Here is a 57,671-nt window from a genome sequence, read left to right on the forward strand (position 1 = left end):
GCGAGGCACCGAGTGGTGGGGCAAAGACCTTTTGGTTACTTTTGGGGCGTTTGCCAAAAGTGACCCGCTGTAAGAGCGGAACCATAAGCCGCCGTTACCTAAATAACGGATATGTACTCCCCCCAAAGCAAAAAAAGGCCGCACCCTGCCAAGGAGACGGCCAAAAAAATTGTCGAGGCATTTGAAACTAACGTGCAGTAATCACCGAAAGCTTGGTAATCCCCGCCCGCTCAATCGACGCCATGGCTCGCGCCACTTCGCCATAGTTCACTCCATCATCAGCCTGCAGTTGCACCCGCACCTCCGGGTCCTTGGCCTTGGCCGACTGCAAGTTGAACTCCAGCAAATCTGGCTGGATTTCATCCTTGTTAATAAACAGTTTCCCGGCCGCATCAATGCTCACCACCAGCGGGTCCTTCTGCTCCACCGGGGCCACGGCCTCGGTCTTGGGCAAGTTGATCGGAATCGCATTGGTTAACAACGGCGCCGTGACGATAAACACCACCAGCAGCACCAGCATCACGTCCACCAGCGGCGTAACGTTGATCTCGCTCAGCACCTCATCACTGTCTTGCGTGGAGAAGGCCATCTCAGGACGCCTCCTTCACTTTTTGCGCGCCACCCTGGGCACCGGCCTTGCTCAGCGTCGGGTGCAGCAGCACGCGGAACGAGTTCTTCTGCGCCAGGCTGTAGAAGTCGTGGGCGAAGTCGTCCAGGTCCGCAGCCGTGAGCTTCAGGCGACGCAGGAAGTAGTTGTAGACCAGCACCGCCGGCACCGCGACGGCAATACCCACACCCGTGGCAACCAGTGCCGCACCGATCGGCCCGGCCACGGTTTCGAGGCTGGCGGAACCGGCGGCGCTGATGCCTTTCAGGGCTTCCATGATCCCCCACACAGTGCCGAACAGGCCGATAAACGGCGAGGTGCTGCCGATACTCGCAACCACGGCCAGGCCGGTTTCCAGGGAGCGACGCTCACGCACGATCTGTTGGCGCAAAGCGCGTTCAAGACGGTCCTGATGGTTGATCGCCTGGCTCAAGTCAGCAGCGTGGGGCGCCTCACCCACCTGGATCGCGGCGTAACCAGCCTGGGCCACACGAGCGGCGGCGCCGGGTTTGGTTTCAGCGAGTTCAGCGGCCGAGTCCAGGCTGGATGCCGCCCAAAACTGTTTGTGGAACTTGCGATCCTGGGACTTGAGGCGGCCGAACTGGACGCCCTTGAGCAGGGCCAGGCCCCAGGTAGCGACCGAAAAGACCACCAGCAGCCAGATCACCGCGCTTTCGATGGATTCAGTTGGAGATGCTAATGCCATGATGTTTTCCCTCTGTGCAGGTCGCGATGTGTCCAACACACCGCATCCAATAATTAATGAATCTTGAAATCGATCGGTACGCTGACCCAGCCGTCCTGGGCCACATCACCCTGCTTGGCCGGTACAAAACTCCAGCGCTTCACGGCAGCCAGTGCGGCTTCGTCGAGTTGCTGGCGACCACTGCTTTTCTGAATCTGGATCTCACCCGGCTTGCCGGTGGCCAATACATGCACCCGCAACAGCACCGTGCCTTCCCAACCCCGGCGCTGGGCCAGTGACGGGTATTCCGGCGCCGGGTTCTTCAGGTACGCGGCGTTGGCCGAGGCCGGTGTGACCGGCGCGGGCGCAGGCGGTGCCGGCGGTGCTGGAGCCGGTGGCGCGGGTACAGGCGGCGCGGGCGGCTGCTCGGCTACCGGTTTCGGTGCGGGCTTGGGCACAGGCTTTGGCAACGGCTTGGGTTTCGGAATCTTTTTCGGCGCCGGCTTGGCGGCCAATTCATCAACCACCGGCGGCGGTGGCTCGACAACCGGTGGCGGCGGCGGTGGCGGTACAGGCGGTGGCGGCTCCACAACCGGCGGTGCCGGCTGGGAAAATTCGATCGTCATCGGCGGGATTTCCGGCGGCACAATCGGCAGCACCGGGGTTGGCTTCTGGCTGACCCAATAGATCACCGCGCCATGCAAGGCCAGCGCGAGAATCCCCAACAGGATCGCTTCACGCCGACTCAACACACCCTTCGGGGTTTTCTGCGTACGCAACTGCCCCAACGGCGCGCGATGCGGCCGGCCAAGGTCGACCAACTCACCACCCGGTGCGTGGCGCCACTGCGCCTCTTGTGCACTGGCGGCGGTCTGGACATTGCCCATTGATTAACTCCCCTGCGGTCTTAAGCAAAAAAACCGACGGGCCTGCCTTGGCGGCCGTCGAGGGCTGAATCATCGGGGGCAGACGCTTATCTCTTAAAGTAATCTTTAAAGTTATAGATAGATCTAAATTGAATAACCGAAACATCCGGATACGCCGAAGCCACGTCCTGCGCGGCCTGGCGCCGAGGGGCAAAATCTCAATGCTTTTGAGGCATACAAAATATTCACTGAAGGCATGGATCAGCGTGGATTACCGGCACACAAATCCTGCAATTGGCGTAGCAACGCCTGCCCGGCCGCGCCAAGGCCGTTACGGCCATACAGCGCCAGCCGCACGCCCTGCACCGCAGGCAAACCGCTGTCCGCGCCCAACACCACGTGCCCGGGCTGCACCACCCGCACCGGCAACAGGCTGATCCCCAGTCCCGCCGCCACCGCCGAACACACGCTGGCCAAGCTGGCGCTGGAATAACCGATGCGCCAGCGCCAGCCGCCCACCTCCAGGTGATGCAGCATTTCATTGCGGTACAGGCCGCCAGCGGGAAACGCCACCAACGGCAGCGGATCACGTCCCAGGGACGGCGAACTGCGGCTGTCGACCCAACACAACGGCTCCGGCCAGGACACCAGGCAGTCATCGCTGTCACCCATTTGCTTGACCAGCAGCACGTCGAATTCACCGCCGCGATAATCCCGCAACAATTCCGGCCCCAAGCCGCTGGTGACCTCCAGGCGCACCCGGGGATAAGCCTGCACAAACGCCGACAGCAGCGGCATCAGGCGCTCGGCCGCAAAGTCCTCGGGCACCGCCAGGCGCAACACGCCATCGCTCTGCTGATTGATCAGCACGTCGGCCGCCTCTTCGTGCAACGCCAGGATGCGCCGCGCATATGCCAGCAAGCGTTCACCTTCCACCGTGGCCACCACGCGGCGCTGATCGCGGTCGAGCACCTGGCTACCCAGTGCATCTTCCAGGCGGCGGATCTGTTGGCTGACCGTGGACTGGGTCAAGTGCAGCCGCTCGGCCGCGCGGGTGAAATTGCCGCAATCGACGACGGCAACAAAGCTGCGCAACAACACGGGATCGAACATGGGCTCACCATTCCATTTGCCACTGATTGGCATGGTTATATTTAATTTCAGAATACCCCTGCGGCTGCCCATACTTCACGCCTCATTGCGCACGAGGGGTTTTCCATGACTGACGATCAACAGCATCTGCATCACGCCGTGCAACTGGCCAAAGCCAACGTAGCCGCCGGTGGCCGCCCGTTTGGTGCCGTGCTGGTGCGCAACGGCGAGGTGCTGGTGGAGGCGGTCAACGAAATCCACTTGAGCCAGGACCCCACCGCCCACGCCGAGATGCTCGCCATCCGTGCCGCCAGCCAACAACTCGGCCCACGCCTCGACGGTTGTGTGATCTACGCCAGCGGCCAGCCCTGCCCGATGTGCCTGAGTGCGATGCACCTGTGCGGCATATCCCGTGTGGTGTTCGCTGCCAGCAACGACGTGGCGGCGCCCTTTGGTTTGTCCACAGCAGCGATCTACCAGCAACTGGCGCTGCCGCTGGCGGAGCAAAAATTGCCCGTGCAGCACCTGCCGCAGGCAGCGATGCAAGCCCTTTACCGCGAGTGGCAGGCCCTGCATGACGCTGAATAATTCATTCGCCGGCAGCCTCGCCGGTTGGGGTTTGCTGGTGGTGCTGGGCCTGAACCTGCGACCGATCCTCAGTTCCATCAGCCCGTTGCTGGGGGAAATCCGTCTGGCCACCGGCCTGAGTTTCCAGAGCAGCGCCCTGCTCACCAGCCTGCCGGTGATTTGCATGGGCCTGGTGGCGTTGGTAGGTGTGCGCCTGGAGGCAAGGCTGGGGGAGCGTCGCGGAATCGCCCTGGGTTTGATGATGATTCTGCTGGCGTGCCTCGCGCGCTGGCTGTTTGGCCAGGCGCCGGCGCTGCTGGCCACGGCATTGTTCGGCGGTGCGGGTGTGGCGCTGATCCAGGCGCTGGTGCCGGCGATGATCAAGCGCCAGTTTCACCAGCGCGTGCCGTTGGCAATGGGGGTTTACTCGGCTTCGCTGATGGGCGGCGGTGGCTTGGCCGCGCTGCTCAGCCCGTTGGTGGCGGGGCATTTCCAGCAGTGGCAGGCGGGGCTCGGGATCTGGCTGCTACCGGCCCTGGGCGCACTATTGTTGTGGGCGTGGCTGCCATTGGGTGCGGCGAAAAACCCGCAGGTGACGGCGCCGTTCCAGGGCCTGCGCAACCGTCGGGCGTGGTTGCTGGCGCTGTATTTCGGCCTGGTGAATTGCGGCTACATGAGCATGGTCGCGTGGCTGCCGGCCTACTACCAGCAGTTGGGTTGGGGCGTACTGCCCAGTGGTTCGCTGCTGGCGTTCATGACGATCTTCCAGGTAATCGCCGCGCTGCTGATGCCGGCCCTGGCGCAACGTGGCATTGATCGTCGACCGTTACTGAGCATCAGCCTGCTGGCCCAGACCGTGGGCTATATCGGCCTGCTGACGGCGCCGCTGGAATTCCCCCACCTGTGGGTGGCGTTGATCGGTTTCGGCCTGGGAGCGTGTTTCGCCCTGAGCCTGTTGTTGACCCTGGATCACCGCCGCGACCCTCGGGAGGCCGGCCAACTGGCGGCGTTCGTCCAGGGCGTGGGCTTTTTGATCAACGCCGTATCACCGTGGCTGACCGGCTGGCTGCGGGAATTGACTGGCAGTTTCGTCAGCGCCTGGATGGTGCTGACGCTGACGGTGGTGGCGATGCTGATACTCACCCGGGTGTTCAGCCCGGGCACCTACCGCACAGGCTCTATGGATATGCAATTTGAATCTAGATAAAACAATGAACATTCTTTTGCGGAATAAGCGAGGCGATTAGAATCGCGGTTTCCTTCAGGACGCCGGAAAACTCCATGGACCTTCGCCAACTGCGCTACTTCATTGCTCTGAATGAGTACCGCAGTTTTGTGCGCGCCGCCGACGCCATGGGCATTACCCAGCCGGCGTTCAGCCGCAGCATCCAAAGCCTGGAACAGGAGTTTGGCTGTGTGCTGGTGGACCGCGCCCACAAAGACCTGCGCCCCACTCCCGAGGGCCAGGTGGTGTTGCAACATGCCTTGTCGCTCGTTCAGGGCGCGGCGCGGCTGAGCCACGAAGTCACCCGCATGACCAAGCTCGACGCCGGCGAATTGCGCTTTGGCTGCGATGCCGTGGCGGCGGTGAACCTGGTGCCTGGAGCGATCGCAAGGTTTGTCGGCGCTCATCCACGAGTACGCAGCGGTTTGCATGTGGATAACTGGGAAAAACTCGGACGCAGTTTGAGTCGCGAAGAGATCGAATTCTTCATCGCCGATGTGCGCCACTTCGAGGCCGATCCGAATTTCCAGACCCAGGCCCTGACACCCCGGCGCAATGTATTTTTCTGCCGCGCCGGGCACCCGTTACTGGCCAAGGACAGCCTCTCGACCAACGACTTGTTTGACTACCCGCTGGCCACACCGCTGATCGCTCCCGGGGTACGCAAGCTACTGGCCAACCTGAGCGGGCGTGTCGACTTTTCTCCCGCTATCGAACTGGAGCAGTTTGCGGCGCTGGCAGCCATCGTGCACCAGTCCAACGCGATTGGCCTGGGTGCCGAGGATGCGTTTGCCGAAGACTTTGCCCGTGGCGCACTGACGGTGTTGCACTGGCGCAACGTGCCTCACAGCCTCGACAGTTTGAACAACCGCTGCGGGATCATCAGCCGTACCGGGTTTCGCTTGTCGCCGGCGGCGAAGGCGATGATCGAAACCCTGATCACCGTGGATACCCCCTCTGCTGAAGCAAGCTTGCTCGCCCGCAATTAAAAACCAGGCTTGCGCGCGACAGCCCATTCTCTTGATTTCAATGAAACTGTTATCGGCAATCAGCGGGTTTTTTCGCCTGCCGGGAACCGACACCATTGGCTCCAGAACAGAAAAACCTGGAGCCCTGCCATGTACTTGAAATACCCAATCAGTTGGACTGCCCTTGCCTTGGCAGCGGCCCTCACCGGCACCGCCGCCCAGGCTTCCATGCCGGCGAACCTGCCCGCCGATCAGAGCGTTGGCGCCATCGAGCAGGTGCACGCCTTCCACGATGCCATGCCCACCGGCGTGAGCGTTACCGAGACCGGACGCATCTTTGTCAACTTTCCTCGCTGGGGCGACGAGGTGCCGTTTACCGTCGCAGAATTGCGCGACGGCAAAGTCGTACCCTACCCTGACCAGGCGATAAATCAGGCCAACCCCAAAGACCCGGCCAAAGGGTTTATCAGCGTACAAAGCGTGGTGGCCGACGGGCGCGGACGCCTCTGGATACTGGACACCGCGGCGCCTGGCTTCTCGCCTCCACAGCCAGGTGGTGCCAAGCTCGTCGCAGTTGAGCTCGCCACCAACAAGGTGGTCAAGACCCTCGTATTCCCGAAAAACGTCATGCTGCCCGGCACCTACGTCAACGACATGCGCTTTGATTTTCGCGTGGGTGACCAAGGCGTGATCTATATCACCGACTCTTCACTTACCGGCCCGGGCGCGATCATCGTCATGGACATCGCCAGTGGCACGGCCATACGCCGGCTCAGTGGTGCACCCTCGACCTCGGTCGACCCGAACTTCGTACCCACGGTCGAAGGCCAGGTCCTGAAAGTGCGGGATGCCAAAGGCGGCACCCAGCCTTTTGCCGTGGCTTCGGACGGCATCGCCCTGTCGGCTGATGGGCAGACCTTGTATTTCTGCCCGCTGTCGAGTCGGCACCTGTACGCCATCCCCACGGCACTGCTGCGTGACGAGACAGTCAGCGAAGCACGGCTCGAAATGGCGGTCAAAGACCTCGGGGAAAAAGGCGCCTCGGACGGGCTTGAAGCCGACGCCTCGGGGGCCGTGTATGCCGGCGACTACGAAAACAACAGCGTGCGCAAACGGCTGGCGAACGGGCAATGGCAGACCATCGTCCATGATCCGCGTGTGCTTTGGCCCGACACACTGTCAATCGGTCCTGATGGCTACCTGTACTTCATCGCCAATCAGCTGCACCGCCAAAGCATCTTTCACGCAGGCAAAGACTTGCGCCAGAAACCCTACAGCCTGCTGCGCGTGAAGATCGATGCCGCGCCGGCGCCCACACACTAGCGGCGCCGAAGCATGAATATTGATGCGTTGAACCTGTTCATGCGATCAACAGAGCTGGGCAATATCACCGCAGCCGGCAGGGAGCTGGGACTCGCGCCCTCGGTGGCCAGCCACAAACTGGCGAAGCTTGAAGAATACCTGGGCATGCGCCTGCTGCATCGCACCACTCGCCAGGTCAGCCTGACCGAAGACGGTGCGCTGTTTCTGCCCCATGCAATCCGGGTGCTGGCAGCCGTGGACGAGGCCTATCTGGTCGCGGTGAAAGGCAAGGACGTGGCCAAGCGGGTGTTAAGAGTATCCGCCCCCGGGTCCTTCGCGCGGATGTGCCTGATGCCGGCCATTACCCGGTTCCTGCACGCCAACCCGAAGCTGAAGATCGACCTGATACTGTCCGATCAAATGCAGGACCTGACCGAGATCGGGATTGATGTGGCAATCCGCATCGCCGCCCTGAAGGACTCATCCCTGGTGGCGCGCAAGCTCGGCTGCGACCGACGCATCCTGTGTGCGGCACCCGCCTACCTCCAGGCGCATGGCGAACCGACTTCACCTGCGGAGCTGGTCAATCATTCCTGCATCCTGCTGGGCGACGAGGACCATTGGCGTTTCGTGGGTGCCCAGTCACACAAAGTCACGGCAATCAGTGGTTCGCTCAGAGTCAATTGCGGTGAAAGCGCACGGCTTGCCGCGGAGGGTGGGCTCGGCATCGTCTCTGTTTCACAGTGGAACGTCAGGCCCTTACTGGAAAGCGGCGCATTGGTGGAAATCATGCCGTCCTGTGTCCTGGAGCAAACCCGGGATATCTGGGCGATCTACCCCAGCGCGCGGTTGATCTCATCCAAGGCTCGGGCTTTCGTCGAGTTCATGATCGCCGAGTTCCAGGGCGATTTTTAGCATAGGGAAAAAATCATGACGGTGACTCACCAAGCTGCAGGCAGAACAAATCTCGCGAGCGGCCCACGCGTCGTTCGACTAGGGGTGACAGACTTGTCGTTCCATCGGGTTACCGCTGCGGTGGTAGCGCTGGTGTTGCAACGCATGGGCCTGACCGGGCAAAGACGGCCGTTCGATTCCGAGGCCTTTTACGAATTCTGAATTCGCGGCGTGCTGGCTACAAGGGCCTGCTCACTGAGGCTAGTTTGGCGATGCAGATGTTCTGCAATCTCCCCAAACCGAGGATTCCAACATGCTCTACCTGGTTTTCAGCGGCACCATCAAAGAAGGCAAACAGGCCGAGTTCTATCGTGATGTAGCGGCCGTTTCACAAAAGCTCACCCACCAGCACGACAAGGCCGTGGTCTATCAATGGCATAAGGATGAAGAGAACCCCAACCGGTTCTTTCTCAACGAACAGTGGGAAAGCGTCGCGGACCTGCACGCGCATTTCGAAACGCTCTACAAAGCCTTCGGCCCGGCGAAACCCACCGAGCGCCTGCCGGCGAAAATCCTCGCGTACCTGGATGAAGCACAGGTGAACTTCTACCAGGCCATTCAGTAAATCGCACCCGGTCACCCCAGGGTGACCGGGACGCTTGCTCAGATCGCTGTCCTTTCCACCGGGTTGAGTTCGCTCAGCCGTCCCTCCTGGCGCGCAAACCGATTGGCCCGGGCAAACGTGCCGAAATCGTTGAAGCGCACGCCCATCTCCGCCATCACCTTGTGCGCCGTTTTCACCGTCATCTGGCGGATGTAGAACGGCTCCTTGACCACAAAGTGATGAATCCCGTGGGTGCTGCCGAAGTTGAAGCAGAACGCTTGCAACGGCCACAGCCACCACGGGTTGAGCACCTGGGTTTGCTGGATCACGTTGCCCGGCTCGATGTCACCGTAGTAGTGCATGTTGGAGCTGACAAAATGCAGGCAGAAGGTGCGCAGCACGTTGGGCCCGATGATCACCACGGCGGCGATGTCGATGATGTGCATCACTGCCAGGGTGTTGGCTGACCAGTCGATTGGCGCGCCCAGCAGGCTGGCGATGCCATTGGCGGCATGAAAGCCGAGGAACACATACCACGCGCCCCAATGCAGCAGCGCCAGCGGTGCGTAGACCAGCGCCGTGCGCTTGAGAATGCCCAGCTTGTGCTTCCAGGACGGTGCGCGCAGCACCCGGATCAGTGCCGACATGATGTTGTCGCCGACCATCAGCAAACGTGCCAGGCCCCACGGTTCACCGTTGGTGATCGCGCGCTCTTCGATGTCGGTTTCGCTGCCGGAAACCTTGTGGTGATTGAGGTGGATATGGCGCCGTACCCAAGGGTTGATGGTGCTGGGCCGCGCCAGCCACACCAGGCCCATCATCAGGTTGTGGGGCAGGCGCTGCTTGCGAAAGTACATGCTGTGGATCAGGTCGTGTTCCAGTTCGTGGGTCAATGACGCGAGGAATGCGTTGAGCAGCAGGCACACCCACCACGCCATGTGCCCGGTGATATACAGCGCCGCCGAACCCAGCATGCCCACCAGGGCAAAGGCCAGGATGCCCGCGCCCAACGCATCCTGATGCAGCAGCCAGGGGTGGCGCTGGCGCAATAACAGCCCCTCGGCCAGCACCACTTCACGAATATGCGCTGAACGCTGTTGTGCGTTCATCTGCCGGGGGCTTGCAGAAGTACCGTCCATGCTTCCATCCTCTGTCTTATTGATGCGTACATCCTGCCCTATGCGATCTGGCGGGACGCTAGCCCCACACGCCAACCTGTTGACCGCAAGCGCCAATCAACATGACCGAACCCACCTCTCTCGCCAGCTGGACCCGCGCCCTGCGCAAGCAGCTCGACGCCCTGGGCCTCGACAGCGCCGCGCTGTGCGCCCAGGCCGGGCTCGACCCGCAGTTGATGGAAGATCCGAACGCGCGCTACCCGCTATCGGCCACCACGCGCCTGTGGGAACTGGCGGTACAGGCCAGCGGCGACCCGGCGATTGGCTTGCGGGTGTCGCGGTTTGTCAGCCCCACCACCTTTCACGCGCTGGGTTATGCGCTGGTGGCCAGCGGCAGCCTGCGGGAAGTGTTCGAGCGGATCGTGCGCTATCACCAGGTGGTCAGCGACGCACTGAGCCTGGAGCTTAGCCGGGAGGGCGAACGTTACCGCTTTCGCCTGCAACAGCCCGCCGGTACACCCGCACCCGCGTTTGAGGCGATTGATGCGTTCGCCGCGATTTACGTGCGCACCTGCCGCAATCGCCTGGGCCGGGAGTACGCGCCGCTGGCGGTGTACCTGCGGCGGCCCGAGCCGGCTGATCCCAAGCCGTGGCACACGGTATTTCGCGCGCCGGTGTTTTTTGCCGCCGAGGAAGACCGTCTGGAATTTGCGGCCCGGGACTTTGACAGCCACCTGGACGATGCCAACCCCGAGTTGGCCGAGCACAATGAAACCGTGCTCAAGCGCACCCTGGCGCAACTGCGGCCGCTGACCTGGGAACGCAAGGTGCGTTCGGCCATTGAGGCGCAGTTGCCTGACGGTGAGCCGAGCGCCGAGCGCATCGCCCAGGCGTTGCATCTGAGTTTGCGCAGCTTGCAGCGGCATCTGGCGGATGAGGGCTGCCGGTTTGATGCGCTGCTGAACGAATGCCGGGAGAACCTCGCGCTGCTGCATCTGCGGGACCCCGAGTGTTCGCTGGCGGAGATCAGTCATTTGCTGGGGTTTGCCGATACCAGCAGCTTCAACCGGGCGTTCAAGCGCTGGACCGGGATCACGCCGGGGCAGTTTCGGGATGGGTTGAGGTAGCTGGAGTTGCGGCGGCTGCGAGGGCCTCTTCGCGAGCAAGCCCGCTCCCACATTTGACCACATTCCAAAGGATGTACTCGGTCAAATGTGGGAGCGGGCTTGCTCGCGAAAGCGGTCGATCAAACACCACAAAAGCCAGTGGCAGTCAGCGCCCCCGGTCCCGCCGCAACACCTTCTTCACCCGCGCCACCAAGGCCCGGGCCTCAAAGGGCTTGAGCAGATAATCATCCTCATGCAATTCCAGCCCACGCAGCCGATCTTCAATCCCGTCAGGCGTGGTCAAAAACAACATCGGCGTCTCACCCTTCAACCGGATCGCCTGCTGCAGCTTCCAGGCATTCAGCCCCGGCAGCATCACATCCAGGATCACCAGGTCGTATTCGGTGCTTTCCACAAAGCGCAGGGCCGCCATGCCATTGGCCGCCACCTCCACCGTGTAGCTGGCCTCTTCAAGACTGCGGCCCATCGCCTCGGCCGCCTCTGACTCGTGTTCCACTAGCAGGACGCGCATAACACACCTCGAATAATCGTGAACGCAGGCTACCACCCTCAGGCATGCGCCGCCTCGCGCAAACGTTGCGGGTCGAGGATTTCGATCTCGCCATAGCCCAGGCGCACGATGCCCTGGCCTTGCAGGTCCTTGAGCAACGCATTGGTGGTCTGGCGCGACAGGCTCAGCATCGCGGCCAGGTCTTCCTGGGGCAGTTGCAGCACCTGCCGGGCCTGCTCGATGTCGCCATAGCCCTCGGCGATCATCAGCAAGCGGTGCGCCACCCGCACCGACGCCGGCATCAGGCTCAATTGCTCGATATTGATAAAGGTCAGGCGCAGCTTCTGGCTCATCAACAGGGCCATGTCGCGCCAGTAACGCGGAGTCTGTTCAAGAATGTGCAGCAACGCCGGCTGCGGCACCTGCAACAACGTACAAGGCCCGACCGCGCAAGCGTCGTGGGTGCGGGGCAACCCGTCGAACAGGGAGATCTCGCCGAACCAGTACGGTAATTCCGCCAGGCTCAACACTGCCTCCTTGCCCTGCTCGTTCACCGCGCTGATACGCAGGGAACCTTCCAGCACCGCATACAACCCACACGGCGGATCGCCGCGTTTGAACAGGTATTGCCCCGCCGTCAGCTGCCGCAACCGGGCGCTGGCCAGCAAGCTATTCTGTAGATCAGCAGGCAGATGGCTGTACCAGTGACCGGTGGCCAGCCGTGAGTGCCATTTCTCTACATCCATGCGAACTCCGAAGATTGTCGGCCAGTTGACAGTGTGTCGTGGGCCTACAGGGCATGATCAAACATCCTACAGGAGGAACAACAATGAAAAGCCTCGTCGACCATCTCAGTCAATACGCCGCCTACCACCGCGACCCGCGCAATATCGCCAGCCACTTTATCGGCATCCCGCTGATCGTCGTGGCCGTGGCCGTGCTGCTGTCACGCCCCGAATGGACGGTGGCCGGGCTGTGGCTGTCGCCCGCGGTGGTAGTGGCGCTGCTTTCGGCATGGTTCTACCTGCGCCTGGAACTGGCGCTCGGCGTGCTGATGACGGTGCTGATGGGCCTGTCAGTGTGGGCCGGGCATGTGCTGGCGGCGCAAAGCACGCTGGTGTGGCTGAGCAGCGGCATCGGCATGTTCGTGGTGGGCTGGGTGATCCAGTTTGTGGGGCATTACTACGAGGGGCGCAAGCCGGCGTTTGTCGATGACGTGTCCGGGTTGATCGTGGGGCCGTTGTTCGTGGTGGCGGAGTTGGCGTTCCTGGTGGGGCTGCGGCATGAGCTGAAGCGGCAGATTGAAGAGCGCTCGGGGCCCGTGGCCGTGCGGCACAAGAACGCCACGGCCTGAGCAACACTGGAGATCCAAATGTGGGAGCGGGCTTGCTCGCGAAAGCGGAGTGTCAGTCACCGGATGTACCGACTGAACCACCGCATTCGCGAGCAAGCCCGCTCCCACATGGGTTTTGCGGCGCTTTTAGGCTTTTTGCCAGACCTTGGGCTTGAAGAACAACGTCTCGCCCCGCGCCAGGCCGGTCAGGCTGTCGTGGTCTTTCACCACTTCAGCCTCGATCAACTCGCTCTGGCCTTCGACCTTCAGGGTCACCCGGGTGGTCGCGCCAAGCGGGCGAATATCACGCACTTCAGCCGCGTGGTGGTCTTCCAGTTCATGGCGCGACAGCGACACTTCATGCGGGCGGAACAGCACGTGCTTGTCTTCACCCAAATGCAGGCGGTTGGAGTCGCCGAGGAAGTGATAAACAAAATCACTGGCCGGGTTTTCGTAGACTTCGCCCGGTGAGCCAATCTGCTCGATCACGCCCTTGTTCATCACCACGATGCGGTCCGCCACTTCCATGGCTTCTTCCTGGTCGTGGGTCACGAACACCGACGTCAGGTTGATGTCTTCGTGCAGGCGCGCCAGCCAGCGGCGCAGTTCTTTACGGACCTTGGCATCGAGGGCGCCGAAGGGTTCATCCAGCAGCAGCACTTTCGGCTCTACCGCCAGGGCGCGCGCCAGGGCGATACGCTGGCGCTGGCCGCCGGAGAGTTGTTCCGGGTAGCGATCCGACAGCCAATCGAGCTGCACCATGTTCAGCAGCTCGTGGACTTTCACGGCGATCTGGCTTTCGGTGGGGCGCTGGTTTTTCGGTTTCATCCGCAGGCCGAACGCGACGTTGTCGAACACGGTCATGTGGCGGAACAGCGCGTAGTGCTGGAACACAAAGCCGACGTTGCGATCACGCACGTCGTGGCCGGAGACGTCTTCACCATGGAACACGATGTTGCCGGCATCCGGGGTTTCGAGACCGGCGATGATCCGCAGCAGGGTGGTCTTGCCGCAGCCGGACGGGCCCAGCAACGCCACCAGCTCGCCACTCTGGATGTCCAGATTGATGCTGTTCAGGGCCTTGAAGGCGTTGAAATTCTTGCTGACATTACGGACTTCGATCGACATGACTTATTCCTCACCAGCACTTTTGCGCAGGCGGTTGATACGGTTCTCGCTCCACTGCTTGAGCAGCAGGATGAAGAGCGCCAGGATCAGCAACAGGCTCGCGACGGCAAACGCGGCGACGTGGTTGTATTCGTTGTAGAGGATCTCGACGTGCAGCGGCAAGGTGTTGGTCACGCCGCGAATGTGGCCGGACACCACCGACACCGCACCGAACTCACCCATGGCCCGCGCGGTACACAGCACCACGCCGTAGATCAGGCCCCACTTGATGTTCGGCACGGTGACATGCCAGAACATCTGCCAGCCGTTGGCGCCCAGCAGGCGCGCGGCCTCTTCTTCCTGGGTGCCCTGCTCCTGCATCAGCGGGATCAGCTCACGGGCCACGAACGGCACGGTGACGAAGATGGTCGCTAGCACGATGCCCGGCAAGGCGAACACGATCTGGATGTCATGGTCTTGCAGCCACGGGCCAAAGAAGCCCTGGGCGCCGAACATCAACACGTAGACCAGGCCGGCGATCACCGGCGATACCGAGAACGGCAGGTCGATCAGGGTCACCAGGATACTTTTGCCACGGAACGAGTACTTGCTCACGCACCAGGCGGCGCTGACGCCGAACACCACGTTGAGCGGTACCGAAATCACCACGGCGATCACCGTGAGTTTCAATGCCGACAGCGCGTCCGGCTCAAGGATCGCGGTGAAGAACGCACCCAGGCCATTCTTCAGGCCCTGGGACACCACGATAAACAGCGGCAGCAACAAAAACAGGAAGAACACCAGCCAGCCAAGGCTGATCAGGATGCGTCGGGACACCGCACTGCCACGACGGGCAGCGTTGGCCGAGGACGCGGCGGAAATAGACGATTGGGACATGTTCCGCGCCTCCTTATGGGTGTTCGATGCGCCGCTGCAGCAAGTTGATCAGCAGCAGCAGGACAAAGGAAACCACCAGCATCAGCACACCGATGGACGTGGCGCCGTGGTAGTCGTATTGGTCGAGCTTGACCATGATCAGCAGCGGCAGGATCTCGGTTTTCATCGGCATGTTGCCGGCGATGAAGATCACCGAACCGTACTCACCGACACCTCGTGCAAACGCCAAGGCGAAGCCGGTCAACCAGGCAGGCAGCAGCGCCGGTACCAGGATGTAGCGGAACACTTGCAGGGGCTTGGCGCCGAGACAGGCGGCGGCTTCTTCGATTTCCCGGGGGATATCGGCCAACACCGGCTGCACGGTACGCACCACGAATGGCAGCGTGACGAAGGTCAGCGCGAGGGTGATGCCCAGGGGGGTGTAGGCGATCTTGAAGCCCAGGTCGGCGGCGAACTGGCCTACCAGGCCAGTGGGCGTGTACAGCGCGGTGAGTGCAATACCGGCGACGGCGGTGGGCAGGGCGAACGGCAAGTCGATCATCGCATCGATGATCTTGCGCCCGGGGAAGGTGTAGCGCACCAGTACCCATGCCAGCAGGGTACCGATCACGCCGTTGATGATCGCGGCATACAACGCAGTGCCGAAGCTCAGTTTCAACGCCGCCAGCACACGCGGTGCGGAGATGATGTTCCAGAACTGATCCCAGGTGAGTTGAGCGGCATGTACAAACATCGCCGCAAGGGGGATGAGTACGATCAGGCTGAGGTACACCACGGTGTAGCCCAGCGTCAGCCCGAAGCCGGGTATGACGGGGGAGATACGACGCGACATAAGAGTCCTTGGTTAGCGGGTAGATACCACTGTAGGAGCGAGCTTCTGTGGGAGCTGGCTTGCCTGCGATGCCGGCACCTCGGTGTATCAGTTACACCGAGGTGATGCTATCGCGGGCAAGCCCGGCTCCCACAGAAAGCTGGCTCCTACAGTTTGATTTTGCTTACTGCGCCGAGTAGATCTGGTCGAACACGCCACCGTCATTGAAGAATTTCGGTTGGGCAGTTTTCCAGCCGCCGAAGTCTTTGTCGATAGTCACCAGGTCCAGTTTCGGGAACTGCTGGGCGTATTTGGCGGCGACTTTCTCATCGCGTGGGCGGTAGAAGTTCTTCGCCGCAATCTCCTGGCCAGCCGGGCTGTACAGGTGCTTGAGGTACTCGGTGGCGATCTCGGTATTGCCCTTTTTCTCGGCGTTCTTGTCGACCACGGCCACTGGCGGCTCGGCGAGGATCGACAGCGAAGGTACAACGATGTCGAACTTGTCGGCGCCGCCGTCTTCCTTCAGGGCCAGGAAGGCTTCGTTTTCCCAGGCCAGCAACACGTCACCCTGACCGTTGTTGACGAAGGTGATGGTCGAACCGCGCGCGCCGGTGTCGAGGATCGGCACGTGCTTGAACAGCTCTTTCACGTATTCCTGGGCCTTGGCTTCGCTGCCACCGGCTTTCAGGCCGTAGGCCCAGGCGGCTAGGAAGTTCCAGCGGGCGCCGCCGGAGGTTTTCGGGTTCGGGGTGATCACCGACACGTCTTTCTTGATCAGGTCGCCCCAATCCTTGATGCCTTTAGGGTTGCCCTTGCGTACCAGGAACACGATGGTCGAGGTGTACGGGGTGCTGGCGTCCGGCAGGCGGGTTTGCCAGTTTTCCGGCAGGGTCTTGCCCAGTTTTGCGATTTCGTCGATGTCGCCGGCCAGGGCCAGGGTCACGACGTCGGCGCGCAGGCCGTCGATTACCGCGCGGCCCTGCTTGCCCGAACCACCGTGGGATTGCTGGATCTTGACGTTGTCACCCGGGTGCGACTGCTTCCAGAAGCTGGTGAATTCAGCGTTGTAGTCCTGGTAGAGCTCGCGGGTGGGGTCGTAAGACACGTTGAGCAGTTCGTAATCCTTGGCAACAGCGGAACCGGCAAACACGGCACTGGCCAGTGCTGCCAGGGCATAACGGCGAATCGACGACATAGAAGGCTCCTGAAATTCTTGGGTGTTGGCTTTTTTCTTATAGTTGCGGGTCTTGCAATCGAATCGCCGGTGTTGCTCAGCTCGGTTTGTTGCCCGGGTTCTGCAAACGGAATTTCTCTTTGCGTTCGATTTGTACTACCTGGGCGTTGTGCACAGTGATTTCCACCGCGCCAAACCGCAGATCGCGCAGGGCGCTCTGGATCTCGCGCAAAATGGCTGCTTCGTCCTGGCCGTCAACGCTACGTAGAGATGCGCTCATGGTCGTGCTCCTGAAATGAGAAGTGCCTCGCAGTGGCGGCACTGCTTGCGGCGTGAGGGCGATAGTAGATAAGCGCGGATATTCTTAAAAATACTATTTAAGAATGTTTATATAACCAGAAAGAATTTTCTGATGGGACGAGGGGTTGCGAGGGGTTTGGCGGGACGACCCGTGAAATAAAGCCGTGTGGAGATCCAAATGTGGGAGCGGGCTTGCTCGCGAAGGCGGTGGGTCAGTGACAGATTTGCTGACTGACCCACCGCCTTCGCGAGCAAGCCCGCTCCCACATTTTGGCCCTGTTTGAAATCAGGACAGGCGGTGGTTAACGAATGGTCGGCGCCCTCGCCCAATCCAGCTCACTGGCCGGCATCGGCCGACCAAACCAGTACCCCTGGCCCAGGTCACAGCGCTGTTCCAATAGAAACCGCGCCTGCTCAACCTGCTCGATACCTTCGGCATGCACCTGCATGCCCATGCTCTGCGCCAACGCGATCACTACCCGCACGATCGCCGCATCGTCCTCATCCCATGGCAACCCGGCGACAAAACCCTGGTCGATCTTGAGCTTCTGCACCGGCAAGCGCTTGAGCCGCAGCAGCGATGAATAACCGGTGCCAAAGTCGTCGATGGCCAGGCGCAAGCCGAGCTCACGCAGGCGATGCATTTGCTCAAGGGCGACTTCCGGGTCTTCCATCACCGCGCTTTCGGTGACTTCCAGCTCTAAAAGCGCCGGATCCAGCCCCGTGTCGTGCAGCACCTTGGCTACTTGCTCATACAGCTCACGCCGGGCAAACAGGCGGCTGGACACATTCACCGCGAGAAACGTCAACGGTGCACCGTCTGCCAGCCACTGGCACATCTGGCGACAGGCCTGGTCCATGACCCAGGCGTCGATGTCGGCAATCAGCCCGGTGCGCTCGGCAATCGGGATGAATTCCCCCGGCGGCACCAGCCCGCGCTCCGGGTGCTGCCAGCGCACCAGGGCTTCGACGCCGATCATTCGGCTGTCTTGCAGGTCGTGCACTGGCTGGTAGTAAACCCGCAGCTCCTGCTGATCCAGGGCGCGGCGCAGTTCACCGGCCATTTCCACGCGGTGCTGGGCGTGGGCGGTAAGCTCTTCGGTGTACAAGGCGTAGCCTTCGCGGCCGGCGCTCTTGGCCTTGAACAACGCGGAGTCGGCGTTGCGCAGCAGTTGCTCGGCGCTCAGCGCGTCGCTGGGGAACAGGCTGATCCCGATGCTCACGCTGATAAACAGTTGATGGCCGTCGAAGATGACCGGTTCTTTCATCGCGTCGAGAATACGTTGCGCCAGGGCGGCGGCCTGGCCCACCTGTGGACAACTTTCCGCCAGCACCGCGAACTCGTCACCGCCCAGGCGCGCCAGGGTCACGCCGGGGCCGAACAGGCCTTGCAGGCGCTCGCCGACGGCCTTGAGCAACTGGTCGCCGACGTTATGGCCGAGGCTGTCGTTGATGATCTTGAAATGGTCGAGGTCGAGCAGCAGCAAGGCGCAGCCACGTTTATGGATCTGCGCGGAGGCCAGGGCCTGTTCGGCACGGTCGGTGAACAGCAGGCGGTTGGGCAGGTCGGTCAGCGGGTCGTGATGGGCCAGGTGCGCCAACTCGCTCTCGGAGTGCTTGATGGCGCTGATATCGGAGAACACCGCGACGTAGTGGCTGATATGGCCCTGCTCATCACGGATCACCCGGATGGTCTGCCACTGTGGGTAGATTTCGCCGCTTTTACGGCGGTTCCAGATTTCACCGCTCCATTCACCGTCACGTTCCAGCGTCTCGAACATCGCCTGGTAGAAACTGGCCGAGTGGCGCCCGGACTTGAACAGGCTCGGCTGGTGCCCCAGCACGTCTTCGCACTGGTAGCCGGTGATTTCGATAAAGGCCCGGTTGACGTGAACAATCAGCCCCTGGGCATCGGTGACCAGCACCCCTTCGCGGGTGCAATCGAACACGGCGGCGGCCTGGCGCAGGCGCTCGCGGTTTTCCTTCAGTGGCTGCTGGATCAGGTTCGCCCGGGCAAAGTGTGCGCAGAGCAGGTAGATCGCCAGGGCACTGAGGCTGACCCACAGGTAACCGCGTATCTGAAGCCAGCGGCCCAGCTCCACGGGTTCATCGATAAAGTTGATCAATACCTGATGGCTGAGCTGAATCCACACAATCGAAACCAGCAGGTACATCAGCCCGGCACGCAGGGCACCTCGGTATGAAAACAGCATATGTTCAGTAATCCTTACTAAAAAACCAGATTCGCCCTACAAAGGTTACGGATTATAGAATAAGAAACATCCAGTCACTCCTATCTGAAAGGGCGGCTGGTTTTATCTGTAGGCTTAGTGATAATGCGCAAGCTGGTTTTTTCTTTATCTGAGGGCCATACAGCCTATGTGGTACAACGGTTTTCTTGACTTGTCGGCCTGGCAACTGGTGGCAGTCACTCTGTTGATGACCCACGTGACCATTGTCGGGGTCACGGTCTATCTGCACCGCTATTCAGCCCACCGCTCCCTGGAGCTCAATGCTGGCCTGAAACACTTCTTCCGCTTCTGGCTGTGGCTCACCACGGCGCAGAACACCCGCGAGTGGACCGCTATCCACCGCAAACACCACGCCAAGTGCGAAACCGTCGACGATCCCCACAGCCCGGTGATCAAGGGCCTGTCCACCGTGCTGCGCAAAGGTGCCGAGCTGTATCGCGCCGAAGCCGAGAACCCCGAGACCCTGCGCATCTACGGCAAGAACTGCCCGGAAGACTGGATCGAGCGCAAGCTCTACACCCCGTACCCGCTGCTGGGCGTGGCGATCATGGGCGTGATCGACCTGCTGCTGTTCGGCACCATCGGCATCACCATCTGGGCCATCCAGATGATGTGGATCCCGTTCTGGGCTGCCGGCGTAATCAACGGCCTGGGTCATGCCATCGGCTACCGCAACTTCGAATGCCGCGATGCGGCCACCAACCTGATTCCCTGGGGCATCATCGTGGGTGGCGAAGAGCTGCATAACAACCACCATACCTACCCCAACTCCGCCAAGCTGTCGGTGAAGAAGTGGGAGTTCGACCTGGGCTGGGCCTGGATCAAAGTGTTCAGCTTCCTGCGCCTGGCCAAGGTGCAACGGGTCGCGCCGATCGCCCACCGGGTCGAAGGCAAGGGCAGCCTGGACATGGACACCGCGATGGCAATCCTCAACAACCGCTTCCAGATCATGGCCCAGTACCGCAAGTTGGTGATTGGCCCGCTGGTCAAGCAGGAACTGGAAAAGGTCGATCACTCGGTGCGCCACCAATTCCATCGCGCCAAGCGCCTGTTGTCGCGGGAGACCAGCCTGCTGGATGACCGCCACCATGTGCGCATCCAGAGCATGCTGGAACACAGCCAGGCTTTGAAAGTGATCTACGAGAAGCGCCTGGCGCTGCAACAGATCTGGCTGAAAACCAGCACCAACGGCCACGACATGCTGGCGGCAATCAAGGAATGGGTGCACGAGGCCGAGGCGAGCGGGATTCAATCCCTGCGGGACTTTGCCCATCAGCTGAAGACCTATTCGCTGCGGCCTGCCGCGGCCTGATACGGCTGTAGCGAGCCGATTTTTTGTGGCAGGGGAGCTTCTGTGGCGAGGGAGCTTGCTCCCGCTGGAGTGCGCAGCGCTCCCAAGATTTTGGGGCCGCTACGCAGCCCAGCGGGAGCAAGCTCCCTCGCCACAACAAGCTCCTTCCCCATAGCAGCTCCTTCCCCACAGCAGCTCCTTCCCCACCGCAGCTCCTTCCCGACAGCAGCCCCCTCCCCACCGCAACTCCTTCCCCACAGCAAGCCCCTCCCCCCAACAAACTCGCTCCTACATGTTTCTGGCGCCATTTCTTGGTCGCCTCTAATCGGCGCTGATAACGGAACTTCGCAGCAAATTCCCCCTCTCAATCAACACTTCGCCATCCCGGCGGCCCTTGTTGTGACCGCTGCCCAACCCCGCGGCCTGCCCAGAGAGAGTTGTGCCGATGGTCCACGAAAAGACCTTCACCGACACCCCCGTCCTCGAACACCCACGACCGGCAGCCGCCGCTACGTTGCTGGCCCTGATGCATGCCCAGGGCGAAGTGGAACGGCTGAGTGAACGCGAGCAACTGCTGAGTTCGCTGTTGGTCAGTGTGAATGCCGTGCTCTGGGCAATCGAGTGGGACACTCGCCGCGTGCTGTACGTCAGCCCGGCCTATGAGCGGGTTTTCGGACGTACGGCGGGCATGTTGTTGACCGACTATCGGGAATGGCGCAACAGCATCCACCCCGAAGACCTCGACTACGCCGAGCACAGCCTGGCCCAGGTGCTGCACAGCGGCGCCGTGGAAGACCGCGAGTACCGCATCATCACCGCCGACGGGCAGATCCGCTGGCTCAGCGACAAGTGTTACATCAACCAGCAGGCCGAGCCCGGCCAGCCGGTGATCGTGGTAGGCATAGCCGAAGACATCACTGAAAAGAAGCAGCTGGAGCTCGAGCTGCACCGCCTGGCCACCACCGATGTGCTGACCCGCAGCAGCAACCGCCGGCATTTCTTCGAGTGCGCCCACCACGAGTTTGAACGCGCCTGCCTGCAAGGCACGCCCCTGGCGTTCCTGTTGCTGGACATCGATGACTTCAAGGTGGTGAACGACACCTACGGCCACCTGGAAGGCGATCAGGTGTTGCAGCGTATCGCCGAGAGCGGTCGGGGAGTTCTGCGCCGTGGCGACCTGTTCGGGCGCATTGGCGGCGAAGAATTCGCCGCCATACTGCCCGGTTGTGCCCCGGAGATGGCAATGCAGGTGGCCGAACGCCTGGGGCACGAGATTGCGCAGCTGAGCTTCAGCCACGACGGTGAGAGCTTCGCGGTCACCGTCAGCCAGGGCCTGGCCAGCCTGACCGCCGAGGACGCCAATGTGGACAGCCTGTTTGCCCGCGCTGACGCGGCCATGTACGAGGCCAAGCGCCAGGGCAAAAACCGCGTGCTCCCCGGCTGACGCCACACGATGACCTGTGGGAGCCGGGCTTGCCCGCGATGCAGGCACCTCGGCGTGTTGGTTGTACCGGGATGATGCTATCGCAGGCAAGCCAGCTCCCATACTGGCACGCATCGCCTGCTAGGTTTTGCGCATACGCGTCAATTCCGGCAAACCCACCTTGAGCAAGCGTGCCGTCTTGCCTTTCGCCAATGCCTCGACGCCTTCATGCTCGGTCAGCCGCGCCAGTTGCGCCGCCAGGTTCATCACCAGCGCTTCGCGGGAATACACCCCGCCCTCCAGCGAATAAATCGCCGCGATCAACTGGCGCAACTCCAGCGGCAGGCGCCAGCGTGTGCGCAGTGCCGAACCATAGGCCGCGCCGAAGGTGTAGAGGGACTCGCCAATCGCTTCATCATCCAGTTCGCCACCGCCCAGCAGCCAGTCTTGCAGGCACCGCAGCAAGGCCAGGTCGCCAAGGCGATGGAGGATCCCGGCGCTGTAGCAGCGCTCGTGATCCAGGTCGAGCATGCGCGCCAGGCTGCGGGCGTAGTCGGCGGTACGCTGGGACAGCTGCCAATGACGCTCGGCGTAATCCACAAGGCTCGGGTCGCTCAGTACCACGTTGTGCTTGAGGGCGAGCCCCAGGATCAGGTTCATGCTCTGCCCCGCCGCCAGCTTGTGCAGGGCCATGCCCAGGGTCTGTACCGGCGAACCGTGATGGCCGGCGCTGTTGGCGGCGGCGATCAACACGGCAGTAATCTGAGGGTCCATGCGCACCTGCTCTTCCAGGCGCTTGAGGTCCAGGCCCTCCGGCTCCAGGCTATGTTGCACCGCAGCCTGCACGTCGACCCGCAGCGGCGCGCCGTCGGAGGCTTCCCGGCGGCGCTCCAGAAACACCGGCAAGGTCATGCCCGGCGCCAGGGCCGGGACTTCGCAATACACCGTCTCACCTTCGTTCAGCAGCAAGTCCTGCAGGCGCTGGGTCAGGCTTTCCATGTTCAGGGGTTTGGTCAGGTACGCGGTCGGTGCCAGGGGCAAGGCTTCGCGCACACTGGCGCTGTCGTTGCGGGTACTCAGCAGGATAAACGGCAACAGCGGCGTACGCCGTTGCAGGCGCACGCTGCGCAGCAGGCTCAGGCCATCGACGCCGGGCAGCTCCCAATCGGCAATGATCAGGTCATAGGGTTTGTCACGCAGCAACTCGGTGGCCCGCTGGCCATCGGCACACACATCCAGCCGTGCGTCACAGCGCACATTCAGCAACACCTGCTTGAGCAGATCTCGGGACCAAGGGTCGGCCTCGGCAATCAACACACGGGGTACAGCCGGTAAATCAACAGCAGTCATCCAGCACGCTCCATCGGCAATACCAGCACCTTAGACAAAGGAGCCGCCTGCGTACAATGAACAACGGCTGAATACCGTTCATCGGGCACAAAAAAACCCGCCTAAGCGGGTTTTTTGTCGATCAGGTCAACTTTTGATCACAGCTCGGAGAAGCACTCTTCGATGATCGCCAGGCCTTTGTCCAACTGCTCGTCCGGCGAAGTCAGCGGAACCAACACGCGCAACACGTTGCCGTAGGTGCCGCAGGACAGCAGGATCAAGCCCTTGTCACGCGCCTTGGCCACCACGGAAGCGACAGCAGCGGCGTTCGGCTTATGGCTGTCGCCATCTTCGAACAGCTCGACCGCAATCATCGCGCCCAGGGCACGCACTTCACCGATCACCGGGTACTTGGCCTGGATAGCTTTCAGACCGGTCACCAGGCGCTCGCCCACAGCCTTGCAGCGGTCCAGCAGGTGCTCTTCTTCGAACACTTCCATCACGGCCAGGGCCGCGGCGCAAGCGATCGGGCTGCCAGCGTAGGTGCCGCCCAGGCCACCTGGCGCAATGGCGTCCATGTATTCAGCCTTGCCGCATACACCGGCCAGCGGGAAGCCGCCTGCGATGGATTTGGCGAAGGTGGTCAGGTCGGCAGCAACGCCCATCTGTTCCATGGCGAAGAAAGTACCGGTACGGCCGGCACCGGTTTGCACTTCGTCGGCGATCAGCAGGATGCCGTGCTTGTCGCACAGTTCGCGCAGGCGCTTCATGAAGGATTTAGGCGCGACGTAGAAACCGCCTTCGCCCTGCACCGGCTCGATGATGATGGCAGCGATATCACGCGGCTCGGCATCGTTCTTGAAGATGCGTTCGATGCTGGCGATGGAGTCGTCATCGCTCACACCGTGCAGCTCGTTCGGGAACAGCGCGCGGAACACGCCGCCTGGCATCAGGCCCATGCCGGCCGAGTACGGCACGACTTTGCCGGTGAGGCCCAGGGTCATCATGGTGCGACCGTGGTAGGCGCCGGTGAACGCGATCACGCCGGCACGGCCAGTGGCGGCACGGGCGATCTTCACGGCGTTCTCTACCGCTTCGGAACCGGTGGTGACCAGCAGGGTTTTCTTGGCGAAATCACCCGGCACCTTGGCGTTAACTTTTTCGCACAGCTCAACGTACGGCTCGTAGGCCAGTACCTGGAAGCAGGTGTGAGTCAACTTGTTCAACTGTTCGGTCACGGCGGCGATGATTTTCGGGTGCACGTGGCCGGTGTTCAGCACGGCGATACCGCCGGCGAAGTCGATGAACTCGCGACCTTCAACGTCGGTCACGGTGGCGTTCTTCGCCGACTCGGCGAAGATCGGGTGAATCTGGCCAACACCGCGTGGTACAGCGGCTTCGCGGCGTTTCATCAGGGATGCGTTGGTCTTGCTCATAAAGTCCTCATTCGCCACTCATCGGGTGGCGTGGTCCAAGGAATACGTGGCGGGGAGGCAACTACGGCAGCATGCGATGATCGACTGCCACAGCTTTCCCGGCCACTACGAATAACGGGTGAAACACGCAAAGGGACAGCGCTCTCGTGCCCTTTGCGTTTGCAACAATGCCTTGCCGGGCTTAGATGCCCAGGCAGAGGTATTTGATTTCCAGGTAGTCCTCGATCCCGTACTTGGAGCCTTCACGGCCCAGGCCCGAAGCCTTGATGCCGCCGAACGGCGCCACTTCGTTGGAGATCAACCCGGTGTTGACGCCGACCATGCCGTATTCCAGGGCTTCAGCCACACGGAACACACGGCCCAGGTCGCGGGCATAGAAGTAGGAAGCCAGGCCGAACTCGGTGTCGTTGGACATCGCGATCACTTCGGCTTCGTCTTTGAAGCGGAACAGCGGCGCCAGTGGGCCGAAGGTTTCTTCCTTGGCCACGGCAGCATCTTTCGGCACGTTGACCAGGATGGTCGGCTCGAAGAAGTTGCCTTCCATCACCTTGCCGCCAGCCAACAGGGTCGCGCCTTTGCTCAGGGCGTCAGCGATGTGCTCCTGAACCTTGGCCACGGCCTTCTCGTCGATCAGCGGGCCGGTGGTGGTGCCCTCTTCCAGACCATTGCCGATCTTCAGCTTGGCCACCGCCACTTTCAGTTTCTCGGCGAACGCGTCGTACACCGAATCCTGGATGTACAGGCGGTTGGCGCAGACGCAGGTCTGGCCGTTGTTGCGGTACTTGGAAATGATCGCGCCTTCGACGGCCTTATCCAGGTCTGCGTCGTCGAACACGATGAACGGCGCGTTGCCGCCCAGTTCCAGGGAAACCTTCTTGATGTCCTTGGCGCATTCGGCCATCAGCTGGCGACCGATTTCGGTGGAGCCGGTGAAGGACAACTTACGCACGATCGGGTTGCTGGTCAGCTCGCTGCCGATATCGCCGGCGCTGCCGGAGACCACGCTGAACACACCTTTCGGAATCCCGGCACGCTGGGCCAGTTCAGCCAGGGCGAACGCGGAGAACGGGGTTTGCGACGCAGGCTTGAGCACCATGGTGCAACCGGCAGCCAGGGCCGGGCCGGCTTTACGGGTGATCATCGCGGCCGGGAAGTTCCACGGCGTGATGGCAGCGGTAACGCCGATTGGTTGCTTGATCACGATCAGGCGCTTGTCCGGCTGGTGGCCGGGAATCACATCACCGTAGACGCGCTTGGCTTCTTCGGCGAACCACTCGATGAACGAAGCGGCGTAAACGATTTCGCCCTTGGCTTCGGCCAGCGGCTTGCCTTGTTCCAGGGTCATCAGGCGAGCCAGGTCATCCTGGTTCTCGATGATCAGCTCGAACCAGCGGCGCAGCTTGTTGGCGCGGTCCTTGGCGGTGAGTGCACGCCAGGCCGGCAGGGCCTTGTCAGCTGCTTCAATGGCGCGACGGGTTTCGGCGGCGCCCATTTTTGGCACGGTACCGAGGATTTCGCCGGTAGCGGGGTTGTTGACCTTGATCGTTTGACCGTTGTCCGCATCGACCCAAGCGCCATCAATAAAGGCTTGCTGGCGGAACAACTGGGTGTCTTTGAGCTGCATGTCGGCTTTCCTTAACAGCACCGCGCACGCGCGGAGCGAATTAGAGTTGTTGAAAGGCGCCTTGAGGGCTGCCGTCAGGGAAATCATTCACTGGGCGCAAGCACGTAAATAGCGCACGAAAGGACAAATGTGCGGTTCAGCACCCAGGCAGGAGCGTTTGAAATCTCAAACGAATCCTAGGATCAATGGGGGTGCAGGGCAATAGTCTGTTCGAAAAAAAGAACGAAAACGGCGCATTTGCTCGATTTTTCTGATCAGCGTGTTTCGGGCGAGTTCCGCCCTATTGCGCCGAGACGCCCGGCACAGGGCGCCAGCGGCGCGTATTCCTACCGGTGGCCGGGCGAAAAGCGGCATGGACGCCCAAGGTCGACATGGGTATGATGTCGCCCGCACAAGCATCCGTAGCTCAGCTGGATAGAGTACTGCCCTCCGAAGGCAGGGGTCGTGGGTTCGAATCCCGCCGGGTGCACCAGATACAGATGAAAAAGCCCCAGGTCGAAAGACCTGGGGCTTTTTTGTGGGCGTCGATTCAGGGTTTCTGCAACGCCTCCAACCGCGCCGGCAAGTCTTCCTTGGGAAAGCGCCTATGCAACTCCAGCAGCTTCTCATCCGCCGCCTTCGCCTCTCCCGCCTGCCGCAACCGCAGGATCTCCTGCAGCCCTTGCTCCAATGGCGGCAGCACAACAGCCGAGCGCTTGCTCATCTTCGCCACCGGCTCATCCGCCAGCGAACCCGCGACTTCTGCCTGCACCTGCGGCGCACTGTCAGCCTGCGGAGCCACGGAGAATCGAGCCATCGGCGCGGCAGCCGGGGCCGGGCGGGCCAGTTCCTGCGGGGCGGCCGCGTAAGTGCCTGTGGATAACTCCGGCTGCGGCACCGGCGAGCGCGTGACCAAACCAATCATCAGGGCCACACCCGCGACGGTGGCAAACGCCATCTGCCAGCGCGGCCGTTGGCAGGCCTGTAACCAACGCTGCCACAGGCCGGGTTGCCGCACCGGTGCTTCACGGTGGGCGGTGGCCAGGATGAAGGCGTCCAGGGAAGCCGGCGGCTCGCCGCTGGTGTGTTGACGGAAATGCTCGATCAGCAGCTCGTCGTTCGAGTCCTGGGTATGTCGGGGGTCAGTCATGCGGGTACCTCCTCGGCCAGCAGTCGGCGCAGTTTCTGCTGGGCGTAACGCAAGCGGCTTTTTACCGTTTCCAGTGGGGCGCCGGTGAGCGCGGCGATTTGTGGCACTTCCAGCTCGCCATGCAGGCGCAGCAGGAACACTTCGCGCTGGTCTTCGGGCAAGTCTTGCAGTGCGCTGTCCAGGCGCGCCTGATCACGGCTCAGGCTCAGCAGTTGCTCAGGCCCGGCGCTGTCGTCGGGCTGGCCGTGAAGCTGCTCATCGTAGCTGTCGTGCAGCGGGTTGTGGATGCCGTGCTTGCGCCAGTGGTCGATCAGGCGGTTGCGGGCAATCTGGAACAGCCAGGTGCGAAAACTCGCCCGGCCCTGTGGCTCGCTGGTGCTGCGGATCAGGCTGAGCCAGGTGTCCTGGAACACTTCCTCGGCCAGTTCGGCCTTGTTGCTCAAGGACACCAGAAAACGGTACAGGCCCTGTCGATGCCGCGCATACAGGGCCTCGAACGCTGCACCGTCGCCGCTGCGGTAGCGGGACAGCAGGGCTTCGTCGCTGGGTGAATCCATCAGGTGGCGCACTCCTTTGAGGTGGATCAGTGTTTGGCCGGGGCCTGGAGGCTCTGGGCCAATTCGACCAGTTGCACAAACTCGCCGCGCAAACCAAAAGGGTCGTCGCCCCGAGCGGAGCGGGCCAGTGCGGCCGTGTCCTTGAAACTCATGCTGCCAGTGTAGCGGCCATCACCCTTGAGTTGCTGGGCGAAGGCGGCCACGGCAGCAGAGAAGCGCAGGTCGTCGCTGGGTTTGCCGCTGTGCTGGTTGCTGATCGGGTGTTCGATCAGTCGGCTATCGCCGCCTTCCGCTGGTTTGTAGCGTACCCGCAACATCGCCAACTCATCAGTTTTACCGTCAGCCTTGGTTGCCGATGCGTAGCGCAGTGGCTCCAGCCAGCCCTGTTCACCCTTCGGGACAATTTCATACAACGCGGTCACCGTGTGCCCGGCACCGATTTCTCCGGCGTCGACCTTGTCGTTGTTGAAATCCTCACGCTTCAGGGCGCGGTTTTCATAGCCGAGCAATCGGTATTCGCTGACCTGCGCCGGATTGAATTCCACTTGCAGCTTCACATCCCGGGCCACCACAGCGAGGGTCGAGCTGAGCTGGTCCACCAGCACTTTGCGGGCTTCGCGCAGGTTGTCGATATAGGCGTAGTTGCCATCACCGGCATCGGCCAGTTGTTCCATCAGGTGTTCGTTGTAGTTATCCACACCGAAGCCGAGGGTGGTCAGGGACACGCCGCTTTTGCGCTGGTCGACCGCCAATTGCTTGAGGCTGTCGAAGTCGCTCACGCCTACGTTGAAGTCACCGTCGGTGGCCAGCAGGATGCGGTTGATGCCTTTGTCGATAAACCCTTCGCGGGCCATTTGGTAGGCCATTTCGATCCCCGACGCGCCTGCGGTGGAGCCACCGGCGGTGAGTTGGTCGATGGCGTTGCGGATTTTGGTTTTGTCCCGGCCCGAGGTGGGCTTGAGCACCACTCGCGATTCGCCGGCGTAGACCACCAGCGAGACGCGGTCCTGGTCGCGCAATTGATCCACCAACAGTTTCAGGGTGCTCTTGACCAGCGGCAGGCCTTCGCGGCGATTCATCGAGCCGGATACGTCCACCAGGAACACCAGGTTAGCCGGAGCCAGGTCCGCCACGGCGTGGTCCGAGGCCTTGATGCCGATGCGCAACAGCCGGCTGTGAGGGTTACACGGCGACGGTGCCACTTCAGTGGTCACGCCAAAGGGCGAGCCGTCGGTGGGCAAGGCGTAGTCATAAGGGAAGTAATTGACCATCTCCTCAAGTCGCACAGCACCTTCGGGCGGCAGGCTGCCTTGATTAAGGAAACGTCGTACGTTGGCATAGCTGCCGGTGTCGACATCGACGCTGAAGGTGGAGACCGGTGTTTCGGCAACGCTGCGGATCGGGTTGTCCGGGAGGTTCTGATATTGCTCCCGAGGCTCGGTCTGGTATTGCATGGCGATCGAGTCGTTCATGACCAATCGCGACGCCATCGGTGCAGGCGCAACCCTCCGCTTGACCATGGCCCCCTGGACGCTGGCGGGCTCACTTTGCACCTCCACGACAGGCGCCGACTCAGCGGGCTTGGCCACGTCACGGGATGAAGAAAGCCCACACCCGGCAAGCGCCACCAGCAGGGTCACGGTGAAGCCTTGGGCGGCAGGGCGCAACAGCAGAAGAGGACGGGACATGGGCTGAACCTCGTGAATGAATGATCCGTTCACAAGGTCAGACGCAAGGGGCTGGCGATTCGGGTTAAAGCAACTTAGAGCGACGGAATATTTCCCGTCGCTGCCACAGTCGCCACCGGGACACGCTCGTTAGGCGCAGTTACGTCATACACATGCTGCTCACAGCCCTTCCCGATAATCACGAATTCCACCAGGTAAACCTTTTGCTTCTCAGGCTTGAAGGTCGAACTCATGGGGCCGCACTCATACACATAGGTTTTGACGAGGCCGACATAGTTGGCGTTGTAGACCCGTGACTCGCCGATCACTTCAAAGGGCTGCCCCGGGTCAGCCTGCACTTCCAACTGCGGGAAGCGTTTGGCGACGGCGCTGTTGCCCACTTCGTTCATCTTGGCGATCCAGCCGAATACCTTGCCACGGCCGGAATCCACCACCGTCCCGAGGATTTCCGGACGCTGATCTGCATCGGAACTACGGCGTACGGAGAACTGCACCGGATAGGTAAAACCGGTTGCCCTCATGATGACCTTGGCGTGTTCGGCGTCCACCTCGACCTTTTTCTGCTGCAACTGGACGCCGTCCGTCAGCAGGCTTGGCGAGGAGTTCCTGGCAGTGGAGTGGCAGCCGGCCAAGACCAGGGCGAGGATTAAGAGTGAGGTCTTTTTCATGGGTTACTTCCTTGAGCACATTTAAAAGTCTGGCTCGGGCTACGTGGGAGAACCGCAGCCCGATGCCGTTTTCTATCGGCCGTAATACTTAAAACGCGTACCGCGCCTTGAGCATGACCCCATCGGCATCAAAACCACTGCGGGCCTGGCGGGTGTAGCTGGCACCCACGGTAAAGTCCGACACCTGGTAGTTCACGCCGACACTGGCTTCATAGCTGTCACGCGCCACCGAAGCGCCGGTGACGGTGAACGCAGAACCGCCGAGCACATAGCTGGAGGTTTGTGCGACGCGATCACCCATCAGGTCGTGATACGCCATCAAGGTTGCTTCCGGCTGCAAGCTACCGGCACCCATGGGCAAGTTGCCCGCCAAGCGCACACCAGCGCCCAGCTCGCCCACTTCATAGCGTTGCGACTGGGTGCTCAGCGCGGCCGAGGAGCCCTTCTCGTCGAAACCGTCCATGCGCACGTTGGCGTAACGCGCTGCCACACGCGGCTCGATCACCACGGCCTGCGACGGCTTGAAGCTGTAGCCGCCGATCACACTGGCAGACAGCACATTGCTGTCGTAACTGCCCTTGGCTGTGGTGCCGGCGATATGGCGTTTGCTGTCGTTGTCGTTATGGCCATAGCTGAGGCTGCCGTCGACGAACCAGTTTTGCAGCGACCAGTTGCCGTACAGCGACAGCGCATGGCCCTCCACATCGGTCTTGTTGCCGAGGTCGGAATGGATGTTGGAGTTAAGGTAGCTGTAAGCCACGCCCAACGTGGTGGTGTCGTTCAAGCGCCCGTCCACACCCACGGCCATGCCGCTGCTGTTGGCCGAGTAGCCGTTGTTGCCGCCACGCCCGTCCTGGTCCATGTTGCTGCTCAGGCCCTGCACCCACACGCCGCCGGTTTGACGGCTTTCGCGCTGGTCGGTGAGGCGGTTGAAGATCGCGCCGTTGACCACGGTCTGGCCCGACAACGCCACGTCCAGGGCGCCGCGATTGACGTCCGGCTTGAGTTGTTCGCTGACCTGAGCAAGCTGCTGTGCTGTGCCGGCGTCAGCCAGGGTTTGGAACACTGGGTCGTTCTGATTGAGTCCGCTCAGTACGTCGTTTTTAAAGGTGTTCACCGCCGTCGCTGACGCAGCGCCGGCGCCCACCGCGGCGAGCTCCTGCTGCACTTGCTGGTTGTCTTTAACCGCCACCACGGCCTTGACCGTTTGCGCGTCGGCCGAGTAGCTCAGCACGCTCAGCAGAGAGGACGAGCTGGCCACAGACAGGCCATTGTCTTGCACGCTGGTGGCTTGCAACAGGGTGTACTGAGTGCCGTTGTTGGTGCTGGCGAAGTCGCCCGGCTTGGCGCTCACGGTCAGCTTCGAAGCCTGGGCGAAATTCGCTGCACCGTTGACGGTCAGGTACGGCGTGGTCGGCACTACGCTGTCGGCCAGGTGCATATCAATACCTGCGCCGCTAGCAACGTTGAGGTTGCCAGTGATCGCAGTACCGGGCGCCGACAGGTTCAGCGAGCCCGAGTTGACCGATACCGGCGCGATGATGCGGCTGCCGGTGAAATCGGCCTGGCCGGCGATATTCACGGCGTTGACGTTGAGCACGTCGCCGATGATCTTGCCGCCCGTCCAGTTCAAGGTGGCCAGGTTTGCCGCGTCGATGGCGATGCCGGCGTTACTGCGGATTTCGCCGGCTTGCTGGTTGATCTCGAACGCCGAGGTCTGGTCCGCGGCATCTACATGAATGGCTGTGCCATCGGCGCTGATCGTGCCGCGGTTAACGATGCCGCGCGCGCCGGTCGCGCTGTTCTGGGCAAAGGTTGCCCCGGCAAACTCGAAGGCATTGGCGTTGGTGCCCGTGGCCTCGACGGTGCCGGTGTTGAGGATGTAGTCGACCTTACCGTTTAGAAACATCACCGTCTTGGCGTCATTGCCGTTGGCAGAAAGCAGGCCGCTGTTTTCGATGCGCAGAGGGTTGGTGTCGGTTTCCACCTCGATGCCCCAGGCGCCCTCGCCCGTCGCCTTGAGCGTGCCGGCGTTGAGGATTTTGCCGCCGACGGTGGTCCCCAGATTGTTCTGGCGGTCGAGGATCAAGCCGATGGCGTAATCACCGTTCATGTCGATCACACCGGTGTTCGAGACGTCGCCGGCGATGGTGGTGCCATGCAGGTAAATGCCTTCGCCGCCATCCACGTAGGAAGGTGAAGCCGGCGGCGTCAGGGGCAGCGTGGAACGGATGGTGCCGGAGTTGATGACACTTCCACCGATGGTCGTCGCGCCGATCTCAAGCCCCTCGTAACCCCCATTTTTCATAAGAATGTTGCCCGCCTGGACCACGTCCCCGGTGACAGTTCCCGGGCTCAGGTTCTGCGGGCCCGACCAGAACAGCGGGTCCAGGGCAATCGCACGGATGGCGGCGCCCTGGGAATCCAGAGTGATGTCGGCACGGTTGATCAACGAACCCTGGATAGTGGTGTTGGCCACACCCAGTCCGGCAGGGTTGGTGGTGGTCGGCACCACTACTTCGGAGAACGTCCCGTTGATAATCAATGACTCATTAAAGGTCTCGCCGACCCAAATGTTCTTGCCCTGCCCCAGGTCGAATTCCACCGCCAGCGCTTGCGTACTGATTGCGCCGACCATGAGTGCCAACAGGCTTTTCTGGAACTGCTTACGCTTCATTTCAAACTCCATGAACTACATTAAAAGCCGCCAATAGGCCCGGCGGCAGTAGGTGTGCTAAGCGAGGGATCAATTGATCCGAATGCATTCCCCCAGGGTGCCTTCCTGAAACGCAGGCGCGCGCCTGTGCACCACAGCGGGCGGTGACAGAAAAGAGGCTTGGGGGGCGAGGTTCACATTAATCCTTAATGTCATTTGAAAACGCTGCAGTCCATGCAGCCCGACCGGTTGCGGGTGGGCGGGGTAAAGACACTGGGATATACAAAATGTTCAAGGTGCTCGGCGGGTTCTATCAAACTGCTCGCGTCAGGATCAGCCACCGCAAGTCACGCGGAGACCTCTCGCTGGTCTACTTGAGCTCCTTCACCAGATAACTCCCGGAGATCTGCGTGATACCCGTCAACGCGCGGCGCAACGCCTCAGGATCAGTGCGATAAGTGAGCGGCGTGTAGCCGTAGACATTCTGGCCATTGAACGGCGTGATCGACTCCACCGTGCGCCAGAGCATCTCGTCGCCACGGTCCATGCGCGCCACCACGGTGAGCGTCGGGTAGACCACGCTGCTGAAACCCTGGGTCAGGCGAAAGCCCCACTCGCCTACCGTCAGTTGAATCTGCGCATCGGCCGGCTCGTCGTCACCCACCACCTTGAGCGATGACGTCTTACCCAAGGCATCGATGAAGGCCTGCTTGAGCAACACACCCAAGTCGATATTTTCGGCGTCCATCACCGTGAGGATCGCCGCCGGCGTCGACATCTCGGCCAGTTGCCCCGCCTTCATTCCGGCGGCAAACCCCGCGCCGCTCAAGGCCGCCGTGCCCAACTTGGACGCGCCGCTGGCCATGCCGACGCCCGCGCCAAGCCCGGCGCCCAGGGCCGCACCCCAGGCTTGTTCACGGCCCATGTAGACCATGTTCTTTTCCCACTTTACGGGCAGCACTTTGACCGTCTTGACCTGCGCACGATGCTCGGGCGTGAGGGGCTGGCTGACGCAGCCGCCGAGGATGAGGGTGGAGAGGAGAACCAGGAGAAGGTTTTTCACATCAGTCCTTTAATGTTGGTGGTGGGTGGATGCGTTTAATCATCGCCAGGGTGTCGGCAATGGGGGTGAAGACATGAGGCATTGGGAGTGGGCCAGTACTTTGCTGCCTTGCGTGGGTTTGGGTGCGGGCTTATAGTCCGGGCCGTCGCCCACATGGCGATTCAGGTTTGGCGACCTGACGGTAGAGAATGCGTAAGCTGGTGGCTTTTTGCAGCCACTTGCTCGCCTGCAAAGTCGTTCTATGACGGCTGTGCGCGGGAGACCTTAGGGTCTGCCGGTTTTCTCTACTGCCGGTTCGCCAACCTGCGTACAGCTGTCACCCATACGTTTGGCGACGTTTGAGTGATTGCCTAAATCACTTAAGTAGAGAGTCAAAGATGAACCAATATATGCCCCTAACGGGCCACGACTGCACCGTCCCCGCCCTGCTTATCGACACCCATGCACCCCTCGACGTCCTCCACGACGCCGCCGTGTACCGGATTCGCGCCGTCACCCAACTGCTGGAAAACCTGGCCTTCCGCGACCAACTCAGCAGCGATGCTGTGGTGCTTCAAGACTTCGCCCAATTGCTGGCGATTCCGCTGCGAGATGGGTGTGATTTGCTGGATGTCATCAGTCGCCGGCTTAACAGCGTCAACTGACCGTAACAGGGCGGCTGACGAGTTGCCTTGTTAGACGATGAGGCAGTGATAGGGGCAGATCACACCTGTGGTCCGCCTCTCTGTACCCCGGCTATTGCGCTACACGCCAAGCGTGAATAACTGCCAACTCAAACCGATGAACACACCTATTTTTTTGCGCATCTACTCGACGGCACTTCTGCGACAGCGCCAGGCGCCTCTACGTCGGAGAGCAGCCGAATTACCCCACCGCATTGCCCGCCTTGCCTCTGAAGGTATGCCTCATAGTCTTTACCCGCCTCAGGAACAAACACGCGGGGATCCGGCACACAAAACGCCTCGCCGGTAAGCATTTTCATCACGACTACAGACGGTAGACCCGCGGGTATAACAAACTCCGCGTAAGACTCGCCGTAGCTCAGGTGATCACTTCTCCAGGAAGCAGGCATTCCGACACTTCGTTTGGTGTGTTGCCCCAAGGTGGAATTGACCTTATCCGCAACGGTATAACCGTAGGCATAAAGAGGTTCTTTACTCGAAGCGCAGTCTTGTCCTGGATTGATGGCAACCGGCAAACCGTTATTACCGAAAAGACGGATGCGTGCGGTGGTTGCCTGATCGTAAGGAATAGGCTTCTCATAGGCAGTGGAGCCGCAGCCGCTCAGGAACAAAGTTGAAAAGAAGGCTAGCAAAAGATTCTTCAAGATAACTCCTAGGCTCATATATCAAGCTGTTATGGGTAATTTATTGAGGGGTGAATAGAGTTCAAAGGGGACGGATTTATTTAATCAACTCATCTGGAGCTTTAAACATTTAAATAAATCCGCCCCCTTTACCTTACCTTTACCTTAAATATTTAAATAAGTTCGCACCCTTTACGCTTATTTTAAATAGGGGCTAGACCACCAATACCCGCATTCGCAATAATGATGGTCTACACAGACTTCTTCATATAACTCTAACCACTTAACTATCAGTTTTTAGTTTAATCTCAGCTCCGTCTGGCAAGTCTTTAATTTGGCGGGCAATATCAGCCCTAAACCTCATCCCCTCCACAGCATCTGCCATATACATATTATCCAGCACAAACTCTCCTCCCAGCACGAATGGCACCTTCGGCAACAAACGTTTTCCTGTGGGAAGCTGACCATTTTTCTTTTGCCATTGATGCGCTAACGGGTAGCCCGTGAGCGCCTCATAATCACTAAGTATTATTTTTGCCCAGCTTTCAATATCGTCGGCCAAATACTCTAGCGCCCCGGTTTCCGGGTCAAAAATATAAATCTTGTTATCTTTAATACAGAACTGCCCACCGAAAATGTCTTCAGCAAAAAATAAGCAACCATCGGCAATACCCTTATAAGCACCGCGCCAAAGAGTATCTTCATTCCAATCACGAAGACCAATTTCGTCCTGACTAGAATGTGTGGGAAACACATGTAAAGCGCTTTCTAGGGCGTAGAAGCCATTGCGTTGAACCAGCATCCTTAAAAGTTGATCAGATAAAGCACGGGCCAATCTATGTGACGGCCCAGAAATTTCCGGCGCATGATCACTCAAAGATGAGCTTGCATTCGATAACAATTTTTCCAAGCTGGACATATTCTAATCCACCACATCTATTCGAATCTTCGTTCCGTTTGGTAACTCTCTACATTGAGCACCAACACAGGCACCAGCCCCGCGATTGTCGCTAGGGTTGATATGTCTTACGGAGGAACCTTGACCACCCTCTTGAAACATTGCAGGTGGATATTCATCACGATCAAGGCCTGGCTTGGTTTCAGTACCGCGCAAAGAGTCACGCCTGCGTGATGCTGCATTCGCGCGATCTATGGTCAGAGTACCAGGCTTACCCGCGTCAATAGCATCTTCGATGTGTTGCGCTGATTCAGGAAAGCGGCTTTTGCTGACTGTGACAATCTTTTCAGCGTCACCGCCAGCGGCCCCAGTTGCTTTTGCACCAGCGGCTTAAGCTATTTGTCTAGCAGATCCTCGACCGTGAGCCTATCAATTTCTCTGAAGACTACTTCTATCTCGTGCCCTTCGTCACCAATCCAATCAAAGACCGCATCACGTAGAATCTCAAGGTATACCTGTAGATCCTCTCTTGGCAATTCTGGAAGAGTCACATGTACAAGGACGATTTTGTGGCATGGAATCCAGCTAAGATCTCTTAAGCAATCATATAAGGCATCCCAGTTAAATCCAAAATACCCCGGCAACCAAAGCAGGTAATACAGCGATCTTATCAATTCCTCTGCAATCCCAATGGACGGGTCAATCCGCACATAAAAAACCTCGGCCGCGTCATATGAAGGCGGGATGTCCACAAACTTGAATGGCAACATTTTCGACAGGCCTCAATTTTTTATCGGGATGAAAGTTTTGGGGTCAAAGGGGACGGATTTATTTAATCAACTCATCTGGATTTTTAAATATTTAAATAAATCCGTCCCCTTTACGCATTACGCTCACAGGATGAGTGCAGGAAGGCGGCAAAAAGGGTGCAAATAGAGTGCAAAACACCGGCGCAAGGCCGGTGTCGATAGTGCCTGATCAAGTTGGGTATATTGAAAACTACATTTGTCGAATATCAGATAAAAAATCATAAAATTCTTTTTCTGTCATCTCAAACTCTGGCCCTTCGACCATTGCCATTAGTGACAACAACGCAATGTCTAAATCTTTTGTGAGAGAAAGGTTTGGATCTTGGTAAATATCAAGTGCCTCTTTTGATATTTTAAAAATATCAAATCCATCAGCAACTGCTCTTCCAAGTCTGTCAGCCACTATGTCTTCCATGCTCATTGCTGCCCCCAACTCTTTAGCTCTGCTGCGGTCGGAGGGTAGTGCTGAGCATCAACCGGCTGCCCATTAATACTTTTCGGGTGGACACGGATTACTTCTCCTGCATGGTCATAGCTTTCCATACATTGCCTCGTACTGCCCGTTTTAGGATCAAACTCCGTGGCGAAAGAAGCACCCCGAGTAGGTCCTTCTGTCCTTGCAGGAACCTCTTGGGTTAATGGGTCAAAGGGGACTGGGTCAAAGGGGACGGATTTATTTAATCGACCCATCTGGAGTTTTTTAAATTTAATATTTAAATAAATCTGCCCCTTTTACGTCAATACATACGAGAGAAATGCTCATCAATAGAACTTCCAGACCAAAAACTCACATCTGAAAATTCCAGACTATCAGAAACAACAACTATCCCCCTAAGCTCAAAAGGAATATCTTCTATACCAGCCTTAACGCTAGGGATTAAGTAGCGAAAATAGTCCCCCATTTTAGACTCTCCATCATAACCGGAAGGGAAGTCCTCCCCAGACACACTACCTTCTATAGCATGGTATATATAGACACCTTTAATTGCTGGAAGGTTATATTCTGTCAGCCTGGCTTGGAGTGAAGATCGATCCGCTATCCATCGTTCCACTTCAGCCCTAGAGTCTAGGTGACGATATGCACAGGCAGAGTATAAATCAAGAATTGTTTTACCGTTTTTAGCTTTCGGATATTCTTCGTAATCACCAGACTCTTCCCACAAGTACTCACTTAAGCTATCAAGCTTCTGCTCCACAGCTGTAACTTCCAACAAAACCTTTGGTAACGATCCAAAACAGTTATTCACCATGACGGCAATAGCACCGGCTTTGTCCATCGCAAACCAAGTAACAATTTCTCCAAATCCTGGAACCCATTGTTCATCAATAACCATCATTTATTCCCCGGCCAAGTCACCTTACAATTCGGGCATGTTTCTATAACTGCTTTAGGGGTGTATCCACCTTCATCCCTGATGGTTTTAGGACGTAAAGCCTGTGTGAATTTGATATTTTCTGGATTCCCTCCTGACCTGACAAGCTTATCTACTGCTGATACCTCTGCACATGCACCAGCAGAATTCCTGCAAAAACTTGTTAATTCACCTATTTTCACACCAAGCTTGCTCTCAACGTAGCTAACTGTGCGAGGATCCAAGCTCTCAGTGGGCAAAGGGGACGGATTTATTTAATCGACCTAGCTGGAGTTTTTAAATCTAATATTTAAACAAATCCGTCACTTTTACGTCCTAAATAAATCCTTCTCCTTTACGTTAAAGAGCAACTCTGCCAGCATTAAAACGTGGATTGCCCCCTATTTTCCAAAACGTGTGCAGATAGATAAACACTCAACTTATCAGACAAGCCTATCCGTTCAATATAATCAACAATATATACAGCAGAGCTCTCGTCCGCCTCACATACCGGCTCAGACATTTGCTCTTGTAGCCCTACAATCTTATAGGCCTTATTGGCAAAAAAACCGATCACCAACAATATTAAAATTAAACTATTTTGCTCTACGCTTTCAGATGCAAAATTTCCTTCTGCCAGCGGTCCGCTCTGCATATCATCGGAGTCTAGATAATATGCTAATTCATCAGCACTGAGCCCTCGATCAGACAACCATCGCCAACACTTATCAACTGCCTCCTGACATTTTTTTTGCGTATCACTCGCCGAGTCAAGGTTACGTAGAGCATAATCAAGCAACAGAAGGAAAATTGAGGCTTTCTTTACCCACATCATACTGTCAATGACTTTAAGCGCTTCTTCATTGTCCATTAACTATTCTCCCATCTTTAACTAGGACTGTTAGACGATTTGGCATTGCTGCCCCTCCCTCAGCGGTAACTCTTAGCAGAAGAGTAGGATAGCGCTGACTGAATTGTTTAACCACCCCATTCAGGTCACTATTACCCGTCAAACCTGCACTACACTTATTACAGATACCACTTGCATTTGGTTAAAGGGGACGGATTTATTTAATTAACTCATAAGAAATTTTTAATATTTAAATAAATCCGCCCCCTTTACGCTGTTATATCATCGACCGAGAAATAGGGGGTCAGACCACTATTAATACTTTAATTAGAAAACCGTGGCCTGAACCCTATTTCCCGCGCCCGATTCTCGCTCTAATTCACGCGTTAAACAAAACTTCTCTCAGCAAGTCCTGCCTCTCTGCCTGAGCCCCTACGGCTGCAGTGAAGCACTGATTATAGGCAGCAATCTTCAAAACGCCGCCCAAATCTTCTACTGCAAAGCAGTCGATATCCATTAACTTCTTTTCGTCGACACCCACTAACTGAAGCAAGGATTTGCTTACCCACATGAAAGCGCCAACCGCCTCAATGTAGCCGTTTCTTAAAACCCAACGCCCAGGATTTTTTGATATATCTACGACCTCTTGGGTCAGCGGAAAAGGCAGCCCATTACTTTTCTTGGGCAGATGAGCGTGTTCGACGCGCTCAACTTCAAAGAGCGTAAGACTCTCGGCATTTTGCCATCGATCATACTCGGCGTCGTAAATTCGAGCCTGAACAAAGCCGGGCTCATCGATTAAAGCTTCAATCAAGGTCTGTGCAACTTCAATCGAATTCGCCAGGTGTTTCATATCAAGCCGATAAAACGCTTTATCTGCCACATACGAAAACTCGACAGAACCGTTTGCCAGCTCAATAAAAAAACTCTGACACTTGTTTTTCTCCAAGTAATTCGAAACGTCCGCCAACCCTATTTTCTTGCCGGTAAAGCCATCAATGACGGTATCCTCATTAAAGTTTTTGAGCTGTTGTATTAGCCGCCCCCATACAACTGAAGCGCCATCATGTAGCCTCTCGCTAAAGACAATTTCAATTTCAGCCATATGATTAGCCACCGAACTCTTTAATAATCACAGTAATATTACGTTGCTTTCCATACTCTATAAGCTTGCTCGCGTCAGCCATTCCGCCCGGTTGAACTCGGATGTCCAAAATTTTCGTTGCCGGTACGCCATCCACGGTAATTTTTGAACTTTGCAAGGTGTCCATATGGGTTCTCATGTCATAAGACCACCCTTTACCTCGGGTATCAATCGTTTTCAAACTCACCACATTGGGTCAAAGGGGACGGATTTATTTAATCAACTCATCTGGATTTTTAAATATTTAAATAAATCCGTCCCCTTTACGCACTTGGTATTTTTCCGTAAGGGTTCGCAGCATTTGCGTTGACAAATATCTTTCCACCAGGCTCAACCACGCGAGTAGCTTCCGGAAGAAAATCCATCATTGAGTTAGTACCACCTGCACTCTTGGGAATGAATGGGTTACTAGCAACAATCTCTCCCACCGAACTATCCTTGAAAGGAAGTTTCGTTGCGTCCGCTCGAATACCAGACTGAATATCTGCTCGGACATCCACGTTTATAGCACCAGGAGTTTGAGCATTCTTCCCACCAAATAACTCAACAGTGGGTTTCCCACCAGAACTAGCTAATTCTCCTGTCGCTTTTGCACCGAGCCTTTCTCAACCATTTTTTAAACGCAGAATCGTTATTCAACTGAAAGACATTATTCTTTTTTCTAAGAAATCGATAAAGTTTTTCGCATACAAACTAGAAGTTTGATCAGAAAGTTCAAGCCTATAAACAGGATACTCTCCATCATTAAGACCATCGTCCGTGGCAAAATAAAATGATTCCCCTGCACCCGGCGGTTCGCAGATAAATAGCCTCTCCTTCCCACACAACCCATTTCGACCGTTAACGATTGACATATAAACGATATCCCCCCCCCTTACACTATCAAAATCCATTTCGTAGATACTATAAATCTCCTCCCCAGATATTTCCCCGCCAGAATAACACTTCAGCCACCATTTATAGCTATCAGGCAACTTCAACCCAAGACGAGCTTCAGCTTTATAAATCCACTCATCAGCAATCCCGTCACCATAATCAGCAAACTCAACGTAATCCGACTCTTTAATAAGATTAATTATTCTCGAATAATCCACGCCTAATTACTCCCCGCTCCGAGCCCGCAACTTCCAATAATCCGACTGATAAGAGTTAAACTCTTTAGCCTGCTTTGTCAATGTTTTTGCATTCAAATCCGTAGGAACTGAAACATAGTCAGTCGTAGGGTTTCTGTATTCTGCAGAGTCTTTGTAACGAGTATACCTAAAGCTTTGAGCGGCATTGGATGGGACATGAAGAACACTGCTATTCTGGCTATGGAAAACAGAACCAACTTCTGCAAGTGAACCACGAGTACCAGCGAATCCATTAACTTCAGTTTGCGAGAGATGATGTAACTCAACTGATTTCCCATCATACCCAATTGGTGCTCGACCCGAGGCCATCCTCTCAAGGTTTGAGCCTTCAACAGTTTTACCTCGTACTCTCCAGGTCGATAGGGCCTCTGGGTCAAAGAGGTCGTTACGTTGATAAACAGTCCTATCTAGAACTGTTGTTTTATTCCAAAAAACATCAACTTTAGGCGTCGTACTTGCAACATTACTACCCGCCGTCGTGCCCGTACCAGCAGAACCTAGCCCTTTTGCACCACTGGCAAGCTCTCCAGCTAACTTACCATTAAAGTATTTACTCGCGCCGCCAAACAGAGCCGCCTGAGCTGCGGATTTCGCCGTGCTCCATGCCAGGTCAGACGTTACGCTCGACTCTCCTGGAAAGGTTTCCGGAAAGAAAGAAGCTAGCACTCGGTCGGGCTCATTGGATTTAAAATCCGCCGTAATCCGGCTAGCAGAATCCCATGCCCCCACCATCGAGGTGGTGCCAAGCGCTCCTAAGCCGATGGGTAAGGCACAGGTAACAACGCCAACACATGCGGGTGACGACATCACCATCCCGGTATATGCAGTAGCCCCTCCGACTAGGCCAAGGGCAGTGTCTTTGCTTGCTCCAACGACCTGCACCGCCTTGCCGTGAGCATTGAGCGTATCGTCGCTCCAATCCTGCCAACTACGGCCACCAAACTGGCCGGTCGCCTCAAGTAACGCGATCTCCTCACTAAAAGTGGCGCCGCGATCCTGAAGTGCCTTGAAGTCCTTATAGGTTTCATCGTTGGTCGGGATCGACTCTGCGCAACTAACCAAAGCGCAGGCCGCCGCATTCAAACGATCAGCCTTTTCCGGATGGAACCGTCGCTGTTCATCCAACGCATCGGCTTGAGACTTGTGAAGCTGGTGGTTGTACTGCGTGGCATTTTTCGCCACCCAGCCACCCTTCTCCAATTTGCTAGCATCTGCATCTTTTTGTGTGGCCGCAGCTAAAACACCGACCAGTTGAGAACTCATGGACAACAATGTCTTGTCGCCCTTCACGATGTCGTTAAGCTGTACGACCAGTGCCTCATTGGCGCCGGCTGCCAATGCGCCTGTACGGAAATCTCCACCCGTTGCTTCGGCCAAGAGGCCACCGACCATCGCATGAATCGCGATCTTGGGAATTGAACCGTTTTCGATGTTCCACTTTTTCGTGTAGTCGCCGACGGCATTGAAGCTGGCCGCTGCCAGGGTATTGAATAGCGCAGTTTTCAGCGCCTCACTCCCACTGCCGCCCTGCCCCAATGCTTTACTCAACAGCGTTGAAGTACCGCCTTGCAATGTCTGGTTCGCGGCAAACTGCCCTACACCAGTCCATGTGTTGAGCTGTGGCCCCGTTATTTGCTTAGTCGCCTGATCAGTATGAGTTCCGGTCCAGCCATCAAAATAAGCTGCGGTCAATCCAGCGGTCACACCGGAAATCGTATACCCCTTCAAAGCATCCGAAGAGGTGACATCCTTGAACACCGCCCCTAAGTTGCCACGATTATTAACGACACTAACCGTCGCATTGGTCGCAGCGCCTGCCGCTACGGCTCCCGCACCTGCCGCGACAGCGACGCCTGCTCCAGCACCTGCAGCCGCAGTCATTGCCAACGGCCCGACAAATGCGGCCATCAGAATTGCTATTACAATCTGCGAGCCCGCACCTAAACCGGAGTTACTGTATTTGAAGCTATCGTGGATCTCTTTGACTTGGCGCCAGTCCACGTCACCGCGCTTTTCAGCATCCTTGAGCCAAGCCAGATTCGGATCGGCTTTGACCATGGTATCGATGGTCTGACTAACGGTTTGCTGATCGATCTGCCTGACATCAATCTTCAATCCGTCGACAGCTTTGATAACGACCTGCCCTTGAGCGATCATTTCACTCTGGCGCAGCGTTTCGTCAGTGTTGCCTTTACCTTTGGCGCTGAACCAAGCGAGGTCACCCTTGCTCTTGGTATGGCTCTCGTCATGAAGGTCTTTGACGCCTTCAAAGACGATGGCCCCGCCACTGTTAAGAATGATGTCATTACCACTATCAAGCTTCGCGACCTGGTAACGCTGGTCACCTTCGCTGATCAACGTGAGGTTGCCGCCAGTCTTGATCTCGGTCCCAACGTTCGTGGTGCGGGTTACTTCGTCTCGCTGCTCTTTCTTCGCGCCCCAGCCACCGTTCTCCTTCATGTCATACAACGTATGAGTACTGTTCTGCGCCGCCAGCAAATTCAACTTATCCCCGCTATACAGATAAGCCTCATTCCCCGCACTGATCTTGCTCGCCACCAGCGTGGTGTCGCGCCCGGCCTGGCTCGTAAAGTCCCTGCCCGCCGTCAGCACACTGGCTAACTGCGTGGTCTGCTCATCCGCGGTCTTAATGCGTTTCTTGCCGTCTTTTTCCTTGCCTTCGACGTTGTGCACATCGCTGACAGACGCCACGTTGAAATCGCGCCCGGCCTGAATGTTCAGGTCCTTACCCGCGGTGGCGTTGCTGCCGATGATGTTGACGTCTTGCCCCGCCACCATGCTCAGGTTGCCACCGGCCGTGACCGTGGCCGCTTGGTTTTTCACGTCGGTGGTGATGCTGGATTTGTGCCCGCCGTCGCTGAAGGCGTGGATCTCGCTGGTGTCGCTGACGGCGATCAGGTTGAGGTCGCGCCCGGCTTTCAGGTCGGCATCGCCGCCGGCGGTGAGTGCACCGTGGTTGGTGAGGTCGCGGCCAGCGTCGATGGCCAGGTTTTCGCGGGCGGTGATGGTGCCGGCGCTGCTGTCGGTGAGGGTGCGCATGCCGGCACCCTGGCGCACCTGGATGGCGGTGTTGTCGTTGGTGATGTCGCCCTTCAGGGTGGTGAGGCTGACCTGGGTGCCGCGTATCTCGCCAGCCATGGAATTGCGGATGCTGTCCTGGGCCAGCAGGCTGAGGTTGTTGCCGGCCTCGATCAGGCCGCCGGTGTAGAGGCTGCCGCTGCTGGCCACTGAGAGGTTGTTGCTGGCGCGCAGGGTGCCGACGTTGATCAGGTCGCCGCCGGTCATCAGGTTGAGGTCGCGGCCCTGGATCAGGCTGTTGCCGCGCACGTTGCGGGAGTCGGCCTGGGCCAGGTAGAGCACCGGCACGAGCACGGTCTGGCCGTCGACCACGCGGTTTTCCATCCACACGATGTCGTGGGTCAGGGCGCCGACTTGCTGGTCAGTGAGGGATACGCCGACGCTCAGGCGCAAGGCGTCCTTGCTGGCCAGGGCGTTGTCCATCAGGTAGCGGAACTGGTCGTAGTCGCTGGTCAGGCCACCGGCGAGGAAGCGTTGCCCGGTTTGCGCCAGCACGGCATCGCGGATCAGCCGTGACTCGTATTGCCCGTCACCCAGGCGACGCCAGGCGTTGTCGGGGCTGTAGCCGAGCTTGCCGAGCATGTAGTCGGAGCTGAAGAAGCCCGCCACAGTGGTGAGGTTCGGGTTGGTCTCGATCAGGTAGTGGCTGGTGGGGTCGGCGTTTTTGATGAACAGGCCGTAGTCGCCCTTGGGCAACTGGAAGCCGGGCGCGGTGGTGGGGTCGACCGGGGTGAAGGACTCGCCGGTGTAGTCCACGGGTACGTAGCGGCCGTCGGGCGCGATGCTGGTCACCGGCAATACGCTGCTCGGCGCCTGGGCGGTGGCGTCGTTGACGTGCTTGCTCAGGTTGATGTTGATGCCGCCGACGGGGATGCCGGTCTGGTCGTCACCGAGGGTGCCGGTCAGTTGCTCCAGGGTGTTGGTGTGCAACGTGCCATTTTGCAGGGTGCGCGCAACGTTGAGGTTGACCGCGCCACCGGCCTGTATCGTCGCGGTGTAGCCCGGGCCGCCGTTGTCGGTCCAGGTGGTGACGTTGCTTTGTTCGGAGAAACGCCAGTCGCTCGACCGGGCCTTGAGCACCTCAAAGCGTGCTTCATCGAAATTACCCGCTGCCACCGCTGCGTTGAAGGCGGGTACGTCGATGTATTCCATCCGGTCCCACTCATCGGTGTCGATGCGCTGCGGGGTGCCGATGACGATGGTGTTCTGCCCGGTGCGAGTCGCGGCGCCCTGGTTGAGCAGGTCGTTGGCGGTGATGCTCAGGTTGCCATTCGCCGCCAGCAGGCTATAGCGGTTCTGGACGTTGTCGCCCTGGATCAGCAGGTCTTTGCCCGCCACCAGGCGTGCAGAGGCCGAGTCCTTGATCGCGGATTCAAGGTAGGTCTGGTTGATGGTGATTTGACCGCGCTTGAACGAGTCGTGCCCGCCGCAGTGCTGGCCGCACTGCCAATTGAGGCTGCCGGTGGTGACGGTCTGGCCCAACTCGAATTCAGCCTTGGCGTTTTCCACATTCCGCGCACTGATGCCGATATTGCCTTCGCTTTCAACCGTACCGGAAAGGTTGCTGAAGCCCGCCGCCATGCCGCCATCGAGCGCCGCGAAACTCAGGTTGCCCTTGCTGTAGACGTCGCCGTACAGGTTGCTGAAGCTGTTCCCGCGCAGGGTCAGATCACCGCCGCTGAACAGCAGCGTGTCCGCGCTATTGCTGATGCCATTGCTGGCGCTGAGGTTGACGTTGCCTTGTGAACCGAGGGTGCCACGGTTGTTGATGTGTGCGGCGGCAATGTCGAGTTGCTGGCGTGCGGTGAGGTAGCCGAGGTTATCCAGCGTACCGCCCAGGGTGATGCGGGTGGTGGTGCCGCCGGCCAAACGCCCGCCGTTCTGGCTGAGGTTGTTGGCGACCACGCTCAGTTTTTGCTGGGCCGAAAGGCGGCCACTGTTGGTCATGTCGCCGGTCAGGTTGACACTCAGGTCACCGTCGCTGAGCAACTCGCCCGCGTTATCCAGGCTGGCGACATCCAGGGTCAGACCCTTGGCGCTGGCCAGGCGGTCGCCGGCCTTGAGGCTCAGGCCCTGGGTGCTGGTGTAGTGCAAGGCTTCATTGAGTTGCACACGGCCGAGGCCATCGACCCGGCCGAACGACCAGTCGGCAGTGCCCAGGCCATTGATGCTGCCCTGGCTGCCGCTGAGGCTGCTGGTATTGAGGCTGAACACGCCGGTGCCAGCGTGCTGCAGTTGCCCGGCCTGGTTATTCAGATGCCCGGCGCTGAGGCTGAAGGCCTGGCTGCCGAATTCAAGAATGCCGTTCTGGTTATTCAGTTGGTCGGTGACCGTCAGCGTGCTGCTGGCGCCTTCCATCGCCCGCAGTTGGCCACCCGCGCTGTTGTCGAGGTTGCCGCCATTGAAGGTCAGGCCCTGGTTGGACTCAATCAGGCCGCCTTGGTTGGTCAGTTGGGTACGCGAGGTCAGGCTGAGCTGATTGCCGCTGATCTGGCCGTTGGCGCTGTTGTCCAGGGTGGCGCCGGAGACGGTGACGTGCTCCTTGCCGAACAGTTTGCCGCCCCGGTTGGTCAAGGCCTCGACCGTCAGTTGCAGGTCGCTCTTCAAGGCGGTCAACGCGCCGGCCTTGGTGCCGTCTTGGCTGTTGTCGACGCTGTCGGCTGTCACCGTCAAGCTATCGCCCTGCACGGTGCCGCCCTGGTTGTTCAAGGTGCCCAGCGTCAGGTCGACCGCCGCGCCACCGCTGAGGATCATGCCCTGGCGATTGCTCAGGTCCTGGCCGCGGTAGCTCACGCCCTGATTGCCGGCCAGGAGTTGGCCCTGGTCGTTGTCGAGGGTTTGCGCCGCGATATCCAGGCGCTTGCCCCGCAAGGTGCCGCCCTGGTTGTCGAGGGTGGTCAAGGCCTTGACCAGCACACTGCGTTCGGCGGCGTCGATCATGCCGTTGGTGTTGGTCAGCAGGTTGCTGATGTTGAGGGTGATGTCGCCGTCATTGCTGACCAGCGCGCCCTTGCTGCTGTTGTCGAGGTCTTGCGCGGTGACAGTGAGGGCCTTGCCCAGCAGGATCCCGGCGCTGTTGCCCAGGCGCTTGCCGGTCAGCAGCAGGTCACCCTCACTTTGAATACGGCCCTGGGTGTTGAGCAATTGGTCGCCCAGCACCACGCTCACACCCGGCACACCACCGGCCAGCAACCCGGCACTGCGGTTGTCGAGGCCGCCGGCGCGTACGTCCAGTTGGTCACCGACGATACGCCCGGCGCGGTTGTCGATCTGCCCGCTTCGCGCATCCAGCAGCAACTGCTTGCCGATGATGGCGCCGCCCTGGTTATCCAGGCTCGCGGCGTGCAGCTCGATGTCGCCCTGGGCGGCCTGCAAGTGACCTTTGGCGTTGTTCAGCTGTTGGGCGACGGTCAAGGTCAACTTGCCGGCATCCGCGCTGAGTACACCTGCGTCGTTGTTGCTGAGGCTGCCGAGGGTAGCGGTGAGTTGCCCACCCACCAGCTTGCCGTCCTGGTTGGCGACGTCACCGGCGCGCAGGTGCAAGTCAGTGCCAGCCTGGGCATGACCCTGGCTGTTGTTGAAGGTGTTGGTGACGGTGAGGTTGAGCGCGCCTTTCTCGGCACTGATCAAGCCCTTGGCACTGTTGTCGAGGCGGGCGGCGTTGACCGTCACGGCGTCGGCAACCAGGAAACCGTTCTGGTTGTTGATCGTGTCCGCTGTCACACCGAGGTTGCCCGCGACAATCTGCCCGCCGGTGTTATTCAGCGTGCCGCTGTTGAGCGTCAAGCTGCCGCCCGCGACCTGGATATGGCCCTGGCGGTTATCCAGCGAATCGGTTTGCAGCGTTGCCGCCTGATCGGCACCGAAGCGAATCAGCCCGCCGAGGTTGACGATGGCCGGCGCGTTGATCGCCAGCGCTTGCTCGCCATACACCCGCGCGGTGGCGCCCTGGCTGGTCAGTCTGGCACTGTTCAGCGTGACGGTTTTACCCTGGATCACTGCGCCCTGGTTGTTCAGTTCCCGGGTGGCCGTGGCGCTCAGCGAGCGGCTGGCCAGGACGTTGCCGCTGGTGTTCAGGGTTTGCGTATTCACCACCACATCGCCGGTGGCATTGCGGCTGTTATCGGCCTGCACGCCTGCTTCGATGATGCCCGGGTTGGTGACGGTGGTGGCGTTGAGTTCGATGCGTTGGCCAGCGGCCAGGCTCTTTTGGTTGACCAGTTCTTCAGCACTGCTCACCTGCACATTGCCGGCGGCGTAGACCTTGTCGGTCAGGTTCACGTTCTGCGCGGTGACCTTGAGGTTACCGGTGGTCGCCGTCTGCGCCATGCTCAGGCGCCCGTTGGCATCCAGCTGGATATCGCCGCCACTGGCGGCCAGCGTACCGTCGAGTTTCACCCCTACGCCGGCCTCGGTGCCCACCAGTTTGATCGCACCGGCGTACATGCCGCCCAATGCCGAGGAATCGATGGCCAGCTCGGGCTTTGCGCTGCCGTCATCGGCGCGCGCGGTGGCTTTCAGGCTGTTGGCATCGACGTCGTTACGCCCGGCAATGACAGTCAATTCTCGTGCGTTGATCTGCGCATTGATCTTGGCCGAGCGGGTGATGATTTCGAAGCGGTCGACGTTGCTGGCATTCAAGCCTTCGCCGTCGATGGTCACGGCGCCGCCGTCAACCTGGTAGCGCTGCAACTGGCCGCTGGCGTCGAGCACCGGTTTGCCGGTGGTGAGGGTCACGTTGGGGGTGTTGATGAAGCCGCAGCCGCTGCATGTAACGCCGTACGGGTTGGCGACGATGACCTTGGCCGACTGGCCCGCCACTTCGGTGTAGCCGCGCAGTTGGCTGGGGCTGCCGCCGTTGACTTCGTTGAGGATGACGCTGGCCGCGCCGCCCTTGAGGTTGGGGTTGCCGACGATGTAGCCACCCAGCTGGGTGTTCGTCATGGGGCCGTTGGCGTTGTTGAGGATCACGCCGTTGGGGCCGACGTTGTAGTCCTTGAATTGGTTATGGGACAAGCCACTGCCATTGGGGGTGGCGATGTTCACCACCGGTACGCCATTGCCGGCCTGGCCGACGGTGGTGCCCGGCGCACTGACCACAATGCCTCCGGCCTGGGCCAGCAGCGGCTGCCAGAACAGCGCGTTGGCCAGGATCAGCACCAAACCGCGCTTGGGCAGGCCGAAGAACGAGTCTCGCGGTTTCAGCGCAGCAGAAGGTTGGCGGGCCAGGAAGGCAAAGTGGCGAACATCCATTGTCATATTCTCGATGTAACGGGGCGTTGAATTACAGGAAGAAATCCATGCGGAAGTAGATCGGCGCTTCGCGCTCGCTCATCACTGCCGGGCGTTCCAGGGAATGGGCAAAGGTCACGCTGGTGCTGACGTATTTGCCACGGGCGAACAACTCCAGCGAGTTGCTCGAGACCCGGCCATGCACTTCACCGTTATAGCGGTCGTTGCTGATCACACCCTGGTCGTAGCCGACGCTGGCGCCGTATTCGGCAAAGGCCGGGCGCATCCAGTCCCAGGTCACCGGGCGCGCCCAGCGCACGTCGTTGCGCCAGTAGCCGCCGCTGTCGCCGGTGAGCTGCTGGTCTTTGAAACCGCGCACCGAGGCCGAGCCGCCGAGGCTCATGCGCTGGGGGCTGAACAGAATGTCTTCACTGCGTTGGCCGGTGGCCAGGCTGGAGAAACTGAACGACTCACCCCATAGCGTGAACGGCTGCAAGTAGCTGACGGTGGCGGTGTATTTGCGGTAGCGCGCGTTGGGCAGGCGATTGCCGTACTGATCGCGCTCGTTTTCAGCTTGGGCATCGAAGGCGCCGATACCGTTCTGCATGCCCAGGTCGAGGTTGACGAAGGCATTGCCGATGCGGCGACCGTGGTTGATGCCCAGTTGCAGTTCACTGAGGCGGTTGCTGCTGGGCTCGGTGCGCACGTCGAGGATGTAGTTGTTGGTGCGCAGGTGCGACAGGCCGACGTTCACCGAGGTCTTGCTCACGTCGTCACGATGGATCACGCGCTCGGCGCGCAGTTGGTGGTTTTCGTTGTCGCCGTTCTGCTTGAATTTAAAGTCGTTGGTTACGCCAAAGGTGCGGTAATCACTCTCGCTGTAGGTGTAGCTGAAGTTCCACCAGCCCCACGGCACGTTGTAGTAGAGCATGGTGTTTTTCGAGGTTTTCTGATGGTCGCTGACGCCATCGTGGCCACCGCGCAACACCAACTGGTCGGCCAGGCCCAGGGGGCTGTCCCACTCAAGGCCGGCGCCCCACTGCTGTTCGCCAGTACTTTTCTGCCCGTCGTTATTGCGCGACAGGCTGGCGCGCCAGGGCTTCTGCGGGACGTTCCTGACCTGCACTTCACTGCCGCCCACCTGGCTTCCGGGGGTCAGTTCCATTTGCGCCTGCTTGGACGGCAAGCGATTCAACTGGTCCACCAACTGCTCGATTTCCCGCAGGTTGAGCTGCTCGCCGACCTTGCCGGGGAAGGCCATGGCCAGCTCGCGCGGGGACAGGTTGCTGCCGTCGGCGCCCTTCAAGCCTTCGAGCTTGCCTTCCACCACCAACACCTGGAGGTGGCCGGTGGAAAGGTCCTGCTGCGGCAAGTAAGCACGGCTGGTAACCATGCCTTTGTCGATGTAGTAGTCGGTGATCGACTTGAGCACTTGGTTGAGCTGGGAGACGCCCAGGCACTGGCCGATATACGGCTTGAGCAGGCGCTCGCGGTCCGGTGCAGGCAGGCTGTCGGCACCCTTGAGTTCGATGTCTTTGATCGGGAAGCAACGGGTGTCGGCCGGGGTGGCAGGCGCTTGGGGCTTGGCTTCTTTGCCGGGCAGTTCCTTGAGGTCTTCAAGGCGCCGGCGCTGTTCTTCCAGCAGACGGTTTTGCCGGTCGCGGATCAGGTCCTGATCGCCAGGCGTAGGCGCCGCCACCGCACTATTGAGTGCGAAGCAAGTCAGCAGGCAAACGCCCAGCAGCAGCCGAGTCCGTGGCAATAATAAAGACATGTTCGATCCGTCGAAAAAGCGGGGGCCGGCAAACTAACATCGAACTTCCGGTGGGCCAAGATTCTGGCTTAGTGGGAAGCTATGTTTAACAGGCATATAAGTTGCTGATTATTAACAATAAATAAATCATGCAACGTTTAATTGCTTGCAATTGGAATTTTTATTCCGACAAGCGGTAACAGTTTTGATACACCTCCAATGATGGCGCTTACAATTGCCATTACTTGGCCATCAATGCGGTATCAAGACTGGTTAGTAGCCAAAAGATGAGAAAAGTTCGCGGTTATTTTGTGAATTGGATCCCATTTTTCGATATCCCGGTTAACCAACCTCCTTGGTCCGCTCCTGCCCCGCTACCAACTTCAACCCTGGCCGCTCCACATGCCGGGACACATGGGCTGTCACTTCCTGCACGCCCCCTTCGTGGTCGTTATGAATCACCAGCACACCCGGGCGGCGCAGTTGCTCCAGGTCCCCTTCCCCCAGGCTGAAGCTGTCGCTCAAATGCTGGTCGCTCAAGGCCTTGGCCGCCGAGCGCCGCTGGGCAAAGTGCTTGCCACGTCGCTGCTGGTAGCGTGCCCAACTGATCAGCACCATCGCGTTGAACACGGCAATCCACAGGTAGATCTGCAAGGTATCCAGCGCCGCGAAAATCGGCGCATCGACCCGCGGGCCGCCGTGGCTGTCGAGCATCGGCACCAGCCCGCGCACCAGCAGGATAATCAGCCCGGCCCAGGCCAGCAGGGTCAGGAATACGTCGATGGCCCACATCACCGGGCGCTGTTGGGTTCGGATCAGATTCATGGCTGCACATCCGTAGTGGGGGCTTTGATTCCGCGATCCGGGCTGACCCAGCGCGCGCGTTTCTGGTGTTGGCGGAACAGCACCTTGGGGAAGCTGACCAGGGTGGTGAACAGGCTCACCAGCCAAAACACCAACGGGTACCAGACGGTCCAGAACAGGGTTTTCCACAGGCCCTTTTCATAGCGCCGGTCGATCATGATGCTCACCGCGAACTGCACCAGGCATACCACCGCCAGCAGCAGGCCGGTGAAGGCCGGCGGCATCAGCGAGTCGACGGCGATGGCGGCGGGCAGCGTCACCACCTTGCCCACGGCCCAAAAAATCACCGAGAGCAAAAAGGTGAAGGCCCAACCGGTGGACAGGCAGTACTCGAACAGCAGCGGCCACAGGTAGCGATGGCGCCATTGCCAGATGCCACGAATATTTTTGAACAGCACTTCAGCGCCGCCCTGGGCCCAGCGCAGGCGTTGCTTCCACAGGCCGCCGAGGGTTTCCGGCATCAGGATCCAGCACAGCGCGCGAGGCTCGTAGAAGATGCTCCAGTGGTCCAGTTGCAGCTTCCAGCTCACGTCGATGTCTTCGGTGATCATGTCGGTGCTCCAGTAGTCGACCCGGTCCAGGGCCGCCCGCCGAAACGCCACCACCACGCCGGAGACGGTGAAGATCCGCCCGAAGACCCGCTGGGTGCGCTTGATCAAGCCGATGATCGAAGAGAACTCGCCCACCTGCACCCGCCCGATCAAGGTGGAGCGCGTGCGAATGCGCGGGTTGCCGGTGACCGCCCCCAGGCGCGGGTTGTCGAGCATCGGCGCCACCAGGTACGCCGCGGTGTTCGGCGAGAGCAACGCATCGCCGTCGATGCACACCAGGTATTCGCTGCGCGCTGCTACCGCGCCCATGCGCAAGGCCACAGCCTTGCCCTGGTTTTGCGCCAGGTGCAGCACCCGCAGGCGCGGCTCTTTCAGGGCCAACGCATCGAGCACGGCGGCGGTGTTGTCGCTGGAGCCATCGTTGATCGCGATCACTTCGATGTTGCGGTATTGCTGGGCCAACGCGGCGCCGATGGTTTCGGCGGCGTTGTCGCCTTCGTTGTAGCAAGGGATCAGGATCGAGATCAGCGGCTCACCGGCGAGTACCGGCGCGGGGGTGTCATCCGCCCACGGCCAGTGGCGCTCCCAGTGCAGCCAGAAGTACAGGCCGCCGGCGATCCACAAGCCGGACATGAACAGCGGATAGAAGAAGACGAAGTCCATCAGGAACTGCCCGGTGACCAAAAAGATCAGCCCAAGGGGCACACCCAATACCAATGACAAGACGATAAGCGCGAGGATTCTGTCGAACATGAGTCAAGGATTCCACTGGTTGGAAAGGGCCGGACGCACGGTTTTCAGATCCGGCGAATTCTCCAGGAAGTTGTCGGGGTAGTAGCCAAAACTGGTCACGCCCTGACGCTTGAGCACGCCCATCCACTCGGCCATTTGTGCACCGTCCAGATCGGGGGCGGCCGAGGTGCGCCAGTCCTTGGCTTGCAACTCGAAGACTGTGCGTTGCAGCGCGCCGGGGCGGGCCTTGACGGTGGCCACGAGCTTTTCCAGCCAGGCGTTGGAGCCCTTGAGGTCCTGGCCTTCCATCAGCGGCATGGCCATCGGCGCAGTCCAGTCGTAGCTGGTGAGGAAGTCGTCGAGGTTCTGCGCGAACCAGGCTTCGCTGCCCGGGTTGAGCATCGGTTCGGCGAAGATATTGCGTGCGGTCTGCACCTGCGGGCCGCGCAGCTTGCGGACCTTGGCCGTCAGCTCATGGGTGAAGTCGATCAGGTAGCGGCTCTTGAAACGCGTCCAGCGCTGCATCACCGCAGGGTCGGCGCGCAGGGCTTCGATGGTGTCCGGCAGGCCATTGGCGGCGTAGGCCTTGAGCGCCAGCGGGCTGGCGTCTTCGAAGTCCGACAGCACCGCGTCGTCGTGGAACAGCACGCCGTCGATGGCACTGGTGCGCGCCAGGTCTTCGTAGATCTCACCGATGACCTGCCGCACTTTCGGATCGAACGGCGACAGGCGCTGGTACTGGTCCGGGTCGATGGCGACCTTGCCGGTTTGCGGGTCCCAACGGGTGACGCGGGGCAGCTTCGAATCGAGGGCGAAACTGAGCACCGGCATCCAGGCAAATACGTTCACGTGGGCCCGGGTGCGCAGTTGCCAGGTGACGCGGTTGAACAGGTCGGCGCGCACCGGCAAATGGCGGTTGGGGAAGTACAGCGAACGCACCAGGCCATCGCCCTTGGGGTCGGCGAAAGCCTGCAGAAACACGGTGCTGGCGCCCATGTCGACCACGCGCTGGATCAGTTTGTCGAGGTTGTGCACCTGCTGTTCCGGGTCCGGGTCGTAGACGTTGTCCAGGTCCACATGCAGCACCCGCAGCGGGGCTTCAGTCTGGGTCGCGACGATGGCGTTGGCGTAGTGTTCGCCGTCCGGGTCGGAGGCCACCAGGAAGCGCGGGCTGCTCATCAGGTTGCCGAGGCTGTCGAGACCGTCTTCCAGGGTCAGGGCCATCTGGTAACCCTGCTCGCCCACCACCGCCAGCGAGGTGCCATCGGCAGCGCCGTAAGGCCACACCCACACGCGCGGCGCCTTGCCGGTGACGGCACGGATCTTGTTGGAGATCGCCGTCACGTCGGTGCGCATCCGCGCCTGGAACTGGGCTTCGGTTTCGTAGCGATGGGTCGCCGGGTCAAAGCGTCGGGTGGTGGCGGCCGGTTGCAGGTTGCCCTGTGGGTTGGCCAGCACGCCCTTGTGATTGGCGTCGGTGTGCGCGGCGATTTCCACCAGGCCGGACTGGGCGATTTCGCGCACCTGCTGCCAGGTCAGGAAGTCCGAACGCGGGCGTGGTGTACCGGCGAAATCCACCGGCTGGTTCAGCGGCGTATCCACCCACGAACCCACCGGCGCCAGCAGCGCGTGCCAGTTGTAGCTGCGCAGGATCGGCATCACACGGGTGTAGAAGCTCGCGTAGCCGTCATCGAAACTGAGCATGATCGCCTTCGCCGGCAACTCCGGGCCGCCGTTGCGGGCCGCCAAAATCTGGTCGACGGTGACGGGCTGGTAGCCGTTTTCCCGCAGCCACGCCAACTGCTCGATCAAACGTTCGGTGCGCACGGCCACGACGGCCTGATCGGGGTCGCGGTCCTCGATGTCGTGGTAGGCGATACCGAGGAAATGGTTCTTCGGCCACGCCGCTTCGCTGGCAGGCTTGAGCCGCTCGGCGGGTGGGGTGAAAGGTGCGGGTTGCTGGGCGCAAGCGCTGCTCAGCATTAACCCCAGGGCCAACAGGCAACGGGACAAGACAGGCATGATCGGACTCTTCTAGAAGCGGTAGGTGAGGTCGACGATCAGGCGCAGGTCGCTTTCGCGCTCACCGTCATAAGGTCGGCTGATCCAGCTGAGGTTGGCGCCGGTTTCGAGCACGTCGTTCCAGCGAAACCGCTGGCCGTAGCCCACCAGTGCAACGCCGCCGGTACCGTAGTCGCGCTGGCTGTAGGTGCCCGCCCCCACCTGGAACTGCTGGCTCCACTGGGTTTCGTAGCGGTGGTAGAGCACGTGGTTGACGGTGGCCGTGGGCAGCACGCTGAAGTCCGAGCGCGGGTTGAAGTACGGCGTGTCCTCCTTGGTGTTGTGGCTGGTGCCGACTTCCAGGCCCAGGTCGACTTGCACCCCCGGCGAGCTGTACACGCCCTGGCGACCGGTGAGCAGCGCTTCGAGGCGGTTGTTGCCGTCGCTGAAGTGGGACGGGCTCAGGGCCAGTTTCCATTCGCGGCTTTCGTTGGCGCGCCAGCGGATAAACCCGCTGCCGCCGTTGGCAGTAATGTCGGCATTCAGTGCCCGCAGCGGGGTGCTCGCGGAGAGGTAATCGAGACTGCCGCCGTACTGCCATTGGTCATTGATGTCGCGGGCAATCGCGATGCGTGCGCCCTGCTTGTCGCCAAAGCCGTAGGAGTGGTTGGAGACCTCGGCTTCGAGGGTCATGTCGCGGGTGCGCCGCTCTACACCGAGGCGCTGCCAACGGTGTTGGCCGGTGCCTTCTTCGAAATCGGCGGTGGCGTAGCCGGCCCCGCCAAACACGCGCCAGTCTTCATCGATGGGCGGGCTGTAGAGCAAGGTTTCGATGCCGAAATCGCGGCTGCCGGACACCGCGCCCGCGCCGTCATCGCCGCCGCCGTTGCTTTTGCCGGTGTAGGCCTCGACGCGCAATTCGGCCATGTCGTGCACATCCCGCAGGCGGCTGAGGCGCTGTACCTGGCGGTTGTCCGGGGCGCGGTCGACCACGTCGTCGGTGAGTGCATCGAGTTGGCGCCACTCCTGCAGATCGAGGGCAGTGTGGCCTTGGGAAACCTCCAGGCCGATGTCGCGCGGGGCCTGGGCTTCGGTTTCCTTGAGGGTGTTTTCGGCGCGCCGTGGCCAGTCGCGGGCACGGTACATATCGGCCTGGGCCAGGCGCAGGCCGATATTGCCCGGGGCCTGTTGCACCAGGGCTTCCAGGCCTTTTTCGCTGGCGGGCAGGTCGGCGCCATAGGTGCCGGCCTGGGCGGCCAATTGTTGGGCGTCCATCCAGGCGTCGTTGGGGTTGCCGATGGGCAAGCCCTTGAGCTCGACCCGGGGTTTCTGGGTGCTCGCCAGGTTGTCGGCGACTTCGCGAGCTTCCACCACTTGATCGTTTTCGAGCAGGGCGTAGAACAGCGCGGTGCTGTCTTCGACGTGATCGCCGGCGTCCGCATCGCTTGCCGCCAGGGCCTGGCGATACAGCGGCGCGGCCTTTTCCGGCTGGCGCTGGTCGAGGTAGGCGGCAGCGACCCAGCGCAGGGCGTAGGTCGGCAGTTGCACGCCTTCGCCCTTCAAGACTTCGTAATCGCGGATCACCTCGGCGGTGCGCGCCCGGGCTTTCAGCGCGCCCAGACGGTCGATGCGCCAGCGCACCACGTCATCATGGGCGTTGGCAT

49 protein-coding genes and 1 tRNA gene (1 of these 50 only partly in view) are annotated in these 57,671 nt (G+C 59.7%); 12 read left to right on the forward strand and 38 right to left on the reverse strand.

Features of this window, described 5'->3' with window-relative positions:
- Positions 1–187: 187 nt before the first annotated feature.
- The 4 genes from HYE77_RS02640 to HYE77_RS02655 form a co-directional block, all read right to left on the reverse strand.
- Positions 188–589, reverse strand: coding sequence for a biopolymer transporter ExbD (locus HYE77_RS02640; RefSeq protein ID WP_017478080.1), 402 nt, complete (start codon positions 587–589; stop codon positions 188–190).
- 1 nt (position 590) lies between these two features.
- A complete protein-coding gene (locus tag HYE77_RS02645; RefSeq protein ID WP_085984637.1) occupies positions 591–1,316 on the reverse strand; it encodes a MotA/TolQ/ExbB proton channel family protein in 726 nt (241 codons plus the stop codon).
- A 50-nt stretch (positions 1,317–1,366) separates the two neighbouring features.
- The gene (locus HYE77_RS02650) at positions 1,367–2,179 is read right to left on the reverse strand and encodes an energy transducer TonB (protein WP_177068367.1); all 813 of its coding nucleotides are present in this window, start codon (positions 2,177–2,179) and stop codon (positions 1,367–1,369) included.
- Positions 2,180–2,419: 240 nt separating this feature from the next.
- Complete coding sequence (locus tag HYE77_RS02655; protein WP_008433713.1) at positions 2,420–3,271, reverse strand: LysR family transcriptional regulator; 852 nt, start codon at positions 3,269–3,271, stop codon at positions 2,420–2,422.
- A gap of 105 nt (positions 3,272–3,376) precedes the next feature.
- On the opposite strand from HYE77_RS02655, the gene HYE77_RS02660 reads away from it, so the two are divergent.
- The 6 genes from HYE77_RS02660 (at position 3,377) to HYE77_RS02685 (ending at position 8,831) form a co-directional block, all read left to right on the forward strand.
- Positions 3,377–3,838 carry a nucleoside deaminase gene (locus HYE77_RS02660; protein WP_087693642.1) on the forward strand — a complete coding sequence of 154 codons (462 nt, stop codon included), beginning with the start codon at positions 3,377–3,379 and terminating at the stop codon, positions 3,836–3,838.
- A complete protein-coding gene (locus tag HYE77_RS02665) occupies positions 3,825–5,024 on the forward strand; it encodes a CynX/NimT family MFS transporter (protein WP_177068368.1) in 1,200 nt (399 codons plus the stop codon). The genes HYE77_RS02660 and HYE77_RS02665 overlap by 14 nt, the downstream gene beginning before the upstream one ends.
- 74 nt (positions 5,025–5,098) lie before the next feature.
- Positions 5,099–6,031, forward strand: a complete 933-nt coding sequence (locus tag HYE77_RS02670) for a LysR family transcriptional regulator (protein ID WP_003218124.1) — start codon at positions 5,099–5,101, stop codon at positions 6,029–6,031.
- Positions 6,032–6,160: 129 nt separating this feature from the next.
- Positions 6,161–7,333, forward strand: a complete 1,173-nt coding sequence (locus HYE77_RS02675) for an L-dopachrome tautomerase-related protein (protein WP_003218125.1) — start codon at positions 6,161–6,163, stop codon at positions 7,331–7,333.
- A 12-nt stretch (positions 7,334–7,345) separates the two neighbouring features.
- Positions 7,346–8,227 (forward strand): LysR family transcriptional regulator, encoded by an 882-nt coding sequence (locus tag HYE77_RS02680; protein ID WP_177068369.1) that lies wholly within the window; start codon positions 7,346–7,348, stop codon positions 8,225–8,227.
- 292 nt (positions 8,228–8,519) lie between these two features.
- Entirely contained in the window at positions 8,520–8,831 is a 312-nt protein-coding gene (locus HYE77_RS02685) for a putative quinol monooxygenase (protein ID WP_003218128.1), read from the forward strand.
- Between the two features lie 38 nt (positions 8,832–8,869).
- Here HYE77_RS02685 and HYE77_RS02690 read toward each other — a convergent pair whose 3' ends face one another.
- A complete protein-coding gene (locus tag HYE77_RS02690; protein ID WP_023659329.1) occupies positions 8,870–9,949 on the reverse strand; it encodes a fatty acid desaturase in 1,080 nt (359 codons plus the stop codon).
- Between the two features lie 101 nt (positions 9,950–10,050).
- Here HYE77_RS02690 and HYE77_RS02695 point away from each other — a divergent pair, with 101 nt between their 5' ends.
- Positions 10,051–11,055, forward strand: a complete 1,005-nt coding sequence (locus HYE77_RS02695; protein WP_087693638.1) for an AraC family transcriptional regulator — start codon at positions 10,051–10,053, stop codon at positions 11,053–11,055.
- 145 nt (positions 11,056–11,200) lie between these two features.
- On the opposite strand, the gene HYE77_RS02700 is transcribed toward HYE77_RS02695, so the two are convergent.
- Positions 11,201–11,566 (reverse strand): response regulator, encoded by a 366-nt coding sequence (locus HYE77_RS02700; protein WP_003218132.1) that lies wholly within the window; start codon positions 11,564–11,566, stop codon positions 11,201–11,203.
- 38 nt (positions 11,567–11,604) lie between these two features.
- Complete coding sequence (locus tag HYE77_RS02705; RefSeq protein ID WP_177068370.1) at positions 11,605–12,291, reverse strand: Crp/Fnr family transcriptional regulator; 687 nt, start codon at positions 12,289–12,291, stop codon at positions 11,605–11,607.
- Between the two features lie 83 nt (positions 12,292–12,374).
- Between HYE77_RS02705 and HYE77_RS02710 the strand changes: the two genes are divergently transcribed.
- Positions 12,375–12,899, forward strand: coding sequence for a DUF962 domain-containing protein (locus HYE77_RS02710; protein ID WP_102367872.1), 525 nt, complete (start codon positions 12,375–12,377; stop codon positions 12,897–12,899).
- A gap of 126 nt (positions 12,900–13,025) precedes the next feature.
- Here HYE77_RS02710 and HYE77_RS02715 read toward each other — a convergent pair whose 3' ends face one another.
- The 6 genes from HYE77_RS02715 to dibA all read right to left on the reverse strand — a co-directional run bounded on the left by HYE77_RS02715 (position 13,026) and on the right by dibA (position 19,380).
- Positions 13,026–14,006 carry a sulfate/molybdate ABC transporter ATP-binding protein gene (locus tag HYE77_RS02715; protein ID WP_003218138.1) on the reverse strand — a complete coding sequence of 327 codons (981 nt, stop codon included), beginning with the start codon at positions 14,004–14,006 and terminating at the stop codon, positions 13,026–13,028.
- 3 nt (positions 14,007–14,009) lie between these two features.
- Positions 14,010–14,882, reverse strand: coding sequence for a sulfate ABC transporter permease subunit CysW (gene cysW / locus HYE77_RS02720; protein ID WP_003218139.1), 873 nt, complete (start codon positions 14,880–14,882; stop codon positions 14,010–14,012).
- A gap of 13 nt (positions 14,883–14,895) precedes the next feature.
- Positions 14,896–15,714: a sulfate ABC transporter permease subunit CysT gene (gene cysT, locus HYE77_RS02725; protein ID WP_003218141.1), complete on the reverse strand. Its 819-nt coding sequence runs from the start codon at positions 15,712–15,714 to the stop codon at positions 14,896–14,898.
- A gap of 163 nt (positions 15,715–15,877) precedes the next feature.
- Positions 15,878–16,888, reverse strand: coding sequence for a sulfate ABC transporter substrate-binding protein (locus HYE77_RS02730; RefSeq protein WP_003218143.1), 1,011 nt, complete (start codon positions 16,886–16,888; stop codon positions 15,878–15,880).
- 76 nt (positions 16,889–16,964) lie between these two features.
- Positions 16,965–17,147: a sulfur starvation response protein OscA gene (gene oscA / locus HYE77_RS02735; protein WP_003170956.1), complete on the reverse strand. Its 183-nt coding sequence runs from the start codon at positions 17,145–17,147 to the stop codon at positions 16,965–16,967.
- A gap of 322 nt (positions 17,148–17,469) precedes the next feature.
- Complete coding sequence (gene dibA / locus HYE77_RS02740) at positions 17,470–19,380, reverse strand: phosphodiesterase DibA (RefSeq protein WP_177040712.1); 1,911 nt, start codon at positions 19,378–19,380, stop codon at positions 17,470–17,472.
- 166 nt (positions 19,381–19,546) lie between these two features.
- Here dibA and desA point away from each other — a divergent pair, with 166 nt between their 5' ends.
- A complete protein-coding gene (gene desA, locus HYE77_RS02745; RefSeq protein WP_087693634.1) occupies positions 19,547–20,731 on the forward strand; it encodes a delta-9 fatty acid desaturase DesA in 1,185 nt (394 codons plus the stop codon).
- Between the two features lie 424 nt (positions 20,732–21,155).
- On the forward strand, positions 21,156–22,154 hold the full coding sequence (locus tag HYE77_RS02750; RefSeq protein ID WP_003218149.1) for a sensor domain-containing diguanylate cyclase: 999 nt from the start codon (positions 21,156–21,158) through the stop codon (positions 22,152–22,154).
- A gap of 120 nt (positions 22,155–22,274) precedes the next feature.
- Here the strand turns inward: HYE77_RS02750 and HYE77_RS02755 are convergent, their stop codons facing one another.
- The 3 genes from HYE77_RS02755 to gabD form a co-directional block, all read right to left on the reverse strand.
- Complete coding sequence (locus HYE77_RS02755) at positions 22,275–23,483, reverse strand: HDOD domain-containing protein (RefSeq protein ID WP_003218151.1); 1,209 nt, start codon at positions 23,481–23,483, stop codon at positions 22,275–22,277.
- A 137-nt stretch (positions 23,484–23,620) separates the two neighbouring features.
- Positions 23,621–24,898 carry a 4-aminobutyrate--2-oxoglutarate transaminase gene (gabT, locus tag HYE77_RS02760; RefSeq protein WP_003218153.1) on the reverse strand — a complete coding sequence of 426 codons (1,278 nt, stop codon included), beginning with the start codon at positions 24,896–24,898 and terminating at the stop codon, positions 23,621–23,623.
- A 181-nt stretch (positions 24,899–25,079) separates the two neighbouring features.
- Positions 25,080–26,522, reverse strand: a complete 1,443-nt coding sequence (gabD, locus tag HYE77_RS02765) for an NADP-dependent succinate-semialdehyde dehydrogenase (protein ID WP_003218155.1) — start codon at positions 26,520–26,522, stop codon at positions 25,080–25,082.
- Positions 26,523–26,917: 395 nt separating this feature from the next.
- Between gabD and HYE77_RS02770 the strand changes: the two genes are divergently transcribed.
- Positions 26,918–26,994: transfer RNA gene (locus HYE77_RS02770), tRNA-Arg, on the forward strand.
- Between the two features lie 57 nt (positions 26,995–27,051).
- On the opposite strand, the gene HYE77_RS02775 is transcribed toward HYE77_RS02770, so the two are convergent.
- From HYE77_RS02775 to HYE77_RS02800, 6 genes are all read right to left on the reverse strand, one after another.
- A complete protein-coding gene (locus tag HYE77_RS02775; RefSeq protein WP_177068371.1) occupies positions 27,052–27,651 on the reverse strand; it encodes a hypothetical protein in 600 nt (199 codons plus the stop codon).
- Complete coding sequence (locus HYE77_RS02780) at positions 27,648–28,208, reverse strand: RNA polymerase sigma factor (RefSeq protein WP_003218160.1); 561 nt, start codon at positions 28,206–28,208, stop codon at positions 27,648–27,650. The genes HYE77_RS02775 and HYE77_RS02780 overlap by 4 nt, the downstream gene beginning before the upstream one ends.
- Positions 28,209–28,234: 26 nt before the next feature.
- On the reverse strand, positions 28,235–29,896 hold the full coding sequence (locus HYE77_RS02785) for a VWA domain-containing protein (protein ID WP_177068372.1): 1,662 nt from the start codon (positions 29,894–29,896) through the stop codon (positions 28,235–28,237).
- Between the two features lie 74 nt (positions 29,897–29,970).
- Positions 29,971–30,564, reverse strand: a complete 594-nt coding sequence (locus HYE77_RS02790) for a hypothetical protein (protein ID WP_177068373.1) — start codon at positions 30,562–30,564, stop codon at positions 29,971–29,973.
- Between the two features lie 88 nt (positions 30,565–30,652).
- Entirely contained in the window at positions 30,653–33,241 is a 2,589-nt protein-coding gene (locus HYE77_RS02795) for an autotransporter domain-containing protein (RefSeq protein WP_177068374.1), read from the reverse strand.
- A gap of 349 nt (positions 33,242–33,590) precedes the next feature.
- Positions 33,591–34,283: a hypothetical protein gene (locus tag HYE77_RS02800; protein ID WP_003218168.1), complete on the reverse strand. Its 693-nt coding sequence runs from the start codon at positions 34,281–34,283 to the stop codon at positions 33,591–33,593.
- Between the two features lie 389 nt (positions 34,284–34,672).
- On the opposite strand from HYE77_RS02800, the gene HYE77_RS02805 reads away from it, so the two are divergent.
- Positions 34,673–34,927, forward strand: coding sequence for a hypothetical protein (locus HYE77_RS02805; protein WP_043226297.1), 255 nt, complete (start codon positions 34,673–34,675; stop codon positions 34,925–34,927).
- 146 nt (positions 34,928–35,073) lie between these two features.
- Here HYE77_RS02805 and HYE77_RS02810 read toward each other — a convergent pair whose 3' ends face one another.
- The 16 genes from HYE77_RS02810 to pgaA all read right to left on the reverse strand — a co-directional run.
- Positions 35,074–35,610, reverse strand: coding sequence for a hypothetical protein (locus tag HYE77_RS02810; protein WP_003218170.1), 537 nt, complete (start codon positions 35,608–35,610; stop codon positions 35,074–35,076).
- 262 nt (positions 35,611–35,872) lie between these two features.
- Positions 35,873–36,508 carry an SMI1/KNR4 family protein gene (locus tag HYE77_RS02815; RefSeq protein ID WP_023659328.1) on the reverse strand — a complete coding sequence of 212 codons (636 nt, stop codon included), beginning with the start codon at positions 36,506–36,508 and terminating at the stop codon, positions 35,873–35,875.
- 374 nt (positions 36,509–36,882) lie between these two features.
- The gene (locus tag HYE77_RS02825) at positions 36,883–37,257 is read right to left on the reverse strand and encodes a barstar family protein (RefSeq protein WP_087693608.1); all 375 of its coding nucleotides are present in this window, start codon (positions 37,255–37,257) and stop codon (positions 36,883–36,885) included.
- A 229-nt stretch (positions 37,258–37,486) separates the two neighbouring features.
- Positions 37,487–37,717, reverse strand: coding sequence for a hypothetical protein (locus HYE77_RS02830; RefSeq protein WP_003218173.1), 231 nt, complete (start codon positions 37,715–37,717; stop codon positions 37,487–37,489).
- Positions 37,718–38,033: 316 nt separating this feature from the next.
- Positions 38,034–38,630, reverse strand: a complete 597-nt coding sequence (locus HYE77_RS02835) for a hypothetical protein (protein ID WP_023659327.1) — start codon at positions 38,628–38,630, stop codon at positions 38,034–38,036.
- Positions 38,631–39,030: 400 nt separating this feature from the next.
- Positions 39,031–39,519 (reverse strand): Imm6 family immunity protein, encoded by a 489-nt coding sequence (locus tag HYE77_RS02840; protein ID WP_003218174.1) that lies wholly within the window; start codon positions 39,517–39,519, stop codon positions 39,031–39,033.
- A 358-nt stretch (positions 39,520–39,877) separates the two neighbouring features.
- On the reverse strand, positions 39,878–40,603 hold the full coding sequence (locus HYE77_RS02845; RefSeq protein WP_008433670.1) for a hypothetical protein: 726 nt from the start codon (positions 40,601–40,603) through the stop codon (positions 39,878–39,880).
- Positions 40,604–40,607: 4 nt separating this feature from the next.
- Complete coding sequence (locus HYE77_RS02850; protein WP_008433669.1) at positions 40,608–40,769, reverse strand: hypothetical protein; 162 nt, start codon at positions 40,767–40,769, stop codon at positions 40,608–40,610.
- 136 nt (positions 40,770–40,905) lie between these two features.
- A complete protein-coding gene (locus HYE77_RS02855) occupies positions 40,906–41,142 on the reverse strand; it encodes a methyltransferase domain-containing protein (protein WP_256579544.1) in 237 nt (78 codons plus the stop codon).
- Positions 41,143–41,277: 135 nt separating this feature from the next.
- Positions 41,278–41,736 carry an SMI1/KNR4 family protein gene (locus HYE77_RS02860; RefSeq protein WP_008433668.1) on the reverse strand — a complete coding sequence of 153 codons (459 nt, stop codon included), beginning with the start codon at positions 41,734–41,736 and terminating at the stop codon, positions 41,278–41,280.
- Between the two features lie 6 nt (positions 41,737–41,742).
- Positions 41,743–50,127, reverse strand: coding sequence for a DUF637 domain-containing protein (locus tag HYE77_RS02865; RefSeq protein ID WP_177068375.1), 8,385 nt, complete (start codon positions 50,125–50,127; stop codon positions 41,743–41,745).
- 31 nt (positions 50,128–50,158) lie between these two features.
- A complete protein-coding gene (locus HYE77_RS02870; protein ID WP_177068376.1) occupies positions 50,159–51,880 on the reverse strand; it encodes a ShlB/FhaC/HecB family hemolysin secretion/activation protein in 1,722 nt (573 codons plus the stop codon).
- 321 nt (positions 51,881–52,201) lie between these two features.
- Positions 52,202–52,684: a poly-beta-1,6-N-acetyl-D-glucosamine biosynthesis protein PgaD gene (gene pgaD, locus HYE77_RS02875; RefSeq protein WP_177068377.1), complete on the reverse strand. Its 483-nt coding sequence runs from the start codon at positions 52,682–52,684 to the stop codon at positions 52,202–52,204.
- Positions 52,681–54,027, reverse strand: a complete 1,347-nt coding sequence (gene pgaC, locus HYE77_RS02880) for a poly-beta-1,6-N-acetyl-D-glucosamine synthase (protein ID WP_003218180.1) — start codon at positions 54,025–54,027, stop codon at positions 52,681–52,683. Before pgaC ends, pgaD begins: the two co-directional genes overlap by 4 nt.
- A 3-nt stretch (positions 54,028–54,030) precedes the next feature.
- Entirely contained in the window at positions 54,031–56,028 is a 1,998-nt protein-coding gene (gene pgaB, locus HYE77_RS02885) for a poly-beta-1,6-N-acetyl-D-glucosamine N-deacetylase PgaB (RefSeq protein ID WP_177068378.1), read from the reverse strand.
- A 12-nt stretch (positions 56,029–56,040) separates the two neighbouring features.
- Positions 56,041–57,671, reverse strand: the 3' portion of a protein-coding gene (gene pgaA / locus HYE77_RS02890; RefSeq protein WP_177068379.1) for a poly-beta-1,6 N-acetyl-D-glucosamine export porin PgaA. The gene runs 823 nt beyond the window's last position; the window shows 1,631 of its 2,454 coding nt (coding positions 824–2,454); the start codon falls outside the window, past its right edge; its stop codon occupies positions 56,041–56,043.

It is taken from the genome of Pseudomonas sp. IPO3774 (assembly GCF_013386835.1).
GTDB lineage: Bacteria > Pseudomonadota > Gammaproteobacteria > Pseudomonadales > Pseudomonadaceae > Aquipseudomonas.

Excerpts from the sequence above, each read along its gene's own strand:
- HYE77_RS02640 (WP_017478080.1), bottom strand. The coding sequence starts at position 589 with ATGGCCTTCTCCACGCAAGACAGTGATGAGGTGCTGAGCGAGATCAAC.
- HYE77_RS02650 (WP_177068367.1), bottom strand. The coding sequence starts at position 2,179 with ATGGGCAATGTCCAGACCGCCGCCAGTGCACAAGAGGCGCAGTGGCGC.
- HYE77_RS02655 (WP_008433713.1), bottom strand. The coding sequence starts at position 3,271 with ATGTTCGATCCCGTGTTGTTGCGCAGCTTTGTTGCCGTCGTCGATTGC.
- HYE77_RS02660 (WP_087693642.1), top strand. The coding sequence starts at position 3,377 with ATGACTGACGATCAACAGCATCTGCATCACGCCGTGCAACTGGCCAAA.
- HYE77_RS02665 (WP_177068368.1), top strand. The coding sequence starts at position 3,825 with ATGACGCTGAATAATTCATTCGCCGGCAGCCTCGCCGGTTGGGGTTTG.
- HYE77_RS02670 (WP_003218124.1), top strand. The coding sequence starts at position 5,099 with ATGGACCTTCGCCAACTGCGCTACTTCATTGCTCTGAATGAGTACCGC.
- HYE77_RS02675 (WP_003218125.1), top strand. The coding sequence starts at position 6,161 with ATGTACTTGAAATACCCAATCAGTTGGACTGCCCTTGCCTTGGCAGCG.
- HYE77_RS02680 (WP_177068369.1), top strand. The coding sequence starts at position 7,346 with ATGAATATTGATGCGTTGAACCTGTTCATGCGATCAACAGAGCTGGGC.
- HYE77_RS02685 (WP_003218128.1), top strand. The coding sequence starts at position 8,520 with ATGCTCTACCTGGTTTTCAGCGGCACCATCAAAGAAGGCAAACAGGCC.
- HYE77_RS02690 (WP_023659329.1), bottom strand. The coding sequence starts at position 9,949 with ATGGACGGTACTTCTGCAAGCCCCCGGCAGATGAACGCACAACAGCGT.
- HYE77_RS02695 (WP_087693638.1), top strand. The coding sequence starts at position 10,051 with ATGACCGAACCCACCTCTCTCGCCAGCTGGACCCGCGCCCTGCGCAAG.
- HYE77_RS02700 (WP_003218132.1), bottom strand. The coding sequence starts at position 11,566 with ATGCGCGTCCTGCTAGTGGAACACGAGTCAGAGGCGGCCGAGGCGATG.
- HYE77_RS02705 (WP_177068370.1), bottom strand. The coding sequence starts at position 12,291 with ATGGATGTAGAGAAATGGCACTCACGGCTGGCCACCGGTCACTGGTAC.
- HYE77_RS02710 (WP_102367872.1), top strand. The coding sequence starts at position 12,375 with ATGAAAAGCCTCGTCGACCATCTCAGTCAATACGCCGCCTACCACCGC.
- HYE77_RS02715 (WP_003218138.1), bottom strand. The coding sequence starts at position 14,006 with ATGTCGATCGAAGTCCGTAATGTCAGCAAGAATTTCAACGCCTTCAAG.
- cysW (WP_003218139.1), bottom strand. The coding sequence starts at position 14,882 with ATGTCCCAATCGTCTATTTCCGCCGCGTCCTCGGCCAACGCTGCCCGT.
- cysT (WP_003218141.1), bottom strand. The coding sequence starts at position 15,714 with ATGTCGCGTCGTATCTCCCCCGTCATACCCGGCTTCGGGCTGACGCTG.
- HYE77_RS02730 (WP_003218143.1), bottom strand. The coding sequence starts at position 16,888 with ATGTCGTCGATTCGCCGTTATGCCCTGGCAGCACTGGCCAGTGCCGTG.
- oscA (WP_003170956.1), bottom strand. The coding sequence starts at position 17,147 with ATGAGCGCATCTCTACGTAGCGTTGACGGCCAGGACGAAGCAGCCATT.
- dibA (WP_177040712.1), bottom strand. The coding sequence starts at position 19,380 with ATGCTGTTTTCATACCGAGGTGCCCTGCGTGCCGGGCTGATGTACCTG.
- desA (WP_087693634.1), top strand. The coding sequence starts at position 19,547 with ATGTGGTACAACGGTTTTCTTGACTTGTCGGCCTGGCAACTGGTGGCA.
- HYE77_RS02750 (WP_003218149.1), top strand. The coding sequence starts at position 21,156 with ATGGTCCACGAAAAGACCTTCACCGACACCCCCGTCCTCGAACACCCA.
- HYE77_RS02755 (WP_003218151.1), bottom strand. The coding sequence starts at position 23,483 with ATGACTGCTGTTGATTTACCGGCTGTACCCCGTGTGTTGATTGCCGAG.
- gabT (WP_003218153.1), bottom strand. The coding sequence starts at position 24,898 with ATGAGCAAGACCAACGCATCCCTGATGAAACGCCGCGAAGCCGCTGTA.
- gabD (WP_003218155.1), bottom strand. The coding sequence starts at position 26,522 with ATGCAGCTCAAAGACACCCAGTTGTTCCGCCAGCAAGCCTTTATTGAT.
- HYE77_RS02775 (WP_177068371.1), bottom strand. The coding sequence starts at position 27,651 with ATGACTGACCCCCGACATACCCAGGACTCGAACGACGAGCTGCTGATC.
- HYE77_RS02780 (WP_003218160.1), bottom strand. The coding sequence starts at position 28,208 with ATGGATTCACCCAGCGACGAAGCCCTGCTGTCCCGCTACCGCAGCGGC.
- HYE77_RS02785 (WP_177068372.1), bottom strand. The coding sequence starts at position 29,896 with ATGTCCCGTCCTCTTCTGCTGTTGCGCCCTGCCGCCCAAGGCTTCACC.
- HYE77_RS02790 (WP_177068373.1), bottom strand. The coding sequence starts at position 30,564 with ATGAAAAAGACCTCACTCTTAATCCTCGCCCTGGTCTTGGCCGGCTGC.
- HYE77_RS02795 (WP_177068374.1), bottom strand. The coding sequence starts at position 33,241 with ATGAAGCGTAAGCAGTTCCAGAAAAGCCTGTTGGCACTCATGGTCGGC.
- HYE77_RS02805 (WP_043226297.1), top strand. The coding sequence starts at position 34,673 with ATGCCCCTAACGGGCCACGACTGCACCGTCCCCGCCCTGCTTATCGAC.
- HYE77_RS02815 (WP_023659328.1), bottom strand. The coding sequence starts at position 36,508 with ATGTCCAGCTTGGAAAAATTGTTATCGAATGCAAGCTCATCTTTGAGT.
- HYE77_RS02825 (WP_087693608.1), bottom strand. The coding sequence starts at position 37,257 with ATGTTGCCATTCAAGTTTGTGGACATCCCGCCTTCATATGACGCGGCC.
- HYE77_RS02830 (WP_003218173.1), bottom strand. The coding sequence starts at position 37,717 with ATGAGCATGGAAGACATAGTGGCTGACAGACTTGGAAGAGCAGTTGCT.
- HYE77_RS02835 (WP_023659327.1), bottom strand. The coding sequence starts at position 38,630 with ATGGTTATTGATGAACAATGGGTTCCAGGATTTGGAGAAATTGTTACT.
- HYE77_RS02840 (WP_003218174.1), bottom strand. The coding sequence starts at position 39,519 with ATGGACAATGAAGAAGCGCTTAAAGTCATTGACAGTATGATGTGGGTA.
- HYE77_RS02845 (WP_008433670.1), bottom strand. The coding sequence starts at position 40,603 with ATGGCTGAAATTGAAATTGTCTTTAGCGAGAGGCTACATGATGGCGCT.
- HYE77_RS02850 (WP_008433669.1), bottom strand. The coding sequence starts at position 40,769 with ATGGACACCTTGCAAAGTTCAAAAATTACCGTGGATGGCGTACCGGCA.
- HYE77_RS02865 (WP_177068375.1), bottom strand. The coding sequence starts at position 50,127 with ATGGATGTTCGCCACTTTGCCTTCCTGGCCCGCCAACCTTCTGCTGCG.
- HYE77_RS02870 (WP_177068376.1), bottom strand. The coding sequence starts at position 51,880 with ATGTCTTTATTATTGCCACGGACTCGGCTGCTGCTGGGCGTTTGCCTG.
- pgaD (WP_177068377.1), bottom strand. The coding sequence starts at position 52,684 with ATGAATCTGATCCGAACCCAACAGCGCCCGGTGATGTGGGCCATCGAC.
- pgaC (WP_003218180.1), bottom strand. The coding sequence starts at position 54,027 with ATGTTCGACAGAATCCTCGCGCTTATCGTCTTGTCATTGGTATTGGGT.
- pgaB (WP_177068378.1), bottom strand. The coding sequence starts at position 56,028 with ATGCCTGTCTTGTCCCGTTGCCTGTTGGCCCTGGGGTTAATGCTGAGC.